Genomic DNA, 57,671 nt, shown 5'->3' with positions numbered 1-57,671 from the left:
CCATTGCCGCCAGTAGCACATTTTTATCCTACGGCGGATCCAATGATCTAAATCCACCGTTAACTGATAAGTGTTGGCTATTAGGTAATAGTGACCCCAGCCACGTAAATACTGCGTGAGTTTATGAATTTGTAGGGTCATTGAGATCCCCCAGTTGCGGTTAGTGAATTCTCTTACATTTGCTTTAAATTTTTTTTAGCGGAATATTACAGTGAACAAAGGCATGAATAAATTGACCTTACGGGGTCAAACGAAAGTGAATGCCTTTAGTTTATGCTGCGGCAACTGTATTGCCTTGTTCATAATATAGAAAAGCTGCAAAATGCGATACATTAAAAAGGGGAAGTCCTTTTAACCTAAATTAAAGCTACTCAACCCCCTTAATAGCTTCCAAAACGCCAATTTAAACAATATCAAACACTTCAATATTCTGCGTAAAAATACAGTAATCAATTGAACCAAAATAGGAACTCAGCTATGGTTTGTTTATCAATAAAAACAAATAAAAAAACGAGTTAATCTACAGGCTCGTTATGTGTTTTTCAAACTATGAGTAAATTTAAAGTTTTATTAATCCCTGTAGCTACTTTACTAGGAGCGCTATTAGGTTATTTTCTAGCACCGCCACAACCACTTTATCCCTTTGCAGGTGAAAAGCATGAACTTGAACTCATTTACTATATTGAGCTTCATATAATTATTTATTTAGGTTTCTTTTCAGCATGCATTACATTTTTATTTTCTAAGCTCCTCAATACTTCCATAAGTTTAGCCATCGGTTCATTAATTTCAGTTGGTTTATTTATTGGCGCAATAGGTGATTTAAGGAGCGGAGCTATACCTTATTACAGTTTTCGCGAAATAGTTGTATATGTTGTTGGTTGTATTTCTTGGTATGGTATAGTTCATTTGTTCAGTCGCTTTTCTAGTAAAAACAAAGTGGTATAAACACATAACAAGCCAACTAAGCTGGACTATAGCTAGGGAAAGTATGCAGAAAATTTTAGTTTTAGCGGTTATTTTAGTTTCTGGTTTTGTGAAAGCAGAATCTGATCCTTGTGAGTCAACCCAATACCCAGTTAAATGGGAATCTGAATTAGTGCATCCCGAATCTTATGAGCTTCCAGCCATTTTCTACAAAACTAATTATTCAAAGGTAATTTTACCTGTATCAAAAGCGATAGACTTTGTTAAAAATAATATGGCAAACCATAAGGCATATTTAAAAGACGCTAAAGCTTACATACTTGAAAGCTTATCTAAAATGCCAAAAAACAAACTTATAGACCACTCAAACCTCTTAATTCCAACAGATGGCTTGCAAGGACGAGAGTTGAGTAAAGCCATTCATGTTATGGCTGGATATCAAGGGCTATTCGAGGGATTACTATTAAAAAATGAGGCGTCAGTTAGTATTAATGGTAATTGGGTAAATTCATCAAGCGTTACTTACATGGTAGGCAATGATCCTGCTCTCTTGGATGACTTGAGTTTTGTTCATAAGTTAATTGTTTCTAACTCAAACCAAGTAGTGTTTGAAAAATGCTGGTTAGATAGAAAATAGCCATATAACAAAACGCGCTGAGGTGGGCGACTAGTAAAATTTGGCTATTAATTGTGGGAAGCTGAAAATAGTAAGTAATATTTTAAAAACTCTATAACAAGGAACGTATATGAATTTATCTGAAGGCAAAACTGTAATTGAGTTTGAAATATCAGAAACAGGCCACCAAATTGTTGAAGCTAAAATTAACGGTAAATTGTTACGTTTTATTTTAGATACTGGCGCTGGGACATCTGTTTTAGACAGGGGATGCCTAAGTGAGTTAGGCATTGAAGAGACACTCAATGTTGAGAATGCAGCAGGCTTGGGCACTTCGGATCACGCTATGGGAGATATAGAAGTTGATTCAATTGAGTTTGGTAGTGCCTTGTTTGAAAGCCCTGCCTTTGTATCACTTAATCTTGACCATGTACAGGTGGCGGGTGGTGAAAAGGGAGTACATGGCTTGTTAGGCTCTCCCTTTTTTATTCAATACCAAGCAGTTATCGATTTTTCAAAAAATAGGTTAGCGTTTTTTAATAAAAAAAATTAAATAACTAACCTAAACTTTGTTCTTTAGTCGGTTTTAGCTAACGCACCATGTTTATGGATTTTACTATGGCATGGTGCGACAGTTGTTATTGTTTACAATTTGTATTTTAAAGCTACTTTTCTAGTTCTTTTCTAATAATTCTTTTCTTATAATTTCAGCCCCAGCGCTCAAGGCATTTAGTTTACCTCTGGCTATATGGTGAGGTAGTGGAGCCATGCCGCAGTTGGTACACGGGTAGAGTTTGTCGGCATCTACAAATTGCAGTGCTTTACGTAGCGTATTAGCTACTTCTTCTGGCGTTTCGATAGTGTGATTTGCTACATCAATTGCGCCTACCATTACTTTTTTACCGCGAATAAGTTCTAGTAAATCCACTGGTACATGCGAGTTATGGCACTCTAGTGAGATAATATCGATATTAGATTGCTGAAGCTTAGGGAATGCTTCTTCGTACTGTCGCCATTCGCTTCCTAGTGTTTTTTTCCAATCTGTATTTGCTTTAATGCCGTAGCCATAGCAAATATGCACGGCGGTTTCGCATTTAAGACCTTCAATTGCGCGCTCTAAACAGGCAATTCCCCAGTCGTTTACTTCATCAAAAAATACATTAAACGCGGGCTCATCAAATTGAATGATATCAACGCCTGCGGCTTCTAATTCTTTTGCTTCTTGATTGAGAATTATGGCAAATTCCCACGCTAGTTTTTCGCGGCTTTTATAATGGTCATCGTAAAGCGTGTCAATCATTGTCATTGGGCCTGGCAATGCCCATTTTATTGGTTGATTGGTTTGCTTGCGTAAAAATTTAGCGTCTTCAACAAACACAGACTTTTGACGGCTAACAGGGCCCACAACGGTGGGTACGCTTGCGTCGTATCGGTCACGAATTTTTACTGTTTTACGTTTTTCAAAGTCAACGCCATTTAGGTGCTCTATAAATGTAGTTACAAAATGCTGCCTTGTTTGCTCACCATCGCTAACAATATCAATACCTGCTTGTTGTTGGTCAAATAATGACAAGCGAAGGGCGTCGTGTTTTCCTTGGGTTAATTCATCACCTTGTAATTTCCAAGGTGACCAAAGTGTTTCTGGCTCTGCAAGCCATAAAGGCTTAGGTAAACTGCCAGCGGTAGATGTAGGTAGTAATTTTTTCATAATAAATAATGCCGTATATTTTAGTTAATTATTAAACGTAGCGTTAAGCGTGTTATTACTGGTTGTTACTATTAGTTGTTATGACAGATAGCGAGTAGAGAATTGCTCAAGAACTGTTTGGTACGGCTTGATAAAATGCTCTTGTGCAAACTTGCCTTGCTCATTTGCTAACTTGCCGCGCTCTTCTCGGTCATACACAATTTGCGTTAGTGAGTGATCCAAGTTTTTTAAGTTTGGTTTATATGATTTACCCGCTGTTGCGTTGGCATTATAAATCTCTGGTCTGTAGATTTTTTGAAACGTTTCCATCGTACTAATGGTACTTATAAGCTCAAGATTGCTGTAATCATTAAGTAAATCACCAAAGAAAAACAATGCTAAAGGTGCTGCACTATTTGGTGGCATAAAGTAACGTACCTGCAAGCCCATTTTTTTGAAGTATTGTTCAGTTAAAGACGATTCATTTGGCTCGTATTCAACGCCAAGTACCGGGTGTTGGTTTTCGGTGCGGTTGTAGGTTTTGTTATCTGACACACTTAGGCATATAACCGGTGGTTTTTTAAAGTTTTGTTTGTATGTATCCGAATTTACGAATGACTGAAATAGCTTGCCATGTAAAACCCCAAAGTCATCTGGAATGCTAAATTGAGACTTACCTTTATTATGCTCTTGTAGAAGTACGCTAAAATCGTAGTCGCGCACATACGATGAAAAGTTGTTTCCTACAATGCCTTCAATGCGCTTATTAGTTTTATGATCAACAATGTTTGTTTTTAATATTTCGATTGATGGGAAGCTTTCGCCGCCATCTTCAATACCTATTTCAACAGAGATAATTTCAAGCTCAACAGCATAACGCTCACCTTTGGTGTTATCCCAATGGGCTAGGGCATTAAAACGGTTGTTAATCATGTTTAAGGCGTTACGCAAGTTTGCTTTGCGGTATTCACCTCTGGCTAAATTAGCAAAGTTGGTTGTGATACGCGTATTAGTTGATGGATGATAATTTTCGTCGAGTGAAACGCTCTTAATATTAAATGTAAAATCTTTTTTCATCGTATTTATATCCAATTTTATAATTTAAACCTGATTGATGCTCTGCGCTTTATTAGCCTTGCAACTTACTTAGCTGGCTTAGCTGGTTTAGGTATTCAGCGGCTTTAAGTTGTTAGTAATAGTGTTTAGCGCTAAGGGATGAGTAATTTATACGTGGATTGGTATATGAAGAAAAACGGTTTAATTTCACATAAAACATGAGTCATATTCATTAATCATTATTGTTAGATTCCATTACGTAGCAGTTGACGAGAAAAAGGCAAAAATCAGTAAAAATAACGGATAGATGTTTAGCCGTTTAGACTTCTTTGGTGGTGGTGTGCACTTTATTCATGTTGAACATGAGGAATATTCAAAGGTGTTTTTTATAGCAATAACAGTACATTAGCCAAATTTCAGTATGTTAAGTCGTTGTTTTTACTAAGAGTCATCACTGGATAAGTTTTAATTAGCTATGAAGGCAGACACTTCAGCTGATCTGAATAATAAACCGACCTTTTTGAGTACGTATATAAATGCTTGTAAATTAATAAAAGCGTTATAAACCATATTAATGGCAATGCCAGTGCGTTAACTAAGTTATACTCGTTTTTCATCACCTCACCTATTGAGTATTCGTGGATATCAAAGGCACTTGTATTGCATCAACTATTGATGAGCATGGCCCTGTTTATGTATATCAAACAAAAAAGAATCTTATTCTCAGCTTTGACGGAAAAATTTATCAAAGCTGTATTAAATTAAATAATATTAACGGGTTAAGTTTAGCTTATACGCAAGCGATGATGGCTGCGCTTTTTTTTATACCCAATTTAAAAACCGCGATGATAATGGGACTTGGGGCGGGCTCTATAGCAAAAAGTCTTTATCATGCGTTTCCTGCATTGACTATACATACCGTTGAATACCGTAAAGCCGTTGCTGATATGGCTATAAAATATTTTGAAGTTCCTGTGTCAGAACGTTTGTTTATTCATATTGATGATGCGGCAAACTACATGAAAAACACGCAGATAAAAACGGATGTTATTTTTTCTGATTTATATAGCTCAGAAGGGATGGAATCAGATCAAGTGCAATCATCCTACTTACGCGATTGTAAAAATGCGCTCACTTTTGATGGTGTTTTAGTACTTAATATTTGCCATACCAAAGTTGGACAGAGGGAAGCGTTCGATCAACTTCTTGCGAAAGAATTTGCAGGACAGATTTTTAGTTTTATTATTGAAGGCGGCAATAAAATTGTTTTTGCTTTTAACAATAAAATGCCTGTACTTAGTGAGGATGAATTACTTGCTAAGGCTCACGCGTTACAAAAATTAATAAACGTACCAATGACGCGCTATGCCGAGCTTTTATTTAATTAAAAATGGTTAGTTTGATGTACTGTTAAATGGCGCGTTTAAATCCATCCGTCTATCTGTTGTTCATTTAAACTTGGTTAAACTAATCATACTCTGAATAAAAATAATAAAGTACGTACCCGTACGGAAACTCTCATACATGGATTACTGTAAAAATATAATCGCTAAATTTATAAGCGCGATGCAAAAGCGGCCTGGATTATTGGCTGTGTTGGCGTTTTTGTCGGGCGTTGCCAGCTTTGCACTTGTAGATAGAAAAGAGTCTTTTTCGCAAGTTATTGCGATATTTTTACTTATTAGTTGGTTGTGGCTAATTATTGATAATTGGCTACGAGACAAAGTAGAAGAAAAATTTGGTGTGGCTGTATCTCCTAATGTAATGCGTTTTGCGCTACAAATGGTGCAACAAGAAAGTCTATTTTTTGCTTTGCCGTTTTTTTTAGCGGTTACACAGTGGGACCATCCTCAAGCATTTTTTACCTCCCTCATTGTGTTATGTGCGGTTATATCGGTAATCGACCCCTTTTATTATAAGAAGCTTGCTAAAAACCGTACGTTATTTAGTGTGTTTCATAACTTTGCTTTATTTGTTGTTTTACTTGTTACCTTACCTATTTTGTTAAACCTTACAACGAGCCAAAGCTTAGCCGCAGCCCTTGTAACGGCTGTAGTGGTTACTCTACCGAGTTTAAACAATTTAATGCCTAATGCGCGCTGGTGGCGTTTTCCTATTCTTGTATTTATTTTATGTGCTTTGAGCACTGCTGTGTGGCAATTAAGAAGCTATGTGCCTCCTGCAGCGCTGCGATTAACCGATATTACGTTAGCTCATGAAGTTGATTTACAACATAAAAAGCCAGTAGGGAGTGTTAAACAGTTAGACTCTTATACACTGCATCATCAAGGTTTATATAGTTGGACTGCTGTTAAAGCACCAAGAGGCTTAAATGAAAAAATATTTCATGTGTGGCTTCATAATAAAAAGGAAGTTGATCGGATCACGTTAAATATAAACGGCGGGAGAGAGCTTGGTTACAGAGCATGGACCCACAAGGTAAATTTTCCTAGCGACTCTGTTGGTAAGTGGCAGGTAAAAGTAGTCACTGAATCAGGTCAGTTAATAGGTTTAACGAAATTTACTGTTACACCTTAATTAACTAATCCGGCTGTATTTTAAACACATAGCTGATATAGTTTTTTCTATTACAAACTAATGGACATAGTTAATGAGTATTGCATTTGAGATTTTTATTTGGCTAATAGTTGATACTGGCTTGAGCTTTTTATTTTACTCGACCGGTTGGCTACTATTAAAAGTGGTTACGTTTGGGCTGTATAAAAGCGAGTTTAAAGATTTTGCATTTTATAAAGCGAGTAAAGCTAGAAGAGTCGACTTAACCTTCTTAGTAGGTTTTGGTTTTTATGTTGCACTGATTACCCTTATGGCTTACTTGACTCACTAGCTAGTTTTAATCCACAAAGATCAACAGACCAATGGTTACTAAAGCTCAGTTTTAAATTTAATTATTATTATGCTTTGAATCAATAAACAATGCGTATGTGTAATACACAATAACTAAAAAATGTTAGTGTTTAGCTATCGTTTAAAAAAGTTGAGAATTACATATGAAGTTTTTAGTATTTTTAGGCACAGTACGCGATAGCACTCCACCAAAACCAGCTCGCTTAGGCTTAAGGGTTTCTAGGGCTTGTATAGAATGCTTAACAGAGCATTTTGGCGATCATGAGTTTGAGCTAATTGATGCGTTGGACTTTCCTAGCGAAAACGTATTTAAACCGCACTTTGCATATGCTAAAAGTAATGCACCTACAGAGCTCACTCTATTAGCTGATAAAATTAAAGCCGCAGATGGATATATAATGATTAGCCCTGAGTACAATCACAGCATGAGTCCAGCTCTCGCTGACTTACTTAATCATTTTGGTAGCTCACTATTTTCGTATAAACCAAGTGCAATAGTAACTTACTCAGCAGGACAGTGGGGTGGCGTAAGAGCGGCCATTAGCATGCGTACTTTTTTATCTGAACTTGGCTGTTTGCCGGTATCGGCGATGATCCACGTGCCAAAAGCGCAAGATGTGTTTAGTGAGGATGGCAAACCTGTTGCAGGAGAGAGTCAATCATCGTGGTTTAATTATTTCTCACGCACGTTTGGCCAACTAATATGGTGGGCGCAGGCTGCTAAAGAGCATACCGAGGTGGTTGACCCACAAAGTTTGCTAAAAAGCTTTAAAACAGATCCTTCTCAGCGCAATGCGCCTTAATACCTGCTAACTAATTGTGTCTTGAAATATCTAGCCTTACTAAGTGTGCTAACGCTTAGTGCATGTAGTTCTGTTCCCCATAAAATTGAAATGAGCCAAAGTACGGCTGCAAATATGAACCTTATCGCTTTAACTGAGCAAAGTGCACCAAAGGGTGTTGCTGGCACTTATCAGTTTCATATTAAAGCGGCGGGGGCTCAGGGGAGTTGGTTGTATTTAAATACCGAAACTGATTATCGTGACAGGCGTTCTATTACGGTATCAATACAGCCCAATGTGCTAGCAGAGCTTCAAAGTAAATACGGACAACCAGCAGACACCTTTTTTATTGATAAAACAATAGAAGTAACAGGCGAAGCTAAACGAGTAACTATCGATTTTACGAGCCGTGGTAGAGCCACTAATAAATATTATTATTAAACGCACATAGCTGTGTCATCAATTAAGCAGCTTCGTGTTATAGAAAGTTAGCAAAAAGCAATGGACTGTGTTTATATACAGTGCATTGTAAAAAGCTTACTTTGAGCTTTAACGTTTACACTTAAATTTACTGCTATGGCGCTACTTTAGCGCTGTTTTATTCCACGATTTCAAAACTCTTATTTAACCTATTGTAATCTCATTACATAAAACTAATAATTGGTTAGTTTTATAAGTTTGAGTACCTGTATTGAAAGCCAAAGAAATCCGCAATTTTTATATCAACGAAGAGCAATCTGTTTATTTGCTTTCGCACCGCGATGCTAAAAAACACCGCCAGTGGCTTAATATTTGTATTAAGCAGCTAACACTGCTGGGCTACAAAAACGTTGAAATGATTGGCTCGGGTGCTTTTGGTTTTGTGTTTGCAGGTGATGACGATAACGGCTTACCTTGGGTATTTAAGTTTTCGCGTATTACACTTGCCCAAAGTGTACGCGACCGCCTAGAAGACGAAGCGTATATGCTTTCGCAAATTAATAACCCCTTAGTGCCTACCTTTTATGCGTTTGAGCGAATTAAAAAACAAGGGATTTTAATGATGGCGCGCGCCATTGGAGAGGACCTTGAAAAAGTATCGCTTAAAACAGGGCGCTTTAGTGCCGCGCAAATAATGGCGTTAGCTGTTAGGTTACGTAATGTATTAATTGATTTACGTAGCCACAAAAATGGCGTTAGCCCACAACCTATAGTGCATGGCGATATAAAACCTTCAAACCTTGTTTGGGATGCAAACACTGATGCGCTGTCGTTAGTGGATTGGGGCAGCTCTGTGTATGCACAGCTCGATAGTGATGGTAACCCTGTTGCGAGTAACTTTATGGATTTAATGTCGGGCGATTTAAGCACAACTAATGCTCGTATGGGCGATGTGTACTTTATTGGTGAAGCGCAAATGTCGGGGGAGCAGTCATCCCCACGATTTGACGAACAAGGTGTAGCCGCCACGCTGTATGCGCTAGCGTCGGCGCAGTCGTGTCGCTTTGGAGCACAAGCCATCCCTGCAAGCAGCTTAGGTCTCCCAAAAGAGCTGGCTAAAGTTATTGATGGTATGCTCTCTAAAAGTAAAGCCATACGCGATGGTGCTGGTGATTACTTTATGCGTAACATTACAACTATGGCCAAAATGTATTTACCTGAACTTGATAAAAAACAAAAAAAAGCAGATATCCCTTTTTGGTATGGCAACGACGAGCAGCCCGACACGGTGGTATATAGTTCACGAAAACAGTTTTTACGCCAGGCCGATCATAACCAGCAATTACTAGATATAAACGACGCGCAACTTGACCGCTATTATAAAGAGTTTTTGTTTGATACAGGCGATACCGAAAAAGCATTTTTGGCATCGATAAGCCGATTAGCTAAGTATCCTGTAGTAGGTGGGCTTAGTTTTCATTGGAAGGATGAGTCGATGTTTGTTGAATCGTCTTTAATTATGCATGACGAATCATTGGGTGATGCGTTTAGCGATGCGATTAATAACACGGTAATGCTTGCGCAAGCGATTAATCAAAAAGGGTTATTTAAGTGTTGTTTGTTTGATGCCCGTAAAACTATTCAGTTAGAGCGAGATGGCACCGGTGCATTTAAGTTTGATAGCCTACCAGAGCTTGAATACGAAGTTGTAAGCATGAAAGCAAACGACATAACCCGCCCGCATTCATACTTTGAAGACGGTAAAGACCCTGATGAGCAACTACAGCTACCTAAAAAAGTTATTAAATGTGTATTTGAGCTTAACCAAATTCATCATACAGGGTGTATTATTTTTGAAGCACTGCCCGACAGAATGAAGATTCACCATTACTACCGATTATTGGATTCGACTAAAGAAGTTGAGTTTAAACGTTTACTTAATAAACTTATGCAATACGCGGTAAATATTACGGACGTGGGTGTTGCGGGCTTTATGAAACTCCCATATAAAAACACACGTGAGTTTAGTTTATGTGAGCAGCAACAAGAGCATTACTTTCCTAAAAACCCCAAGCTTGTACATTTATAGAAAGAACCCTTCACTAAAGAGTGTTAAATAAGAAGACAAAGATAAAAAGAGCACAAATTGGTTTACCTTGTACTCTTTGCCACTTAATTATTTAGGTCAGTATTACTAATTATAAAACACCTTACTAAAGGGCGACGTTGGTGATAGCTCAAATTGGTGAGTTAGCTTTTGCGTTTTATTAGTCGCTGTAATTTGATAGTGCTGCTTGTGCTCATTGTTACTAAATAGCTTAACGTTAAAGTTAACCTTGGTTAGTTTACTAGGCAAAGAGTAGCGCCCAGTAATGGTTACTTGGTCTAAATTGTCGTTTTTATGTGTATGAGACGCTTCTGGGTTTAGCAAAAGTCCGTCAATAGTAAATTTATATTGATGATCCGCTAAATAAACGTTCTTTTTAATTCGCTTAGTTATTAGCTTTTTATGAGCGTTAAACTCAATTATTGACACTTTGCCATCCTTGTTTTCATCAACCCCTTTAAAAGCTGACATAGGGATTGAAAGCACAATAAACACGTTATTATCTACAAAGTTTAATGTTCCGTGTTCTGCAACCATTAAATGCGCGTTTGCTAAGGTTGGTGTGCTCAATAAACCTAACGTAACCATACTTAATAGACATTTTTTTATGTAAGGCATAGCTTACTCCTAACTAAACTTCGCCTTTAACGCAGCGTTGAAAAAACGGGTAAGTGTCTGTTGCGTAGTAGTGGTATATCCCATCAGGAAACTCAGGTGTTACGCCAACGCGGCCATTACATTCATCTAAATCACCAGAGCCTGCTACGTATTCCCAATCTTGTGCAAATGTACCTAATGGGTATATATCGGTAGAAGGGCGGTTTGCGCTTACAGATGTTATGTGTTGGTAGCTACCGGTCATTACTGTTAGCGCTGAAGTTGCATCATTTGAGTCTGAATAGCCGTAACGTGCATAAATAGGAAAACCGTCTGCTGCCCAGCCTATTAGAGTCATAGTTGAGCTATTACCACCTCGCAGTATTACAAAGCCTTCAGGCATACCATGATAGTGATATGTGCCATCGGGTTGTACGTGTGCATTGTTGTCGTCTGTTCCAAAACTAAACGTGTCTTGGCTTAAAGCTTCTATATTCCAATTACCGCTGTTGTCGCCTAAATCACAATCGGTGCCTGAATCATCGCAACTTCCGCCTGTGCCGGCGTCTATTTTAATGCCGTTAAGTACAACGCCTATCATTCCACGAGGCCCCCCAAGCATGGTTGCTTGTGTTGTTTCTACAGGCTCAAGTGTGTAGCTTTCATTCACTGATTGTTCAGAAATAGTATTTGGGTTATCGGCATTAGGGAATGTACCTACTTCGTGATCAGGTATGCCATTAGCGACTAAGTCGCGTGTAGTTCCTGTGCATGACCAATCTGCAGCGCTGGTGGCTTGTACTGATTCTGACTCGTTATATTCACTGTAGCTATATTCACAAAGCACGCCTTGGGTTGAGCTACTCGTACCTGTACCGTTATCTGAGGTGGTTGGTGATGAATCTGTAGTTGTTGAGGTATCAACTATGCCTTCTCCAGCTCCACAAGCAACTAACGATGAAACAACTAGAGCCAAGGTGCTTAGCTTTATAGCATTTACCCGATTTGAGTTTTTAATATTAACTGCGTGTAGTTTCATTGCTGCATACCTGATCAATTAAGTTACTCAAACAATAATCAGCAATTGTGCAAATAGTGTGTAAACAATGATGACAAATTAGCAATGATGTAAATAGGCGAAGTATTAAAGCTAAGTTGAGATTTAACTTTATTGGATTGTGTTTTATTTTAAAATTTCAAAAAGTTAAACTAATGCAAAAATAGCTAATATAAAAGGTTACCTTAATGGCTAAAACAAAACCTGAAGTGACGTTACAAAGTCACGGTATTTACTCTAAGTGGGACAGCGAAAGTAAAGCATTGCCACAAATAGAGCAATTTACAACAAATGTAATAGCTGAGGTAGATGTTGAGTTTGGCTTAATCGTAAATATTAAAAAGGGTAAAGGCGAAAAGCTTCACTATTGTATATACCATCCAGATATTCCAGACAGTGAAGGTGATGTAATGGACCCCTTTGAAGGCGATGTATACGTTAAAAACAGTGATTGGAACTTTTATTTAGGCGACACGCTTTGGTTGCCAATAGAGAATAAATTGGGTGATTGGCGTATGACTATTGAGCTAAATGGGAAAATTATTGCTGATAAAACTTTTAAGGTGGCATTAGAGGCAGAGCGTACTGAAACAGATTTTTGGAAAAACCGAGGGTATTGATTTCTATTTGTTAGCTATATGGTGTGGATGTAATAAAAATTAATAAAAGAGAATTGTAGAGCCATTTAAAATAGCTCTACAAAATTAAATTAGCGTGTTTAGTTACCCCAAGGGTTACTAGAATTAGAGCGTTGTTTACGATCGCGAGCACGTTGCTTTGATGCTTTTTTTTCTATAATACGTTTAGCATCAACAAAACTAAGTTCACACGGCTCCCCCGGTTTATGATCAGCTGGGATCACGCGATCGCGTGGCGGTAATTCGTATTGAACATCATCAGGCTTAGGTAAGTTTTTAAGGCGATAAAGGTAAAAGTTATCTACTTTTTCTTGTGCCCATTGTGTTTTACGTAAAAATTTAACCGCTGACTTTATATCAGGATTGTTTTTAAAGCAGTTAAGTTGTAAATAAGCGTGTAGGAGCTCCCACCCGTATTGTTCAACCAGCTCTTCAACCACTTGTTCTAATTTAACGCCTTGCAGTGGGTTATTACTGAAAAGTTCTTGGTTGCTCATAGGTGTTGCCTCGTTATTAAAATACAAATTGCATTATAAATTTAATAACGGGGCTTTAACAGTGTAAATAGCTTAACTTTGACAATTAACTACAACACGACCGCGAATTTTGCCTTGCATAAGTAGCTCTGCGTTATCAATGGCGTGTTCTAGTGAAATTTCAGTCGAAATTTTATTTAAGTAATCAGCGTTTACTAATTTAGCTAAACGATCCCACGCTTCAATTCTGTCGGCTTTAGGGCGCATTACGCTATCAATGCCTATTAGTGACACACCACGTAATATAAATGGGGCAACTGAGGCAGGTAAATCCATGCCTTGGGCAAGTCCGCAGGCGGTTACTACACCCCCATATTTTAATGATGCACAAATATTGGCAAGTGTATGGCTACCTACAGAATCTATTGCCGCTGCAAAGCGCTCTTTTTGTAAAGGCTTACCAGGGTTTGAAAGCTCGTTTCTGTCAATTACATGTTTAGCACCTAACTCTTTTAAATACTCACTTTGATCTAATCGACCTGTTGCTGCTGTTACGTTGTAACCAAGCTGGTTTAATAAATAAATAGCAAAGCTGCCTACGCCACCATTGGCACCGGTTACCAGTATTTCGCCAGATTCAGGCGTAATACCTTGTTTTTCAAGTGCTATAACACTTAGCATAGCGGTATAACCCGCAGTGCCTATTTGCATTGCTTGTTTTGGTGAAATACCTGCAGGCAAGGGGATTAACCAATCGCTATTAAGTGCCGCTTTTTGAGCAAGCCCGCCCCAATTTTTTTCACCTACACCAAAGCCATTTAATATTACGTTATCGCCGTTTTTAAATTCATCGCTGGTGGAATTTGTAACCGTACCCACTAAATCAATACCTGGCACCATAGGAAAACTGCGTACAACGGGGCCTTTACCAGTAATTGCTAAACCATCTTTATAGTTAAGTGTGCTGAATAGCACGTCGATAGATACGTTTTCGTTTGGTAAATCACTATTTTCGATAGTTGATAATGAAGCGCTATAGTTATTATCTTCTTTATTAATAACAATGGCTTTAATTGGGTTACTCATAGGATATCCTTTTAGACCGATCGTCTTTTAATTGGTAAGTAAAAACGCATTAGGTTAATAATGCGCGTAAAAACATTTCTGTATACAAAGTAAGTGGAGTATTTGATTTTGTGAGCTTGGCGCGCATTACCGCACCTTCCCAACCAATCCAAAAGTACTCACTCATAAGTTTTGTATTTACATGGCTTGCAATAGTGCCTTGTTGCTTAGCTTGGTTTAAGCAAACCTCTACCTGGTTTTGCCAAGTAGTGTAGCTTTGCATTAATCTGATTTTAAACTCTTCACTTAAATGGTTAAGTTCTTGATTTAAGTTACCGACTAAACAGCCACGTTTGTAATCGTATTTTTTCATCCCTTTAATTGCGCTTTGGGTAAAATTAACGATTCGTTCAAGTGGGGGAACATCTTCTTGCTGTAGGTAATGGGTAAGCTTGGCAATAAAATAACTGTCGTATGCATCAACTAACGCAATGCCGTAGGCTTCTTTACTTTTAAAGTAATGATAAAAAGAGCCTTTAGGTACAGCCGCTTTTTTTAAAATAGTATCGAGCCCCGTGGCGCTAAAGCCAAATTCAGTTAAGGTTTCTAGGCCCGTGCGAATAAGTAACGCTTTGGTATCGGCGTTCTCTCTGGCTATTTTAGGTGGGCGACCACGGCGTATTGGTGTTGATGTATTTTTGTTCATGAGCTTATATTAGACCGATCGACTTTAAATAATCAAGTATAAATTCAAATTGTTTAAAAATACTTCAAGTTAGGGGCGGGCTACTAATTTAAGATTAATGAAATAAAAGTGTCACGATTACATTTTTGTTTGGAACTTAGTCTATATTAGTCGGTCACAATTAAAGCACATAAGTGCTTTTTAGCGATTATTGAGTCGCATTTTATTTAGCATAAAACCGGTCAAATTGAATGTTGTATGACCACTTACTTTTTTAAATGTTAATTCATTTTTGCATCAGCAGCTTAGTTAAAGTCAAACAATTTAATTGCTTTTATGATTTGAATTTTACATTTTTATTAACTATTCATTAAATGTAGATTTCACTAATGCTACACAATATATAAATAAAAAAGGTGAGGATATTACCGATGAAGAGACAGAAAAGAGATCGTTTAGAAAGAGCTCATTCTCAAGGTTTTAAAGCAGGTTTAGCAGGTCGCTCAAAAGAGCTATGCCCTTATCAACAAGTAGATCCCAAATCAGAGTGGTTAGGAGGTTGGCGTGAAGCGATTGAAAACCGCAACATGTACAAAACCTAAAATCAATAATCGAATTTAAGCAAAAAGGCCTCCACGTTGGAGGCCTTTTTGTACGCATTTAAAAATTAAAACGCGCTAGTGTCTTGGAACAAGCCCACTTTTAAATCTTTTGCTTCGTAAATTACTCGGCCATCTACTTCTACAGTGCCATCTGCAACGCCCATGAACAATTTACGTTTAATTACGCGTTTCATTACAAGGCGGTAAGTTACTTTTTTATTAGTTGGTAAAATTTGGCCAGTAAATTTAACTTCACCCACACCTAGCGCACGGCCAAGACCAGGGCCACCAGACCAACCTAAGTAAAAACCAACTAGTTGCCACATAGCATCTAAGCCTAAACAACCAGGCATTACTGGGTCGCCTTTAAAATGACAATCGAAAAACCAAAGGCTAGGGTCAATATCAAGCTCAGCAACAATTTCGCCTTTCCCATGAATACCGCCATCAGCAGTAATAGAGGTAATGCGATCCATCATTAACATGTTGTCACTTGGCAAACGGCAGTTGCCTTCACCAAACATTTCACCTTGACCACACAGGATCAACTCTTCTTTTGTATAGCTATTTTTAGGTTCCATAACACTTATCTTCGCTTAGAAATTGCCAAGTACTTTAGCGTACACTTGTACGCTAAACAACTCGGAGCAGTTAAAAAATCAAAATATTGCATATTAAATCATCAATCAATCAACGCGATTGGTTTTTGCACTATAAAACCGCGCAATTACAATCAGAAATCATTATAATTAACGCTGTCTTATAACCAGTCTAAAGGAAGTTTATGATCCTTTTTGTTAACTCACTAACTGTGATTGATTTTTCTTACTTATGTAACAAACGCGGCGCCGTTGGCGAGAGCTGGATTGTTGATTTAACTTTGCACGGTAAACTTAACGAAGAGTCTATGGTTTTAGACTTTGGTTTAGTTAAAAAGCAAATTAAAGGCATTATAGATGAGTGTATTGATCACCGTTTAGCAATTCCTACAGGGCTTAATGGCACTGTATCTGAATTTGACGAGCATAAAACACTCGACTGTACATTTGGTGAAAATAATCACTTAGCTATGAGCGCTCCTCATCAAGCTTATTGCATGATTAACGCAGACGAAGTAACTGTTGAATCGGTTACCGAATTTTTAATTGCGACTATTTTACCGAAGCTACCAGATAACATTGAAAAAATTGAGCTGTCTCTTAAGCCTGAACATAGCCAAAGTTTTTACTATCATTACAGCCATGGCCTTAAAAAGCATGACGGTAATTGCCAGCGTATTATTCATGGGCATCGTTCTCAAATTGGTATTAGCCTAGATGGTATCTCTATGCCGCGCTTGCAAAAAGAATGGTCTCAAAAGTGGGAAGATATTTACTTAGCCACCAGTGAAGATCAAATTAACGCAGCTGATTTAAAACACATACCAGCCAAAGCTGGTGATGTATGTTTTGCTTATACATCGGCACAAGGCTATTTTGAAATGGCTATTAGCGAGTCTCGTTGCGACATTTTGCCAGTAGATACTACTGTAGAATGTATTGCTGAACATGTAGCTGGCCAAATTAAAGCCCAATACCCAGAAAAAGCAGTGAAAGTGACCGCTTATGAAGGTGTTGGAAAAGGATCGATTAGTTATGTTTAAAACACTTTTAGCAACAGCGCTTGTTGCCTCTGCTAGCTTTAGTGCTATGGCGCTTGAGTTAAAAGGACATTTAACACAAGGCGGTTTAGTTACTGGAAAGCTAGAAAACGCTAAATCAGTAAGCTTAGATGGCAAAAGCTTAAAACTTTCACCAAAGGGTGATTTTGTATTTGGTTTTGGGCGTGACGCTGAAACTACTCATACTTTAAAATGGGTAGATAACAATGGTAAATCGCATTCACAATCAATAGCTATCACTAAGCGCGAATATAAAATTGATAAAATTACCGGCGTAGCTAAAAAGTATGTATCTCCACCAAAAGAGGTTAGTGCGCGTATAAGCCGCGAAGCAGTTGCTGTGCGAAAAGCGAGAGAAGTAGAGTCTGATTTATTGTACTTTTTAGACCCTGTTTTAAAGCCTGCAGAAGGGCGCATATCGGGTGTTTACGGCAGTCAGCGCTATTTTAATGGCGAGCCACGTCGTCCGCACTTTGGCTTAGACATTGCCAATAAAACAGGCTCTCCTGTTTACGCGCCTATTAGTGGTGCCGTGGTATTTGCTGAACCTGATTTATACTACTCAGGCGGTACATTAATTATTGATCATGGCCATGGTATTACCTCAACTTACATTCACTTAAGTAAGCTTGATGTAAAAGTGGGTGATAAAATTGAGCAAGGTAACAAAGTGGCTGAAATTGGTGCAACAGGGCGTGTAACGGGTCCTCACCTAGATTGGCGTTTTAACTGGAAAGGCGAACGCCTTGATCCAGCATTACTAATGCAAGATACATTAGCAAACAAAAAGTAGAGATTATGACTGACGTAAATCGCGATGCAATAATTGCTCAGCGTATTGAAGACTCAACCACATCGGTAACTAAAACCGTGTTTCCAGGGCGTACTAATCATCACAATACTTTATTTGGTGGTGATGCACTGGCGTGGATGGATGAAGTGGCATTTATAGCAGCGACTCGTTTTTGCCGTAAGCCTTTGGTAACTATATCTTCTGATAGAGTCGACTTTAAAGAGGCCATACCAGCAGGTACTTTTGCAGAGTTAATAGCTAAAGTAGTGCATGTAGGTAACACCAGCTTAAAAGTTGATGTAGATATATTATTAGAAACTATGCACAAAGACGATAAGCATTCAGCCATTAGTGGCAGCTTTACGTTTGTTGCAGTTGATGATAACCACAGACCGACTCCGGTAGTATGCGACAAAATGATTTATGGTTTTGATTAACTTAAAGCTTTGAATATACGCTAAAGTAAATTTATATAAGCACCTTAATTGGTGCTTATATAAAACCAGTAAAAGAACACATCATACTAAATATTCATTAAGTATAACCTCAACAACAGAGCTAGTATTAACTAAAAGAAAGTAATCAAACTGGGGGGAATTGATAGGGGTGTGAGTTGCTGGATTTGGATACTAAAAAGGTATGCTTTTAATATACCTTTTTAGTTATATTTAGCTTTTAATCACATTTATTAACACTTATATAAATACATCTTAAAGCACCATTGCTGCAATCCAGCCAAATATTAGCAGCGGAATGTTAAAGTGAATAAACGTTGGAATAACAGAGTCTCTAATATGGTCGTGCTGGCCATCGGCATTTAAACCCGATGTTGGGCCAAGCGTTGAATCTGAAGCAGGGGAGCCTGCATCACCTAAAGCGCCCGCAGTACCAACAAGTGCAGCGGTAGCCATAACAGAAAAGCCAAGGTCTAAACATAAAGGAACAAACAAAGTTGCAATAATAGGCACTGTTGAAAACGAACTGCCAATTCCCATTGTAATTAATAACCCGACTAACAAAATAACACCGGCAGCAAGGGGTTTATTACCATCAAAAAGGGCGGCTGCGCTGTGTACTAAGCTTGCTACATCGCCAGTGGCTTGCATAACCGATGCAAAACCTTGTGCCGATATCATAATAAAGCCAATCATGGCCATCATCGCAACGCCTTTACTAAATACGTCGCCGTTTTCTTCCCACTTAACTACACCGAAAACACTAAATATCATTACACCTACTAAGCCACCTAAAATCATTGAGCCACTTAGGTTTTGTGCAACAAGGGAGGCAAGTACTGCAAAAAGCCCGACAATTATTACTTTTCTAGGGTTTTCTACTTCAGCTGATTTACTCACAGTTGTTAATGGGAGCTCGGTGTATTCACGACGTTTTCTGTAGGTAATAAATACCGCAATAAGTAATCCAACAAACATACCTAATGCAGGAATTATCATCGCCATAGGAACTTGTGTATTTACAATCTCTAAGCCGTTATCGACCAGGTTTTTGTGCAAAATAGAGTATAAATAAATACCGCCAAAACCATAAGGTAGCACCATGTAAGACGTTGCTAACCCAAATGTTAAAATACACGCTATAGCACGCCTGTCTAATCTTAACTGATTAAAAACAACGAGTAACGGCGGGATTAAAATAGGAATAAACGCTATGTGTACGGGTACTAAGTTTTGCGAAGAAATCGCACAACCTAAAATAATTAATAAAATGAAGTAACTTAAAAACGTTTCATTCCCGCTGCCTTTAGCATTTACTTTAGCAAGTAACTTATCAGCGAGAATGCGTGTTAAACCCGACTTAGAAATCGCAACGGCAAACGCGCCGAGCATGGCATAACTTAGTGCAATTTCAGCTCCGGCAGAAAGGCCAGAGTTAAATGCATCAACACTTTCTTTTATACCCAAGCCTGCAGTAAGACCTGCAACTAACGCGCTTATTATCATGGCAACAATGACGTTAACGCGAGCCAGAGATAGCCCGAGCATTAAAATAACGCCTATAACAACAGCATTCATAGTATTCTCTATTTGGAAATTTTAATTAATTTTATCAGATCTTTAGCCTGAGTTTTACGCTCTTTCGTAAAAGGTTTTTTACCATAGCGTACTTGGTTAAATAACTGCCTAAAAGTGTTTATAGATTGTGCAGAATGAGGAAGTTGACCAGCAAAAAAGTCTAACTGCTGACTCGGTGTTAAATTATCGGGTGTATTTATTTTTTGTTTTTTAGCCCATGCTTTTACTTCATAAAACTCTTTAACCATAGGCGCTAATTTAGCTGGGCGTTTTGGTAAGTTTAAATAAATAAAATAACCTATAAAACAAAAACCAGCTGTTAGTAAAACCATTAATGGTACAAGCCAAATGTTTTTACTACCAAAAATTGATTTTAAAAAATCATTTTGTTTTTCTTCGTCAAAACCAAGTACCCAGCTAGACCATTGATAATCGAGATTTTCAAGTTCTAACCTTAACCAATTAATAGCGGGGAAACTACTTAAACTCACGAAACCAAAATCAAGGTTACTTTTAAATTCGTCATTCAGCTCTTCGTTTTGCGAAAGTGAACCATTTAAACGCTCTGGTGCGACAACAGCAGTTGCATCAAAAATAACCCAACCTTCGTTTTGTAAATATACTTCTACCCATGCATGTGCGTCGTACTGGCGAACAGTGAGCGTATTATTATCTTGGTTTAATTCACCGCCTAAATAGCCACTTACTAGTCGAGCGGGTATACCTGCGGTTCTAAAAATGTACGCGGCGGCACTGGCATAGTGGCCACAAAAGCCACGTTGGTTTTCAAATAAAAATTGATCTATGGTGTTATCGCCGCTCATAGGCGTGGGAGTTAATGTGTAAGTAAATCCCGTACCTGCAAAGTATTGTAATAAGCGGTTATAAAAATCGCGATCAGAGTGTGTATTTTGCTTTAAGGTTTTAGCAAGTGATGATGTTTTTACATTCTTTTTATAAGCGAGGTATTTGTAGCGTTTTTCTTCAAATTCGCCAAGCGGTAAAGTTGTGAAGTTAAAGCTATTTACATCGTATTGTAAGTTTTTAGCTTGGCGACTTTTTTTACGTAATAAACCTAGCGAATTACCTTCAACATTTTGTGAGTTACTACTGGAATAGGCTAAACCATAGAGCCATTTTTGTGTAGCAGGCTCTGTAATAACTGAGTAGCTTGCAATAAGTTGCTCATCATTTTCGCTCTGCGTATTTGTTTTTACATTATTATATTTTAAAAAGTCAGACGTAAGCCACGCATTGCCATTAAACTCATCATGGACTATTGCTCGCCAATAATAAGGCGCTACAGGTTTTTCTTCATTAAATTTAGCTCTAAACACAAGTTCATCTGAGTTTGAAAGCTTTGCAATATCGAATGGATCGACTTGTTCAGAAAGCCCTGTTTTAGCAAGCTTAGGCCCAGGAAGCTGCCAAAAGGCGGGCATTTTTGGTAAAAAAAGCAGTAAAAATATAGCTAAAGGAAGCGCTAAAAGTAGCAGTTTACCGCTTTGTTTAGAGGCTATTTTTAAATTATGTTTGGACTCGAGTAGGCCAAGTACTGCAAAGTTTAATATGTATAAACTACTTACAGTTAAAGTCGTTAAAATGCTTTGGTTAAATAAATACACCGATGAGAGTGAAAAAAACGTAAGCGTTGTAATTACATGATAGTGTTTTTTGGTTTTAGCCTGCAGCAGCTTAAATAAACTAGCAAGTAGCAGCATGGCCACAAATAAAATAACCGTATCCGACATGCCTACTGTGTAGAGCATTAAACCGAGTGACACACCTGCGAGTATATTTGCCAGCCAAGTATTTGGCTTTGGTTTATTACACAGCGTTATGTAAAAATTCCAGGCACAAATAAGTGAAAGTACACCAACAAAAACAAGCGGTAAATGTGATACAAAAAATACAATCAAACATGCATATATAAAAGACAGCGAATAATTTATTACTTTTTCGTTTTTAAGTATGTCCATTACACATCACCATTAAATGAGCATAATAATTCTAAGCATTGCTGCTTATGTTGCTGTCCGGTATTTGTATTTATTGTTTTATTCGGTAGCTTTAACATAAAAGGGGTGTTTTTTTCGGTTGCTTCACACACTAAAAAGCATAACTGGCTTAAGCGCTGCTCTGTATCTCCATTCATTAACGTAAAATCGAGAAGCGCATTTGCTGTTTTAAAGTCTACAAACTCTTTAACTAACAACTGCTGTGTTTTTGCGTAATGCTTCCACGACACTCTTTGCAAGCCCATCTCTGGTAAATGTGGGATAAGAGACTCAAACTCTTCGCTACCAGATTGTGTAGAAATACCTTTATCGGCTTGCTCATCAAGCATAGAAACATGCGCATCACTGTGTACTTGTTCAAGCGACGGATATACAAATACACCTTCTTGTAATTGAATGTAGCTCCAAACAGTTATTAAGCCAAAGGGATAGTTACTCGCTATTTTAATACGTTGCACTGAGTACTTACCGCGTGAGCTGTAGGGTAAGTTGAGTGTAAGTAACTGAGGTTTACTATCAACTTGGCCGGTATGTTTGTGAGTTTGCTCACTACCTTGATATGTTAAATTAATAGATTGGGTAACAGAAGGGCTTTGTAATTCAAATACAATACTCGGTTTTTGAGGAGCGTAGCTACTAAATGCATCTTTAAATTTAACTGTTAAGCCTTTAGCGTTACTGTAGCCCATTAATACAGCAATAATCATCACCACAAACATAAGATAAGACATTATTAAAATTAAATTATTTTGATAATTAATGCCCATCACAAAGTTTAAAATTGCCACAATTACAAAGTACCAACCTAGGGATGATGGCAATACATAAATTGTTCTGTGTTCAAGTGTAATTGAGTTTTTTAAATGTTTATTTTTTAATAACTTATTAAATACACTTTGCTTAAATGACTTAAATAAAGAAGGGCGCTTAGCTGTTTTTTTTGGCATGAAAATTTATACTGGAACTAAAACGTTTTTTAAAATATTGTTTACTTGTGCTTCACCTGACTCGTTATGCAAACCTAATCGATGCTGACACACACTTGCAAATACGGCTTGAACATCTTCTGGCATTACAAAATCACGACCATCAATAAAGGCCCACGACCTAGCCGCTTTAGCCAGAGCCATACTGGCTCGAGGTGATAACGATGCAGCAAAAGCGTTGCTTGTGCGTGTGTAATTAACAAGCTCTATGATGTAGTCAATAACTGGGCTGCTTAAAGTGATTTGGTTTATTTGGCTTTGAATTGCCGCTAACTCTTGTTGGTCAATACGCTTAGGTAACTGACTGTAATCTCGTTTTTGCATATTCAAAATTAAGCGTTTTTCGGCTTCTTTAGGAGGAAAACCTAAGCTAATGCGCATTAAAAATCGGTCTAATTGCGACTCAGGTAACGGGTAGGTACCTGATTGATAAAGCGGGTTTTGTGTTGCAATCACAAAAAATGGATTTGGCAGCGTATATTTTTTTCCATCAACTGTTACTTGTTGCTCTTCCATTGCTTCAAGCAACGCACTTTGTGTTTTAGGGCCAGCACGGTTTATTTCATCAGCTAAAACAACTTGGCTAAAAATAGGGCCTTTATGAAACGTAAAACTGTGCTCGGTAGAGTTAAATACATTAGTACCCAAAATATCGGCTGGCAGAAGATCACTGGTAAATTGTATACGCTGATACGATAAACCTAACACAGCTGACAATGCATGAGAAAGAGTGGTTTTCCCCATACCTGGCAAATCTTCAATGAGTAAATGCCCTTCGCTAAATAAGCATGTAAGTGCCAGTTTTATTTGTTGTTGTTTACCAAATATAACACTCGAAAGATCTTCTATAATCGCAGTAACAGTACTTTGCATGCTAACCTTATTATTATTCTATTAGTTCGAGGCGCTTCATTACGGTGTCTACTTTTTTTGCATTAAATGGTTTCGCAATAAACCCTTTAGCACCTAGCTCCCACGTGTTTTGCACATTTTCAAAACTGTTATGACCAGAGCACATTACAACGTGTGCGTGAGGGTAGGTAATATTAATAAACTCTAGGATATCTGTGCCATCAGAGTCAGGTAAATCTACATCTAAAAATATTACATTAGGCGATTTTTCATCAATAACCGGTTTAGCTGAACTAAAGTCTACACTTTCTAAAATATCTTCATAACCTAGTTCGGTTAAAATCTGGTTTAGGTAATCACGTATTTCTTTAACATCGTCAATGATGAGGATGGGCTCTAGCGGGCGAACAAATTCCATATGTAGGTTACTTCTATTTTGAATACATCTAAGTGCTTTAATACTAAGCTAACCCCTTCATAAGCTCAAGAACGTTACTTAAAAAACACTAATAAATAAACAGTTTATAGGTCTGACCAACAGCCTATTTTAAAAGGATCACCTGCTTTTATATTTTCTACTAACTTATGTTTACATGAATTGTATTGAGCAATAATGATGTATCTACAACAAATTCCTTAATCCAGAACCTTATTTCCTCAAAATTTGATGTAACAAATTTGCTACTTAACTTATTGATTCAAAAATATTTACATATAAATTCGATTTTTTGTAAACGTTTTGTAATAAAAAATCGTTGACCTTCTAAATTCATTCTGTGATTATGCTCACCAGATGAGCTTATGCCCACAAGTGCAATTTCATTAACTATTTAATGTTTTGCTCAATTGGCCTCATCTATACACACTGAATTAATACCAATTTCATTAAATGAATATGCAATTTAATAAAGTTGGCATCACACACCACACTCAATAAAGAGCTTATTATGTTGAATAATAAAAAGACTAAATTTGCAATTTCTCTCATAGCGGCAGCTATGGCTACATCGGCTCCAGCACAGGCTGATATTTCTGAATATTTAGATCGCGTTGACGTAGACTTTTTACTAATGCAAAACTTTCAGTCAATTCAGGCTAAAGACGGTGCATTTCGTCCAGAAGATGAAGAACAAGAATCAGGATTTGGCCGTATTAGAGCAAATCTAATGCTTAAATTTCATATTAACGAGTTCATTACTGCCGATATAGATATTGCAGAAGAGCCTAATGACTTTGGTGGTGAAGATCGTGACTTTTCATTTCACAACGATTTTGCAGGTGTTGAATTTGACTTACTAGGCCTTTATGGCACACCAAAAGAAAACGCAAATTTAACACTGCGTTTAGGTAACATTGGTGGATCGCCTTTTCAATTTAAAGGTTTTCAAGACGGCGCAGATAACCAAAGTAATGCTCTTATTGGTAATGGTATTACCGATTACGCAACCGCAGAAAACGGTGCACAGCTAAGTTACAGCGAAACTTTCGATAGTGGTGTAGTACGTGCGTATAATGTCACAGGTCACATTACGACTTCAAGTTTCGGTGAAGCATTTCAAGAAGACAGAGGTTATAACTACCGACTTCAAGGTACTTTAGAATTTGAAGGTGGCTTTAAAGCAGGTTTAAACTTATTAAAAGCGAATCAAGGCGACCAGTTACGTTTTGAAAATGGCGTAGCAAGTCTTGATGGTGTAACCACAACAAACTATCGCTTTGGCGATGGTGAAAACTATAATTTCTCAGCGTCACCTTCGAATGAGCGTGACACTCACGTTGGCGCAATGCCAGGGCTTGAGCAATCAATCATCCAGCTTAACTTAGCTTATCAACCATCTGACGAAACTAGCTTAATTTTTATGGTTGGTAAATCATCTGATGACTACACGTTTGCAGATGCCGCTGGTAATGCAGTTGCCGGTATTACCTACTTTGGTACAAACGGCATAGCTGATGAAAATGGCACTACTTTTGATTCAAACAGTGTAATAGAAGGCGACTCATCGGTTGAGTACTTCGTGTTTGAAGCACAACAATATCTAATCCCTAAAAAACTATATGTAGCGGCTCGTTATGCAGAAGCCGAAAACACTTCCGACTTAATTGAACAAACAGACAACACAGTAGAGCGTATTCAAGTAGCCGCAGGTTACTGGTTTAACGATAAAACGCTTTTAAAAGTTGAGTATGTTAACCAAGAAGAAGGTGTTAATTCGGGCGGACAAATCGGTAAAGGATTTGACGGCTTCACTTCTGAAATATCTGTTAAATTTTAAATCATTATCCAACTAGTCTAACTATTTAAACAAAGGACCTAAAAAGGCACTTTGCGGGCAGTTTTATGCGTTAAAACTGCCATAAATAGAATTGGTAATAGATTGAAATTTAATAGCACTTGTTAAAACATAACGTGTATGGGGAATACCCGATGAAAAATAAATTAATTATGCTCGCGTGTGGCTTTATAAGCATGGGCGCTGCGGCAAAAGAAACAATTACAATAGCGACTGTTAACAATGGTGACATGATCACCATGAAAGAATTAAGCAGTGACTTTACCAGCCAAAACCCGGATATAGATCTAAAATGGGTCACTCTAGAGGAAAACATTCTTCGCCAACGTGTCACAACCGATGTTGCAACAAAAGGCGGCCAATACGATGTTATGACCATAGGTACTTATGAAGTACCAATTTGGGGCAAGCAAAATTGGCTAAAAGAGCTGGATAATTTAGGTGAAAACTACGATTTAGACGATTTAATTCCGGCAATTCGAAGCGGTTTAACGATTAATGACAAACTTTATGCTGCGCCATTTTATGGCGAAAGCTCAATGGTTATGTACCGCACTGACTTAATGGAAAAAGCAGGGCTGACTATGCCTAAAGCCCCAACATGGGACTTTATACGCAAAGCTGCTAAAGCGATGACAGATAAAAAAGAAGGTGTTTATGGCCTTTGTCTACGTGGTAAAGCAGGTTGGGGCGAAAACGTTGCGCTTATTACATCCATGGCTAATTCGTTTGGTGCGCGTTGGTTTGATGAAAATTGGAAACCTCAGTTTAATACCCCAGAGTGGGAAAATACCCTTCAGTATTATGTCGATGTGATGAAAGAATCTGGTCCTGCTGGTTCATCTGCAAACGGTTTTAATGAAAACCTTGCACTATTTCAAACCGGAAAATGTGGTATTTGGATTGATGCAACCGTTGCAGGCGCATTTGTTACTAACAAAAAAGATTCAGAAGTTGCCGATAAAGTAGGGTTTGCACTTGCGCCAGATAATGGCCTAGGTAAACGCGGTAACTGGTTATGGTCTTGGACTTTAGCCGTACCGGCAAGCAGCAAAAAACCAGATGCCGCAATGAAATTTATTAGCTGGGCAACATCTAAAGAATACACTCAACTTGTAGCCGACAAAAAAGGTTGGGCAAAAGTACCGCCAGGTACACGTAAATCACTTTACAGTAATCAAAAGTACATGGACGCAGCACCGTTTGCGCAAATTACCTTAGATTCTATTCAATCTGCAGATCCTAAAAATCCAACCGTTAAACCGGTGCCTTATGTAGGTATTCAGTTTGTTGCTATTCCTGAGTTTCAAGGAATTGGTACAGCTGTTGGGCAACAATTTTCAGCAGCATTAACTGGCCAAATGACCGTTAAGCAAGCACTTAGTACGTCTCAGCACCTCGTTGAGCGAACAATGCGTAAAGCTCGCTATCCTAAATAGCATGTAATGGGCGGGTAAGTACTCAAACTTACCCAATATTTTATGTCAATTCTATTTACTTGTTAGTTATAAACACTATCAAGGGTTTCTGATTTTCACTTGATAGTTAACAAGTAAATAGAATTGGCTTTTTTAAGGTCACCTTTATGGCAACAACTAACTCGCGCACGCTTGCTCGGTTTATGCTTCTTCCTAGTGTAATTTTATTACTTGCTTGGATGATAGTTCCGCTGTGTATGACACTGTATTTTTCATTTATTGATTACAACTTACTCGTTCCTGGGGATAAAGAGTTTGTAGGCTTTTTAAACTATGAATTTTTCCTAACTGATCCGGCTTTTTTTGAATCATTTTTTAACACGCTTTATCTAGTAACTGGGGTTTTACTTATCACTATATGTGGTGGTATTGGCTTAGCTATTTTACTAGACCAAGCAATATGGGGACGAAATTACGTTCGCATTATGGTACTAGCCCCATTTTTTGTAATGCCAACTGTGTCGGCATTGGTATGGAAAAATATGCTAATGAACCCAGTTAATGGCTTATTTGCACACTTTGCAATTTGGCTTGGCTTTGAACCTATCGACTTTTTTGCTCAAATGCCGTTATTTTCAATCATCATAATTGTGTCTTGGCAGTGGTTACCATTTGCAGCATTAATACTGCTAACAGCAATACAATCATTAGACCGTGAACAATTAGAAGCGGCTGATTTAGATGGAGCTGGGCCATTTAGTAAGTTTTTTTACATCGTTTTGCCGCACTTATCGCGCGCTATAACCGCTGTTATTTTAATCGAAACTATATTTTTACTGTCAATCTTTGCTGAAATATTAGTTACAACTAGTGGCGGCCCTGGTTATTCGTCGACCAATATTACGTACTTAATTTACACGCAATCACTACTTCAATTTGATGTAGGTGGCGGTTCGGCAGGGGGCATAGTTGCAGTTATTATTGCAAATATAGTCGCTATATTTTTAATGCGCTTAATTGGCAAAAACTTGGAGGGTTAATTATGACTATAAAAGATAGCCGTCGTTCCAAACTAATTTATACCATTGCTGCATGGACAATAAGCGGCATGATTTTCTTTCCAATTTTATGGACGTTAATCACCAGCTTTAAGACGGAAGCTGAAGCAATTTCAGCAAGCCCAAGCTTATATGCGTTTGATTGGACGCTCGAAAATTACCGCGATGTACTGTCACGTTCGCCATACTTTAACCATTTTTGGAACTCTGTGGTTATATCGTTAGGTTCAAGTTTGCTGGGTTTATTAATTGCTGTACCTGCAGCTTGGTCTATGGCTTTTGTACAAACTAAAAAAACAAAGCATTTATTAATGTGGATGCTTTCAACCAAAATGTTACCGCCAGTAGGGGTACTTATTCCGATTTATTTATTGTTTCGAGACTTTGCGCTACTCGATACAAAATTAGGTTTAGTGATTGTAATGACACTCATTAACTTACCAATAATGGTATGGATGCTGTACACCTACTTTAGAGAAATACCAAACGAAATACTTGAAGCTTCACGTATGGATGGCGCAACAATTGGTGAAGAAATATTCCATGTTCTATTACCAATAGCCTTACCGGGTATAGCCTCAACGCTATTGTTAAATGTAATTTTGTCGTGGAACGAAGCATTTTGGACACTTATTTTAACCGCTGCGAATGCTGCACCTTTAACGGCATTTATTGCCAGTTACTCAAGCCCTGAGGGGTTATTTTACGCTAAGTTATCGGCAGCATCTGCCATGGCCATTGTGCCAATTTTAATACTTGGTTGGTTTAGTCAAAAACAATTAGTGCGTGGATTAAGTTTCGGCGCAGTAAAATAGGAGAATACACATGGGCAGCATCACACTAAAACAAGTCACTAAAAACTTTGATGAAGTAAACGTAATTAAACCACTCGATCTAGAAATAAAAGACGGTGAGTTCATCGTTTTTGTTGGTCCGTCGGGCTGTGGTAAATCAACATTACTTCGTATGATCGCAGGGCTTGAAGATACCACCAGTGGTAATATAGAAATTGATGGCATTGACGCTACAAAAACACCGCCTGCAAAAAGAGGCTTAGCAATGGTGTTTCAATCCTACGCGTTGTATCCGCATATGACAGTGCGTAACAATATTGCTTTCCCTTTAAAAAGAGCCAAAGTTAGCCCAGCAGAAATCGAAAGTAAAATTGCTAACGCCGCTAAAATTCTTAATTTGACCGATTATTTAGACCGAAAGCCTGGGCAATTATCGGGTGGTCAGCGCCAGCGTGTAGCGATAGGGCGCGCAATTGTTCGTCAGCCTTCGGCATTTTTATTTGATGAACCGCTTTCAAACCTTGATGCGTCACTACGTGTAAATATGCGTTTAGAAATATCTGAATTACATAAAAGTTTAGCTACAACAATGATTTATGTTACGCACGATCAGGTTGAAGCTATGACAATGGCAGATAGAATCGCGGTATTTAATGCCGGTATTATTGAACAGGTAGGCACACCTTTAGAGCTTTATAAAAACCCAGTAAACAAATTTGTAGCTGGTTTTATTGGCTCTCCAAAAATGAACTTTATAGATGCTCCACAAAATGAAGATGCGAATGTTAGTTGTATTGGTATACGACCAGAGCATATAACACTCTCTACTGAGCAAGGAACGTGGGCTGGTACTGTCGGTGTAATTGAGCATTTAGGATCGGAGAGCTTTTTACATATAAATATTGAAGGCAAAGGGACCGTAACAGTAAAAGCAGATGGTGATTGTCCGTTAAAATATGGCGACAGTATTTACCTAAGCGCACCGGCTGATAAAGTATTAAAGTTTGATAATAACGGTTTAACAATTCGCTAGAGCCAATCTTTAATTACCTTAAATAGCACCTTTATAAGGGTGCTATTAACTAAATTCTAATTACATAATCCTATGAAACCTAGGTATTTTTTATTAAGGAATGGTATATTTACAACTATAAATAACAAAAACGTTATTAATAAATAGATACTCCAAAATTAATAAAATAATTTATATAGCAGCACATATAATTGAAATTATGTAATGAAAATAAGGACTTAGTTTTCCTTCTATTTTAAGAGGTTTACGTGGTAAAGCTATCAAATACAGAAATTAGAAAGCTAGATGATGCAGCCAGAGCAGGGTGGTTATATTATGTTGGCGGTAACACACAAGATGAAATTGCTAAAAAGCTAAATATATCTCGTCAATCTGCACAAAGAATGGTCGCATTATCTGTGAGCCAAGGATTAATTAAAGTTAGACTTGACCACCCGATTGCCAAATGTATGGATTTGGCCGAAAAATTAAAAAGCCGTTTTGGGTTAGATTCGTGTGAAGTTGTACCGAGTGATCCGTCTGAACCATCATCTACATTAGGTTTGGCTCAAGCTGGCGCGGCTGAAATAGAACGTCATTTAAAATCAGAACAACCCAAAGTACTTGCTATGGGAACAGGTCGAGTTTTACGTTCATGTGTAGATGAGCTAAGAACTGTTGATTGTCCGCAACATAAAATTGTAGCAATGCTAGGTAATATGGCTTTGGATGGATCGGCTTCACCTTATGATGTTGTAGTAAGAATGGCCGAACACACCAATGCAAAACATTACCCAATGCCATTGCCAGTTTTACCCAGAAGCATTGAAGAAAAAGAACAGTTACATGCACAACAAAATATTACCGGTAATTTAAAACTCGCTAAAGATGCCGATGTAACATTTGTGGGTATTGGTAGCTTAGGTGAAAAGTCGCCATTACATATAGATGGTTTTATTGATGCGCAAGAACTTAAAGAGTTACAAGATCTTGGTGCTGTTGGTGAAATGATTAGTTGGGTGTTTGATAAAAACGGTAAGCTTTTAGATTGCACAGTTAATCAGCGTGTAGCAAGTACGCCATTAAAAACAAATGCTAACAAACAGATTTATGCGATAGCTGCTGGTGAAGAAAAAGTGTTAGCCATTTTGGGCGCAGTAAGGTCAAACATGATCAGTGGATTAATCACTAACGAATATACAGCTGAGCGTTTATTAAGTATTGATTAAACAAATTGAGAAATAAAGTATCTGTATTTTAATGTCCGATACCGTCTAGTATTGGACATAGTAAGGGCGCATTTAAGCGCTCTTTCTATGTATACATTAACTACCTATAATTTATATTATGTTAAATAAGGTAAGTAAGTATATAACTAAGTTACTCACCCTCATTAATTAACGTATAAGCGCTATATTTTGACTGTTTTATAAGCATTAACCTACTTATCTTAATGGTTAGTGCCTTACCCATTTACGGTATTAGCTTCTTGAACATATAAAAATACCGCTTGGTTATTAATATTATCAAGCGGTATAAACAATGATTACCTAATAGCTACTTTACCTAATTGAATCTAAGTTATTGAAAATAATGGTTTTTAAATTATCCTACTAATTTACTAGAATGTTTTATCATTCATAAATTCACTAATAAGCTCAGACAATTTATCTGGATGTTCATCAATAACCCAATGAGCGGCTTTATCTATCCAAATCAATGATGAATTTGGAATTGCTTCTTCTAACATTGGTGCATACTTTGGCTTTTGAAACTTGTCTTCTTTACCCCATATTATGAGTGTTTCATGAGGTAAGCTTTTAAGATCGCCTGTAATAGCTTCGGTATATTCTTTATTGAGCCTACGCATGTTACTAAATAAAGCGGCTTTTCCTTTTTCATTACTCCATGGTGCTAAGTATATTTTCATCAACTCTTCAGTCATTACGCTCGAGTCGTAAACACCTTTGGGCATGAAATCTCTTAATGTATCCACAAATTCGGCTACCGTTGTTTTTTCTTCTACACCTGGTTCTAGCAAAGGTTCAAATTCTGGTATTGGCCAAGAATCAAAACACACGCTATCAATTAAAACCAACCCGTTTACTTTTTCCGGATGATTTACAGCCATTAATTGAGCAACACCACCACCAATATCATGTGCAGCAATATTAACTTTAGAAATACCGAGCTCTTCTATAAACTTACACATTATTCTACATTGCGCATTTATAGATACATCAGTGTTACTTGGCATATCTGATTCACCAAAGTTAAGTAAATCTGGTGCTATTACCCGGTATTTTGATGCAAGTTTTGGCATCACATTTCGCCATAAAAATTTATTAGTCGGAATACCGTGTATCAATAATAAAGGTGTTCCTTGTCCCATTTCTTGATAAGCAATTTGATGACCTTCTACTGTAACGTACTGTGTCTTGTTCATAATTTTGCCTCGTTAACTTTAAAAATTATAATGTTTAGTAAACTATAAAATTTGAATATAACCTTATAAAGCAAATTCCGTCCCAAGATGAGTATTTATTAGTTATTAAAAAATCTTAATGTTTTAAAAGTTAAACCCTTGCGATACATGGGCTTTAGGCTAAATAAGTTTATTTGTTTTTATTATTATAGAGTTTGATAATTGTGATTATCAAACCGCTTTAAGAAGTGTGAAACGTTTGCTCGTATACATGCAACAATTACAAAAGCGTAGTTTGTAATATTTTGAAGGAATAATGTGAAGGAATTATTTTATTAAATAGTTTTTACAAATTTAAATTAAAGGTTCATATACACAAAAGCACTAAATAAATATTAGTGCTTTAAAATTACAATTTCATTTTTAGTAAACTATAAATAAAAAATAGTTTACCGCCCTACTGTTTTTTATAAATCAGTCCAATAAGGATTTAATATTTTCAATAAGCACATTTTTTTTAACTGGTTTTAATAATTGGCCATCAAAACCTAAATTAATATATTTATTTTCACTAAAAGTATGTGCAATAATTTTTGTTGTGGTTTTATCAATGTGCTTTCTTATTTTTAGCATCGCATCTGTGCCCGTAAATTCAGGCATAATTATATCCATTAAAATAATGTCATAATTATTTTGTGAAACCATAATAAGTGCTTCTGCCGCACTTGAAGCAAAATCAACGTTAAAACATTCATCTTCAAGCATTTTTTTTATAACAATCTCAATTAAAAGATCGTCATCTACCAACAATACATTGATAAGTTTATTTTGGCTTTGTGTTATGGAGGAAATGTTATTCGGCATCGCTTTATTAGCTGGCTTTGGTTTTACAAACTCTTTAACATTACTTTCTGATGACATTGATAATTTACTCCTAGTATTTTTTGAGTTTGTAACTTATATAAAATTAATTACTTACTATGTAGGTATATATCGGCAGCTTGAAGAATTTACTTAATAATATATAACCACTGTTCTTTATATAAAGCAATTATTGGCCCAAGTAATTTATGTTTAAAATTAGTAACTTATTTACTGCTCAATAAGATTTTTAATTGTGATTAGCAAATTGCGATGCAAAATTAATTTTATTAAGCTGTTATCCGTGAGGTTCAGAAAGGCGGGTGTTTTACTGTATAGGAAGTAAAACACAGACTTGATTATCTATGTTTTACAGTTTAACTAAGATAGTTTTAATGCAGTGCTGCCGTGAACGGGATGCTTTCACAGATTTTTGCTTCAGCTATAAGCAATTCTTCTAGACGTATATCCACTTCCTCTTTTTCGAAGTACTCGTAAGCAAGTTCAACAAAAAGATTTTTATGCTTTTCTTCTGATTTAGCGATAGCAACATAAAAGTCTTTTTCTTTACCCTCAGGAAGTGCTTGTGCAACTAAAGAAAAACGCTCGTGCCCTCTTGCTTCAATTACACCGCCAACCAGTAATCGGTCCATTAAAAAACCATCACGACCATGTCTAAACAGTGCACGAATTTGTTTTATATACGGATCTTTTTTGTCATCGCCTAAGTTTACATCACGCTCTAAAAGTAATTTAAGTACTTGTTTAAAATGTATTAATTCTTCTAGCGCTAAGTCGGTCATAGCTTTTACTAATTTACGTTTGTCTGGGTAATGCGAAAGCATAGACATAGCCATACCCGATGCTTTTTTTTCTGCAGCGGCGTGATCTTGTAAAAAAGTATTAAAGTCAGCAAGGACAACTTCGGTCCATTCAAATGGGGTGTGATATTTTAATTCAAACATGTTCTGTACAACTTAAATAATAATGCGGGGATTTTAACGTATTTGATTTAAAAAATCTTGTAAGGCAGTAATTTATCTATGCGCCCTTTAGCCGTAGATTCAACTTTTAACGGGTGTTTAATATCGTTCCATGCGGTGACTTTGCCGCCCATATTCATTTTTTCAAAATCAGTTTTATCACTTTTTAATGCTAAAAAGTTGCATAACTTTTTGTAGCTTTCTGGTTTTGCTATATCAATGGATAAAAAATCGTTGTCGCGGTTATTAAAGTACGTTTGAGCGTCATTAAAATGTGTTTTATAGCAGTGAGTTAAGTAACTATCGTCGCTAATATTATTAAGCGAAAGCTCACTAAATGTGTTTAAATAACAGCGTTTTATATGAATATTAAAGCCCCCGTCGCCGCGCGTTAAATTAGTGTGCATACGCGTTAAAAGCTGCTTTATTGATGCAAGCCATGCATCAAGTTCGCGCTCTAAATAAATAAACTTAGAGTCTGGGTAATGAATATCAAGCGCTTTAAAATCGTTAAATATGGGAGTGTCGGCAATTGCGCTGGCATTTTCAAAGCAAGCATTAGTATACGCGGTATGCGCTGTTGTAATGCCAAGCTCTAAAAAAGCATGGCACACACTAGTTGTGCCGGTACGTGGTAAACCTATTATAAATATTTTGCTCATTAACTTTTCTTTAATTAGCCGCGTGTTACTAGTAACACAAAGGCGCTGATAATCATGACTAAAAATGTAGTAATAGTACCAATTTGGCGATATTTAAGGCTTTTTTCTACTATACCTAAATTTTGAAACACACGCCCTACTAATAACGCACCACCTAATATATGGCAGTAATGGCTAGCAAGCCCTTGGTACTCTGCTAAAAAAAGCAAAATTAAAGCAAATGGCACGTATTCCATAAAATTTGCGTGGGCACGTACAGCACGTTGTAGCGTTGCATTACCGTTATCACCAAGTGATATCTGCTCCGCGCGGCGCACTTTTATTACGTTAAAGCTCAAATAAATGTAAAACAATGCAAGTAATGCAGCATAAGTTGAAATGATCATGGCGTTTTCCTGTTATTTTATCGCATAAGCATGCGCTTTATTATTGTGGGCGTGATAATAACATATAAATTTGAGCAGCATTATCAGAAGTTTAATAAATGCCTATGCTAAGCTAAGGGTATTAAGTAAGTAGAAAATTACATAAGGATTTTATGTTTGTACCTCGCAAAGTAGCCGACAGTTACCGTGAAATGATTAACAGTATTGGCTTTTACCCTTCTATGCTTTCAGTGGGCTTTTTAGTATTTGCCATTATAACTATGTCGGTTGAATATTTAGCACCTGTTGAGCAGCTAAAATCGTTTATATCGGTTGTACTTGTAGATAGCGCAGAAAACGCGCGGACTATTTTAAGCACTTTAGCAGGCAGCATTATTTCGCTTACCGTGTTTAGTTTTTCGATGGTAATGGTGGTTTTAAATTCGGCCAGTGCGAGTTTATCGCCCCGCGTAGTGCCAGGGCTTATTACGCGTAAATCACACCAAATGGTTTTGGGGTTTTATTTAGGCAGCATAATTTACTCAATTATTATGCTTATAAATATTAATAAGCTTGATGGTGGCAGTACGGCAATTCCTTCAATTGGTGTGTTGTTCGCACTTATTTTTGGCTTGATTTCATTAGGTTTATTTGTATTTTTTATACATTCAATCTCTCGTGCTATTCAGGTTGATAATGTGTTAAATGGCTTATTTAGCCAAACTAAAAACGAAATTAAAACAATAATACAAAGGCAATCAGATCACCCAGTTGAAGACTTTCCAGACTTTAGCAAGTGGCACTCTGTTGTCAGTAAAACGGAAGGATATTACAAAGGCGTACATACAGATAAGCTCTGCGCCATTTTGGCAGAGCAAGATATAAAGGTATATATCTCTGTTAACCAAGGTTATTTTACAGTTAAAGGTTACCCGTTTTTAAAATGTAATAAAGATATAGCAAACGATGAAGCGCTGATAAATAAAATTCTCGACTGCTTTATTTTTTATATAGAAGAATACATTAGCGATCATTACCGTTACGGTTTAACGCAAATATCAGAAATTGCGGTTAAAGCAATGAGCCCAGGCATAAACGATCCAGGTACTGCGGTTAAATCAATTGATATGCTGAGTATTTTACTTATTCAAAGGCTTTCAATTAACGATATTAACTACTCGTTTAAGCACAGTGACAATGCCCCATTGTTATACCTTCATGAAACAAGCTTTGATGAGTTATTACACGACAACTTTACACCGCTTCGTAATTACGCCAAAGGCGATGCATATGTAATGACGAACGTGCTTGAGGCGTTTAAAAACATTTTGTTTATTGCACACAAAGATACTGATGCACGAAACAGCTTGTTTAATTATTTAAATGCGATTGTTGATGACATCAATGAACATGTCACAAATGAATACGACAGGAGAGAAATAACTAATATGCTCAATGCAATTGCCCGCATTAGCGAAGAGCAAGGTGAGAAGTTGGTGGCACGTTTTGAGCACCACCAAAAATAAAGTTTAATCTATGTAGTAAACAGCGTAGCTTGAGGCTGTTACTTTAATCTCTCCAGCATGGTAGGCATCAGGTACATAATTACTTGGTGCGCTATCAGCCATCATTACTTTTTCTGCACGCATATAAGGCTGTGATTGCACATTGAGTGGACTTAGTGATGCGCTATACAAACCTTTTAAATCAACGCCATAATCTTCACTAAACTCTTTTGCTGCATCGCGTGCATCTTTTATTGCTAATTTTTGCGCTTTTTTATGTAGTTCGTTGTAGTTACTTGCTAAAAATTGCGTTTGGTTAATTTCGTTAATTCCGTTGTTAACTAAGCTTTGTAGTAACTCTGGGTATTTGTTTATATCGCTGAGTTTTACTGTTAATGTGCGAGAAACTTTGAAGCCTTTAAAGTCTTGATTACCGGTTGTGCGGTTATATTGACTATCACGGTTTATTGAAATTTGCCCAGCATTTATATCACCTTCTCTAACCCCTACTTCTTTTACGAGCTTAATTGCTTTAGCGATGGTTAAATCGGTTTTATTTTTAGCTGCAATTAAGTCCTTATCAACTTCGGTAATACCTACACTAAGCTGTACGTAATCCGGCATTGTGGTAAGAGTGGCTTCGCCCTTTACGTAAATATGAGGGGCATCGGGAGTAGCTGCAGCAAGTGCATCAAAGCTAAGTACATTTAAAGCCAGCGCGCTACCTAAAACAAGGGTAAGAGTTTTCATTAAGTCGATCCTTTAATTTTGTTAAACCCAGTAAACACCGTACGCGGTTAATTAAATATGAACAAGCACAAAAAAAACAGGCATTTGCCTGTTTTTTGTTAAGCATTGTAACTGTGCCTACAACGTTATTTATTTTTAATTATGTATAAACCTAATTAAACACTACAACGCTTATAGTTACGGTATTTTGGTAACCAGTAATTTTTGTCTATTGCGGCCCATAAAGCATCATCAGTGATCTCAAGTGCAACACCTTCTTCAATCGCTTTTTTAGCAATAGCAAATGCAATACGTTTACTTAGCGTTTCAATTTCAGTAAGCGCAGGTAACAAACTACCTTTACCTGTATTGGCACGCGGCGACGACTCTGCAAGCATTTCACTAGACACACTTAACATTGCATCCGTAATACGCGTTGCTTTAGCGGCAATAACCCCTAAGCCAATACCTGGGAATATATAACTGTTGTTACATTGTGGAATTGGGAACGTTTCGCCATTGTACTCAACGGGTGCAAATGGGCTACCGGTTGCAACAAGCGCTTTACCATCTGTCCATTTAATTACATCTTCTGGGTATGCTTCTACCTGCTTAGATGGGTTACTTAATGGGAAAATAATAGGTTGCTCACAACCTGCGTGCATTGCACGAATTACCTGCTCGGTAAATAAACCTGGTTGGCCTGAAACACCAATTAAAATATCAGGTTCTGCACAGTGCATCACATCAAGAAGTGATGCGTATTCACCGCTGTAAGTCCAATCACTTAACGAGCCTTTAGGTTGTGCAAGTGCTTGTTGGAAGTCGCGTAAGCCTTCCATACCTTCACTAAGCAAACCAAAACGGTCAACCATAAATACTTGGCTACGCGCTTGTGCTTCTGTAATGCCTTCAAAAACCATTTGGCTAATAATTTGCTCAGCAATACCACAACCAGCAGAACCAGCACCAACAAATACCACTTTTTGCTGGCTCAGTGTTGAATTTTTAACGCGACACGCAGCAAGTAAAGAACCAACCGTTACAGCCGCCGTACCTTGAATATCATCATTAAAGCTACAAATTTCATTGCGGTAGCGCTTAAGTAATGGCATTGCATTTGGCTGTGCAAAATCCTCAAACTGCAGCAATACATTTGGCCAGCGACGTTTAACCGCTTTAATGAATAAATCTAAAAACTCATCGTATTCGTCTTGAGCAATACGCTTATGGCGTGCGCCCATATACATAGGATCGTTCAAAAGCTTTTCGTTATTAGTACCTACATCAAGCATTACAGGTAATGTGTATGCTGGGCTTATACCACCACACGCTGTGTAAAGTGACAATTTACCAATTGGGATACCCATGCCACCAATACCCTGATCGCCTAGGCCTAAAATACGTTCGCCATCGGTAACAACAATAACTTTTACTTTACCTTTGGTAGCGTTGCGTAAAATGTCATCAATTTGAAAACGGTCTTCGTACGAAATAAATAAGCCACGTGCACTGCGATAAATGTCTGAAAACTTTTCACAAGCGTCGCCAACTGTAGGCGTGTAAATAATAGGCATCATCTCTTCAAGATGGTCACGCACTAAACGGTAGTACAGTGTTTCGTTGTTATCTTGGATTGCACGCAGGTAAATGTGCTTATTCAAATTTTCGGTAAAGCTAGAATACTGCTGATAACAACGCTCCACTTGCTCTTCAATTGTTTCAAAGCGTGGAGGAAGTAAACCAGCAAGATTGAAATTTTCGCGTTCTTTTTTACTAAAGGCACTGCCTTTGTTTAATAGCGGCGTTTCAATTAGGCCAGGGCCAGAATGATGAATATATAAGTAGTTAGGATCAGTATTTGTTGTCATATTTCCAAGCTTTAACGGAGTCTTAAGTTATGATCTGTCATTATCATTGTTAGAAGTTTAATTGCAATGACAATTAAGTTGGTCAGACCATTGAGAAAAACACTTGCAAGCCGCACTGCCTGCAAGTGTATTATACATAAATTAAAATTTGATAGTGACGTGATTATCAGTTAAATCAGATAATGCAACACCTTCACGGCGCGGATCGGCGCCGCCATACAATTTGTTATTTTTAATTTCAACGGCATGTAAGCCTGAGTTCAAATCGAGAACACGTACATTGTGTCCGCGTTTAGCAAGCAAAGGTGCAATAGCTTCAAGCGTTGTGCCTTTTTCAAGGCTGGTGTAATCGTTACGATTTGTTGTACGTGGTAAGTTTATAGCGTCTTGCGCTGATAAGTTCCAGTCAATAACGCCAACAACCACTTGCGCAACATAATCAATAATGCGACTACCACCAGGAGAACCCACAACTAAACGTAAGCTGCCATCTTTGTTAAATACCATTACTGGTGACATAGAGCTACGCGGGCGTTTACCAGCCTCTACACGGTTTGCTACAAGCTTGCCGTTTTTACGTGGCGAAAGCGAAAAGTCAGTTAGTTGGTTATTTAAAATAAAACCATTAACCATAACCGTAGAGCCAAACGCCATTTCAATTGAACTGGTCATCGAAACTGCATTGCCTTTACTATCTACAACAGATACGTGTGAGGTAGAAGGTAATTCGTATGAATCATCCATTGCATAACTTAAGTACCCTACAGGATTACCAGCTATGGCTTTTTGATCTGTTTCTGTAATTAATTTAGCGCGCGAGGCAATGTAATCTTTGTTTAGGAGCTCTTTTGTAGGTACTTGGGTGAAATCGGGATCGCCCATGTACATATCGCGATCGGCAAATGCTATGCGCGAAGCTTGGCTAAAGTAATGAATCGCCTTTTCGCCGTTTGGCTTAAGTGCGCTCATATCTTTATGTTCAAGTAAGCCTAGCATTTGCAGTACCGCAACACCGCCACTGCTTGGTGGAGCCATTGAACACACATTATAGGCACGGTATTGTATACATACCGCATCGCGTTCTTTGCTTTTGTAATCTGCTAAGTCTTGTACGCTTAATTTGCCTGGGGCAATTTTAGAGCGCTGTACAGCATTAACCATTTGTTTAGCGTTTTCGCCTTTGTAAAATGCATCAATGCCTTGCTTTGCAATGTCTTTGTATAAATCTGCAAGCGGTTGATTCTTTTTAATTGTGCCCGCTTCAATCAGTTTACCATTTGGGTAAAAGTATTCGTTGATTATCGGCATGCTCATTACACCGGGGTTTAACTGGCGGGCTAATAAGCCATGTAAACGCGGCGAAACTACAAAGCCTTGCTCAGCAAGTTCAATAGCGGGTTTAAAAAGTTCTTCCCATGGCAATATACCGTATTGTTTATGCGCACTTGCAAAGGCATGCAAAATACCGGGTACACCAACAGAGCGTCCGCCTACAACGGCTTCAATCCATTTAACGGCTTTACCGTGTTTATCTAAAAACAGCGTTTCATCTGCATTTGCAGGTGCGGTTTCGCGGCCATCAAAACTAGTCAATTTATTGTTAGCTTTGTTGTAATACATCATAAATGTACCACCGCCAATACCAGAGGATTGCGGTTCAACTAAAGTAAGCACTAGTTGAGTTGCTATTGCAGCGTCAACGGCACTGCCGCCTTGGGCTAAAATTTGTTGACCGGCTCTTGAAGCATACGGATTTGCCGCTGCAACCATGTACTTGTCACCTACCACAACTTGCTTGTGACTAAGGCCCGTTGCTGCTTCTGGTTCGCGAGTTTCTATCGGTTGCTGTGCAAAAGAAGGCAATGTTATTGCGCACAGTCCAATAGCAAATAATGAGTTAAGTTTAAAATGCATAAAAAGTCTAAAAACACTTAATAACGATAAGGTAATTGGCATCTTAAAGTTAAACGGGCACAATATGCAAAAATTTATACTAAAAAATTACAATAAAATGCTTAATTTACCTATTCAACCTCGTTATATATTACCGCCTATTATTCTGCTGCTTTTTAGTACCATTTTTGCTGCATTTGATTTAAATAATTTACTTGAATTTAACCGAGAGCTAATTAATCAAGGCGAACTGTGGCGAATTTTTTCTAGCCAATTTGTTCATGCTAATTGGGCTCATTTGGGATTAAATGCCAGTGGTGTTTTATTAATTTGGTTACTGCATGGCGAATACACATCACCTACTCGTTACGCCGTTAATATAAGTGCGCTGGCACTGTGGTGTGGACTTGGCGTGTATTGGTTTTGCCCAAGCATACATATTTATACCGGATTAAGTGCTCTGCTGCATGGCGTAATTATTTGGGGGGCAGTTAAAGATATAACTGTAGGGCTTAAGTCGGGGTATTTATTATTTATAGGCGTATGGATTAAAATAGCGTTTGAGCAATTTAGCGGCCCTAATGCTGATATAGGAAAGCTTATTAACTCAACTGTAGCTATTGATGCACATTTAATTGGTGTTATTGGCGGGACTCTGCTTGCCATACCACTGATTATAGAGCTCTTTAAAAAGAAAAAATAAAGTTAGATTTTGTTTAATCCAATAAAAACGCCGCATTAGTTTAGTCAACCAATGCGGCGTTTTTGTTTTTATAATTTAAGCGTAAAGATTAAAGCGTTTCTTTAAATAACTTATAAATACGGCGGTATTCGTCTAACCAACTTGAAGGCTGTACAAAACCATGTGGTTCAACAGGAAATATAGCTGTTTCAAAGTTTTGTTTTTCAAGCTCTATTAAGCGCTGTACTAAACGCACTGAGTCTTGAAAAAACACGTTATCGTCAACCATTGGTGCATTAATGAGTAAACGTTTGTTTAAACCCTCAGCGTAATAAATTGGCGAGCTGCGCTCATACGCAATCGGGTCAACATCAGGATGGTTTAATATATTAGCCGTGTAACCTGTGTTGTAATGTGCCCAATCGGTAACAGGGCGTAGTGCCGCACCTGATTGAAATAACTCAGGCGCAGTAAACAATGCCATAAAGGTCATAAAGCCGCCATAAGAGCCACCATAAGTACCGACTGCTTTGGTATCAACGTTGGCATTTTGCGCCATCCATTTAACGCCATCGGCTAAATCTTGTGTTTCAGGTGTGCCCATTTGACGATAAATCGCAGTACGCCAATCACGCCCGTAACCTTTAGATGCGCGGTAATCCATATCCATTACTATATAACCTTCATCAGCGAGCAATGAATGAAACATAAATTCACGAAAATAAACCGAAAACCCCATATGTGAGTTTTGCAAGTAACCCGCGCCGTGGTTAAAAATAACCGCTTTGCGATTTTTACCTACTTCACCTTCAACGTAATCAGCTGGGTAGTATACTTTTGCGTATATAGGTTGTTCAGTATGGCTCGATGGCACGGCAACAATTTTAGGTGCAGTTAGTTTTTTAGCTAAAAACTCATCCGACACTGTGTGCGTTAAGCGCGTTGCTTTTGCGTTGGCTTGTGCGTCTGCTACATAAAGCTCATTAGGCATCGTAATTGTAGAGTGCTTAAGGAGTAACTTGGTTTCATCAGGGCTTAACGTGTAGTCAGTCATGCCATTTAAATCAGTAACTTGCTCACTCTTACCTGTTTGTGGGTTAACACGGTAAATTTCGTACAGGCCTGGGTGTTCAACATTCGCTTTGTAATAAATTGCGCTGTCGTCGCTGGTAAGCGTTAAGTTAGAAACCTCAAATTGGCCTTGTGTAAGCGCAGTTGCACTACCATTGACTGGCTTTTTATAAAGCTGGCTGTAACCCGACTCTTCCGATAGGTAATAAAGCGTGTTTGAGTTATGTAACCAACCAAAGTCGTTAAATGCGTAAGCAATCCATGCATCGTCATGTAGGCGGTGTTGCGACACAAGTTTGTTGTTTTCAAAATCAACGTTCGCAAGCCAGCGATCTTTGTTGTCCCACGCTTCAAGCATGACAGCCACTTGTGAGCCGTCGTCGTTCCATACTATTGGGCTTTGCTCAAAACCCCAGTCCATAATAAGGTTAATGCCACGAGGCGCCTTTTTAGACTTATATGTTTTACCATCACGTGCATAATTTTCTTTTTTAACTGCGGCTAAAACATCTTCATCAAAACCCGGTAAGGTATTAAAGCTAAGTGATGTTTGCTCTTTGTTAGTTAAATTGATGTAGACAAGCTGTGAGGTTTCTTCTTTAGCATCTGCAACACGGCGGCGTGCTTTTTTAGGCTCAATAGTTGCATCATTAGTGATGTAATTTGGCATAATATCGCCATCTGCGCGCCAATCTGTTTTTTCTTTAACTACGACTAATAACGCATCACCATTTGGCGAAAGCTGTGCCTCTGCAACTTTATTACCGTTACCTAAGTAGTAAGCCGTGTTAGTAATTGAATCATTTTGTTCATTAATTTGCTCATTGCGTGCTTGCTGATCTTTTTTATTTTTTTGTTGAAGCGCCACAAATTTAATCAGTTTATGCTGCTCTTTAGCAATATACGTGCTTGGCTCTTCAATCCCTTTAGGCTTATCAGCAAGTTTTAAGTTAGCAAGTTCATTGGTTAATCCTGTTTTTAAATCAACTCTAAAAAACACATTACCTTGGCGGTAAACTAAATCACCATTGTTTAAAAATTGTGGTTTAGACTCACTTGTTGATGTCGCTGTAATTTGTTTAAGTTCACCTGTTTTTAGGTTTTTAACAAATACATTGCCTTTAAACGTGTAGGCCGCCATTGTTTTATTTTTAGAATAAACGGCTTTATTTGAACCCACAGTATGAAGTTTATTAAGTGCTACCTGCTCTGCTGTTTGGCTGTTAACAGATTGGCTAAATAAATTGCGTAATGTATTACCTTGCTCTTTTTGAGCATAAATAATAGTAGCTGAATCGCTTGCCCAATAAGCGCTCTCTGGCTGATTACCCATCCAATCGGGATCGGCCATTGCTTGTTCTAGCGTTATTTTTTGTGAGCCGATATCTGCTGGTGTGTTTACAACCGCAGCAACCTTGGTTGCTGGTAAAGCACTTTGCTGTGTTGAAGAGGTGTTAGCGGTAGCGCTACAACCTGCAAGCATGATACTTGAGGCAACGGCTAAGGCCACTAATGTTTTAGATGAAGAAAAATTAAAAATCATAGTGCTTCTATACGGTTATTATAATTAGGCCGTATTTAAGCAGAAGCACTCAAGTTATTGCAATTATTTAAGATAAATAGCCATTAAACAGGGTAAAGCTCAGTTTACTAATTGTAATAGACGTTATTCAATTACTAAATCAAGCCACACCAGTCGATGATCGCTTGATGCGTTTCTGTCTTTAATTAAACGATATTCATTACTGGTTTTAGTTGGCCAAAACACCCCACCGTCCTTAATTTTTAAGCCATAGTTTGACGGTAAAACGTAATCAACACGGGCTTGCCAATTAGCACTGTAATTTTGTGCATAAGGCACATCATACTGCTCTTTAGCACCTTCACTTTTTGGAACAAAGTGAGCATTTATTAATGGGTTTTTAAGTAATTGGTCGGTGGTATTTGTACGGGCTTTATCGCCTTCAGGGGCTGCGTTTAAATCGCCTAAAATAACAAAACGAGAGCGAGCTTTTAAACCGCCTTTTTCGCCTTTATCGTCGTAAATATACTTAGCATTTGAAACGTAATCGGCTATTAACCTTACTTCATCGTGGTTACGCTTGCCGTTTCTGTCCTCTTCACCGTCAAATACAGGCGGTGTTGGGTGAGATGCAATAACATGAATGGTTTTATCGTTTACGCTAATAGGTAAATCCCAAAACGATTTAGAGCTTAGTCTAAGTGCTTGCCATTCTTGTGCGTTATACCAGTTTTCGCCTGTTTTAGGCATTACAGGCATTTGAGCATTTGGCATGTCTTTATATTTAAAAGTTTGAAGGGTTCTTACTTTATCAAAATCGATTGGGTATTTTGACAAAATAGCCATACCATAATGCCCTTCAAAAAAGCCAAAGCCTTGTGCATCGCCCATCACGCCATTTTTTTTGCCATCATTATCTAAATCAAACTCGGTGGCTAGGCCTGTATTTACTGGGGCTATATAAGAGTAAGGATAGTTAATAGCGGCTTGTTTTTGCTGACTTACGTTTAAATAATACTGATTAAAGTATTCAATGCCTTGCTCTTTTGGGATGTAATCAAATTCGTTAAGTAAAATAATATCAGGGCGAACACGCTGAATAATTTCCGCTATGTTCTTAATTTGCTGGTGGTTTGCTTTAAGTGAGTTAACTAAGGCATCACTTTTAACTTGCTCGCCTTTAGGTGTGTGATTAGTTGCATCCATACTTACATTAAAAGTAGCAACACGAAGAGAGTCTGATGCAAATGTATTTAAGCTAAATAATGCAGTAATGGCTAGCACGCCAGATATTGTTTTTAGTTTCATTGTTTTACTTCACAAATTTAAAATTAGACTTTAACAGTATTACATATTCAAAGCCCATTTTTATGACAAAAAAATACCGGCTTAAGCCGGTATTTATATAAAGGTATGATAACTATTCACTGAGTAGTAAATTGGCAGCTGCTTTTAAAATACCAGGGTACTCTTGTTCAGGTAGGTATTCTGAAAGTTCGCCAAGCTTATCGGCGAGTTCATTTATATTTGTAGCCGATACATTTATATGGCCCATTTTACGCCCTGGCTTTGCTGTTTTTCCGTACCAATGACTTGTAACATTCGCTATATGTAAAATTTCACTCGGTATACTTGATTGTCCTAATACATTAATCATTGCTGTAACGTGTTTAAGTTCTGTATTACCAAGCGGTAAACCTGCAACAGCACGCATGTGGTTTTCAAACTGGGAGCAATGGCAACCTTGTTGCGTCCAGTGGCCAGAGTTATGTACGCGCGGTGCAATTTCGTTAACGAGTAATGTGCCTTGTACATCAAAAAACTCTATAGCCAATACGCCAACGTAGTTAAGCTCGTTTGCTATTTTTGTAAATGCATTGTTTGCTTGAGCTTCAACATTTTGATTATTTTTACCGGCAATAGAGAGCGTCAATACACCATTGGTGTGCTCGTTTTCTGTTAGCGGATAAATAGCAACATTACCGTGTTTGTCGCGCGCACCAATAATAGATACTTCACGATCAAACGGGATCATTTTTTCAGCAATTATCGTATGTGGCGCAAGCTGCGTGCCTGATGCAATAAAATCAGCCATTTGTGACCAAATTTCATCTATTTGATCATCCGATTTTAAACGCCATTGGCCTTTTCCATCGTAACCCGCTTGGCATGTTTTAATTACAAGTGGCTTACCTAGGGTTTTAACGGCAAGTTCTAAATGCGCTTTTTCAGTAATTAATTGGTACGGCGCACAAGTTACGTTTGTTTTATCAAGCAATGCTTTTTCAAGCGAGCGATCGCCACCGGTTTTAATTGCAGCTTTACCTGGGTAAAACTTATTGCTGTTACAGCAAAGTGTTAGTACGTCATCAGGAATATGCTCAAACTCGGCAGTAATGGCATCAGCGTTTGATATAGCTTGCTCAAGCGACGTGCTATAAACATCGCCTGTTAGTGGGTGCTTAATTTGCTTGCTGCCTACATCATACGCCACAACGTTTAAATTAAGCGGCGCGCCGGCAAGGCTCATCATACGTGCAAGTTGCCCTGCACCTAATATTAAAATATTCATTATTACTCTGCAGGGTTTGGATTAGCTAATATAGTGTCGGTTTGCGCTTTACGAAACGCTTCAATTTTTGCAAAAATTTCTGGATTTTGACACCCTAAAATTTGTGCAGCTAATAACCCCGCGTTTGCTGCGCCCGGCTCACCAATTGCTAGCGTACCTACTGCAACGCCTTTAGGCATTTGGCAAATAGATAAAAGTGAATCAACACCATTTAATGCTTTTGATTTTACAGGCACGCCAAGTACAGGAAGCGACGTAAAAGCAGCTGCCATACCTGGTAAATGCGCAGCGCCGCCAGCGCCAGCAATAATAACTTTAATACCACGTTCTGCGGCTGAACTTGCGTAATCAGCAAGTAATTGAGGAGTGCGGTGTGCAGACACGACTTTGGTTTCGTACTTAATGCCAAAATGCTCTAGCATAAGTGCTGCATGTTCCATGGTTGGCCAATCTGATTTAGAACCCATAATAATGCCAACAGTCATAAATACTCCTCAGTAATGTATTTTAAAAATAGCGGACTTATGTCCGGTTTTAGGCGGGTATTATACCCAAACCAAGTTTAATTGCGACTCACAAAAACAAAAAAAGCCATGTTTAAACATGGCTTTTTAGAGTTAACGGGTAAATAGCTAATTAAGCTTCTTTACTCGCTAGGTATTCTGCGTAGTTGCCTCTAAAGTCGATAACTTTACCGTCTTTAATTTCCCAAATACGGGTCGCAACCGATGATACAAACTGACGGTCGTGCGAGACAAACATCAATGTACCTTCATAAGCTTCAAGGGCTAAGTTAAGCGCTTCAATAGATTCCATATCCATGTGGTTGGTTGGCTCATCCATTAGCAATATGTTTGGTTTATGCATCATAATTTTACCAAACAACATGCGGCCTTGCTCACCACCTGAAATTACTTTAACTGATTTTTTAATATCGTTTTGAGAGAATAACATACGGCCTAAGAAGCTACGAACCACTTGCTCGTCGTCGCCTTCTTGTTGCCATTGCTCCATCCACTGAAACAAGTTCATGTCGGTTGCAAACTCATCAGCGTGATCTTGCGCGTAGTAACCAATATTCGCGTTTTCAGAAAACTTAAACTCACCAGTTTTAGGTGCTAAGCGCCCTGCTAATGTATTAAGTAATGTTGTTTTACCAACACCATTTTCACCAATAATAGCAATACGTTCGCCAACTTCTACTAAACCTTCAAGTCCAGAAAACAACGTATTGTCGTCAAAACCTTGTGTTAGGTTTGTCATTTCAAGCGCGTTTCTGAATAACTGCTTTTCTTGGTCGAAACGAATAAATGGCGTTTGACGTGAAGATGCTTTAACTTCGTCTAACTGAATTTTGTCGATACGTTTAGCGCGCGATGTTGCTTGCTTAGCTTTAGATGCGTTAGCAGAGAAGCGAGAAACAAACTGTTGAAGTTCAGCAATTTGGTTTTTCTTCTTCGCGTTTTCGCTAAGTAGCTGCTCACGTGCTTGCGTTGCTGCAAACATGTATTCGTCGTAGTTACCTGAGTAAATCCGTAGCTCACCGTAGTCAATATCGGCCATGTGAGTACACACAGAGTTTAAAAAGTGACGGTCATGCGAGATGATTATCATGGTACAGTCGCGTTGGTTTAACACGTCTTCTAACCACTTGATGGTGTAAATATCCAAGTTATTGGTAGGCTCATCAAGTAGCATTATATCTGGGTCTGAAAACAACACCTGTGCAAGTAGCACGCGAAGTTTAAAACCAGGTGCAATTTCTGACATAGGGCCAAAATGTTGGTCAGTGCCAATACCTACGCCTAACAGAAGCTCGCCTGCTTTAGATTCAGCAGAGTAACCATCCATTTCAGCAAACTCAGTTTCAAGATCGGCTACTTTCATACCGTCTTCTTCACTCATTTCTGGTAAAGAGTAAATACGGTCACGTTCTTGTTTTATTTTCCACAGCTCTTTGTGACCCATGATCACAGTATCAATTACTGAGTATTCTTCGTAGGCAAACTGGTCTTGGTTTAGTTTAGCAACACGTTCATTTGGATCAGTACTTACATTACCTGAAGACGCTTCGAGCTCACCACTTAGAATCTTCATAAATGTTGATTTACCACAACCATTTGCACCGATTAAACCGTAACGGTTACCATCGCCAAATTTTGCTGAGATATTTTCAAATAATGGTTTAGCACCAAATTGCATGGTGACATTAGCTGTACTAATAATAGCGCTACCCTCCAAAGGAGTAATGATGTATTTAAATTGCGCGCAGTTTAAACCAAAATGGCCTGTTTTTCTATGAAAGTTTAAAGGCAGACCACTACGTTTTAGCCATTTATTATGACTATCTAGTTGGTAGCTAAAATAACGGATTAGATTTAATGGTTTCGTTAATTTTTATGCAAATTAAAATCCAAAAATTATTTTTTATAAACAGGCATGAGGGGTTAGAAATAGGGATACAGATTAGAGTAAAAGCACTTTTAACGTGTTTGTGTGTTTACTTAACTCATTTTGCTGCAACCTATAAGAATAAAAAGTTATATTTATGAAAATAAAGCGATTTTAGAGCTTTTGCACTAGTTACTATTTTTTAACCAAGATGAAATTAATTCAAATTATAATTTTAACACACCACTTATTACCAATCCTTTTTCCCTACAAAACAACTAAAAAAACAAACCTCAGCAACACTTGAAAAACAAAATTAACCTTTAGTGAATATCTATTAAGTTTAACGCTTAATTTTAGTGAGTATTTTTCACTTTTGAGCTGTTTATTGCTTTGTTAACCTTTGAATCTGAATTTTTACCTACGTAAAAAACTGACCAATTTACACAGGGCAACACACAAGATGAGCAAAAAATTAGCAACACTTATTAGCGCAAGTATTGTAATCGCACCCGCTGTTTCGGCAGTAGAGTTATACAAAGATGATAAAAACACTGTTGAAGTAGGTGGATATCTTGATGTACGTGTAATTAATACACAAAACGAAACCGAAGTTGTTAACGGTACTTCGCGCATCAACTTTGGATTTACCCGAAAGCTTAAGAAAGACTGGACTGCCCTTGCACTCGTAGAATGGGGTGTAAACCCTGTCGGCAGCAGCGATATTATTTATAACAATCGTTTTGAGTCTATTCAGGACGAGTTTTTGTATAACCGTTTAGGTTACGCAGGCCTTTCGCACGAAAAGTACGGGCAACTAACTATTGGTAAACAATGGGGTGCATGGTACGACGTGGTTTACGGCACAAATAATAGCTTTGTATGGGATGGTAATGCGGCTGGTGTTTACACCTATAACAAAGACGATGGCGCTGTTAATGGCACTGGCCGTGGAGATAAATTAGTGCAGTACCGCAATCGCTATAACGATTTCAGTTTTGCAGTACAAGCGCAGCTTAAAAACAGCGAATTCTATACCTGTGACATAACCGACATTTCAGAAGAAGAATGTGAAGCGCTATGGAACTCTGGCGATAGTGCAGCCCAAGAAGTTGAATTTAATTACACATTTGGTGCGTCTGTAACTTATACCCCAACTGACATGCTAACACTTACAGCAGGTGTTAACCGTGGTGAGTTTGATTTAACGTTTGGCGATGGTTCTACTCGCAATGTTGAAGATTTAATTTATGGTGCAGGTATTATGTGGGGCAACATTAATAAGCCCGGCCTATACGTTGCTGCGAACGTAAATAAAAACAAAAATCACGACACAGATAACATTGGTCGCTTAATTAAAGACGTAATCGGTATAGAAACATTTGCATCTTACCGCTTTGATAACGATTTTCGCCCTTTTATTGCCTACAACATGTTTGATGCCGGTGATGATTACGTAATTCAGCCAAACTTTAACGCCGACCCAGACGATGTATTTAAGCGTCAGTTTGCTGTTATTGGCCTTCACTACTTAATTGATGAAGACACTATTGCCTACGTAGAAGCGCGTAAAGACTTTAGCGACTTTGAAAGCGATAACGACGATCAACAAGCACAAATGGAGCAGTCGGAAGATGACGGTATAGCATTTGGATTTAGATATAAGTTTTAAAAAAGACTACAACTTCCCTAAGCACAACCCTTTTAGCCCTTTTAACTTTTTTAACTGGGCTTTTTTTATTTTTCTATACTTTTTTGAATGCTTGGCTTAGCGTTTAAGACTATTTTAACAAATGCATTAACAGCCGCATTGGTATCTGCTTTTTTAACTTGTAATAGCACCAATCACGATGCCCCTATTTTTTACGTTTACCGTTTTGCTGCTCATTACAATGAGCGAGGAAAACTTTAATTAATCACTCATAGTTCACACTCGGCATTTATATTTTTAGTGGATGTAGTTATCGCAGGCTTTATTATTTTGACTACCTCTTTGATTACTTTTTTTTAATTTGACTCTATTGCTAAGTTTAGCATTATAACAATATTTAGTATGATGTGTTCTTTTGCTGTAAAGCCACCAGCCAATTTATGTTAAGTTGATTTAAGCGTAGAAACTATATTGAAATTGCAAAGTACTTACACTGCTTATTGCTGATCACAAATACGTAAGGCTGATTAAAAGCAGTAACAAATAGATGTGTATATGCTCATAGGTACTGACTGCATTCTAACTCAACAGTCATGTACTGTATATAAACACAGTTCGCGTATTTCCTGACAAAAATAATTTAAATTAGCTTAATTTTGTAAGTCGTTGATAATACCAAACTAAGTAAAGTACTATAAAGCTAATTAAGCATTCTAAATACACAGAACAGCGTTAACTGTATATGCATACAGTTAACGTTTTAAATCAATCTAACCTACTTTTTAATAAACGTACTATAACCAGCTAATGCCTTAGCCACACTAATTGATGGATTATCTGAATGCTCAGCACCTTTGTTTATAGCACTTTGCCACACAAGGTTATTGTTAGGGTTGGCTGTTAAAACGGTCTCTAAATTACTAAACGCTTTTAACATTAACGGATGCTCTGCCCCACCCACCGAAAGATATAAATAAGTAGACGATTTAACTTTGTTATCTTGAGCACTTAAAAACGCTTCTAAATTATTAACTACGGTCATATCGTCATACCAAGCCGCTGGGCTAAAAGCAAAATAGCCATTAAACAATTCAGGCTTTGTATGCAGTGTATAAAGCACAAAGCTACCACCTGCCGAAAAACCACTTAATACACGGTTATTACTAAGCTTATATTTTGCTGATAAATAAGGGAGTAACTCAGTTTCAATAAACGCTAAAAACTTGTCGGCTTCACCATTTGGTTCAATAAGTGTTTCATGCTCTGGACGCGCTTGTGTATTTACATCTTGGCGAGCATAAGGGGGCACTAAATCGCGATTACGTGTATCTGTAAAAAACAAATTAGGAATAGACACCAATATAGCCTTATCCCCTTTTTCGCTCTTAGTTTGTTTTGTAAGTGCTTTATCCCATGTATCTAAATTAAAGTTACCATCGGTTTTAATAATTAACGGATACGCTTTTTTAGGATTGTAATTAGCGGGCAATCTTATAAACACTTTGCGCGACTCATTAAGCACGCTTGAGTTAATTGTTACATCTGTATAGGCCGATACATAATGGTTATAATAACGTATAGCTAAAATACCAATAGCAAAAATGACTACGGCTAAACTTAAATTAATAAAAGAGTGTTTTGTTATTTTTATTGCCATGCGGCATTCCTTTCAATGTTTAGGAGTTATTTAATCGAGCTTAACCCATTGTTTTATTTCAAGCGCGGTCATAATAAGCTCAACCGAAAACGCGGCTAAAATCATGCCCATCACTCGCGTTAAAATAGACGCGCCGCCAGTACCAATTAGCTTAATAATTTTACCCGAAAGCAGCAACAGTATTAATGTAATACCCAACACACCAAGTGTAACAAGCGCTGTGCCTATTTGAGTAGTAATTGGGTGTATGTGGTTATCGGTAAGTAGTATTACCGCCAAAATAGCGCCAGGAGTCGCCGTTGCAGGTATAGCAAGCGGAAACACGGCTATATCGTGATCGGGATCTTGTTTGGCTTTGTTAGAATCGTTTCCAAAAATCATTTGCAGGCCAAACAAAAACAATATAATTCCGCCTCCTAACTGAAACGACACCAACCTAATTCCCATCGCATTAAGTATTAGTTGCCCTATTAAAATAGAACCCAATAATACGCCCCCGGCATAAAGCACCGTTTTAAATGCAGTTTTACGGCGTTGTTGATCAGTTAAATGAGAAGTAAGCGCAGCAAACAGCGCCATAGTGCCTATTGGGTCAATGGTCGCCCAAATTACAAGCGCATCTTGAGAGAGTTTATCTAGGGCGTGTTGACCTTTCGTGGGTGAATTTGCAGCAGTATGTTTGGTTTTTAGGCAAGGCAGAGCCTATGTAGTGTGGTTATTCCCCATGAATAGGCGATAACGCCGTATAAATACCAAACATGCGCTGCCCTTTGGGTTCAATCTAGGGACGATCAACTCTTTGTTGCTCGGTTTTTACTTAGCCCACTAGGTTACAAACCTCGCGCCGCGATTTAATCGTCCCTAGATTGAACAAATTTCAATCCACAAAGATCAACACGCCCTAGCATATAAAATCCTTGTTAAGCGTAAATGTTTAATAAAACACGGGTAACAAATTCATTTGCTTACGCTTAACTATAATAGAAAGCCGTTATTTTTTGTATTTTATTTATACTTGGAGGCGTTGACCTTTCAGGATTGAAAAAAGATAAGCACTTATAATTGCCGTCTTGAGTTAAAGTGATTTATGCCAAATAGAATTTTCTCTTAAGCTAAAACCTAACTTAATAAGTAAATTATGGGAACGTGCATTATGTGCACTCACCTCAGCCGACAAATGTTTAAGCGCAATATCCTTAACTAGGGTTTCAATAAAACCGCTCACTACTTCAAACATTATGCCTTTATCCCAAAAGTCGGGGTGCAGCTCAAACCCTATAAAGGCACTACTTTTACACGGCGTTAAATTATAAAGCCCACAAGTACCCATTAACTTCCCTGATGTATTATGTTCAATTGCGACTCTAATCACTTCGCCTTCGTAGTAGGCACTAATATCATCTTGTATTAATTGTTTGATTTGTGTTTTGCTAAGCGGTGTTTCGTAGTCGTTAAATTCTGACACATCCGGGTGGTTTAAAATATTAAATAAACACGCAGCGTGTTTGTGGGTAATTAAACGCAGCGTAACGCGTTCAAGCTTTGTGGTATTAAACATTTTATTTAAGTGGTTAGTTAAATTAGCTCTTTATGGGCACGCATTATTAACTTACCATACCCCATTAACAAGCATTATCTTTAAAGCAAAAAGAGTGGATAACGTAATGAGTGACGATTTTAAAGTAATACAACCCACTACCACAGTATATTGCCCAAAGCGCGGCGAAGGCTGGACCTTAACAGGCATTACTAATATTAACGAGTTTACCTCAGTAATGTTTGACGGCACACGCTATACACTGCCAGCACGCGAAATAGTAGAAGAACTTCTTCCTAACCAGTTAGCGCGTGAGCAAAATAGCTAAACAAACATATACACAGTAAAAAGGCTGCAATTTGCAGCCTACTATCTAATTAACGAGTTAAAACGTATCGTCTTCGCTATAAACATTAACGTTTAGCTCGTCATCATTTTCAAATACCACAAACGAAATAGGCTTACAGCATACTTGGCAGTCTTCTATGTATTGCTCATCAATATCTGCAGCATCAAGTAAAACTTCAATACTTTCTCCACAATAAGGGCAGCTTATTGAAGTTTCTGTTAACTGGTTCATTTATCACCTGCTAATTTATATCACGAATGTTGTCACTTTAATGAACACGTAAACATAATTCAACACCCCATTAAATAACGCATACTTGGCTAACCCAATTAAACCATGCTACTAACTTAAATAGTGATCTTGTTGCTAGCCTTATCCCTATAAAACTTGTCAAAGCACAATATTTTTCACCATAGATAAGTTGGCCAGCCCTCTACAATGAAATTGTATTAGCACTTAGCGGGTCTAACTTTATAAGTATTTATAAACTCACAGTACAGATGGATAATTTTATGAAAAAATCACTCGCATTAGCATTAACATCTGCCGTTATTTTGTTTAGTACATTTACTCATGCAGCTAAAACCGAAAAAGCCGTTCTAGCTGGAGGTTGTTTTTGGTGTATGGAAAGTGATTTTGAAAAGCTAGAAGGTGTAACCGATGTAATTTCGGGGTTTACTGGCGGTAAACTTAAAAACCCGACATACAATGGTAATCATAAAGGCCATTACGAGGCCGTAGAAATTACTTACGATCCGGCCATAGTAAGCTATCAAGGTATACTTGATCATTACTGGGTAAATATTGATCCTTTTGATGCAAGAGGCCAATTTTGCGATAAAGGCCCTAGTTACTTAAGCGCTATATTTGTACAAAACGACGAACAACGTAAATTAGCTGAAAAAACAAAAGCAGCTGTTGTAGCCGAGTTTCCTAATCAAACTGTGGTTACACCTATACTAAACGCAAGTACCTTTTACCCTATTAAAGGTAGGGAAAGCTTTCATCAAGATTATTACAAAAACAACCCAATCAGATACAACACTTATCGTTGGCGTTGTGGTCGCGACAGCCGCCTAGAAGAAATTTGGGGCGACAGAGCAACTCACTAGTATTTATTAAGCAACTTAAATTACACCAACAAAAGGCTGCATATTGTGCAGCCTTTTACTTATCTACAAAACTAGCTTTCTCTGTTTCAAATAAGTATACAAACCTTCATTATCAATAAATAGTATATTCTGTTTCCCAAAGCAGGCTGTTTATCTACTAAATCAAATGCAATAAATTGCACTCCTAGATTGATATAAACAAAATTAAACAACTGGAGTGACACAAAATGTTTGCCAACCAATTACAGCTAGCGCGTGCTCTAGAATTACCAACACGACAAGCCATGCTTTACCGTGAACAATCAGTACAACACTTTTGGAATAGCAACACCGACCTAATTACAAACGCGTGGATCGAATGGGAAACAACATCAATAGATAGCTCAACGTTTACGCTTGACGACACACTACTTGATAAAAACCTACGTGAAGCAGTAAAACAAGCATGGGACGATCCATCAAAAGAGCTGGCCGTAAAAGCGTTATTACACGAAGTTGCGCCTGATGTGTTTCAATTTCAATTTTTTGATCCTGAGCGCCTAGCAGTATTACGCGGATATTTAGAACAAGTATGGAATTCGCAAATTCCTATGCGCCCGCCATACGGCATAGTGTTAAATCGCCGTGGTGCCATGCTTGATAGCCGATCAGAAGGTTATTTAGCCGCGCCAAGCTTTCAGGCATTTTATAACGAAATACTAAACACTTATATGCGCCCTATTTCGCGCTTATTGTTTCCTGAAATAATTGGCTACGATACACAAACATTTGGCTTTTCTATTTATTACGACCCAAGTACAGATGCGTCAATTCGCCCACATACCGACGCATCAGCTGTAACGCTTAACATTAACTTAAATTTACCAAGTGAAGAGTTTACAGGGTCAGAAGTTGACTTTTATCACCCGTACACAGGTGACATTAAATCACTTACGTTTAAGCCAGGTACTGCCATGTTACATCGTGGCAATATTGCACACGCAGCTAAACCTATTACCAGTGGTGAGCGAACTAACTTTGTATTGTGGCTGTATGGAAAGCGCGGTCGATTACCAGCACAAGGGGCACCACGGATTCCTATTGATGCTAAACAGCGCTGGATTAACCCTAAAAAAACTAACGATGGGTATGCACCGTTTTAATCGAGTTTTTAACTAAGTAAAAGGCTACTTAATTTAAGCAGCCTTTTTGTTAATATCGTTTTAGTTTACGTTTAAAATTTATACGTTGCAGATAGCCTTACACTTCTGGGGGTGCCCGGTTGAACCCACGCATCAGCAAATGAGTTAGTGTAATAGGTTTCATCAAACAGGTTATCTACCTCTGCACGCA

At 37.9% G+C, this 57,671-nt stretch carries 57 protein-coding genes and 2 pseudogenes (2 of these 59 only partly in view); 27 read left to right on the top strand and 32 right to left on the bottom strand.

The annotated features are described in order from the left end of the window. Window positions 1-192, bottom strand: a pseudogene (locus tag D172_RS08940) (group II intron maturase-specific domain-containing protein) (its annotated part extends 204 nt beyond the left edge of the window); the annotation flags it as partial. 10 nt (window positions 193-202) lie between these two features. On the opposite strand from D172_RS08940, the pseudogene D172_RS21915 reads away from it, so the two are divergent. From D172_RS21915 to D172_RS08925, 4 genes and pseudogenes are all read left to right on the top strand, one after another. Next, a pseudogene (locus D172_RS21915) lies at window positions 203-336 on the top strand (transposase); the annotation flags it as partial. Between the two features lie 213 nt (window positions 337-549). Beyond that, window positions 550-948 carry a hypothetical protein gene (locus tag D172_RS08935; RefSeq protein WP_033023659.1) on the top strand — a complete coding sequence of 133 codons (399 nt, stop codon included), beginning with the start codon at window positions 550-552 and terminating at the stop codon, window positions 946-948. 43 nt (window positions 949-991) lie between these two features. Then, window positions 992-1,564, top strand: coding sequence for a hypothetical protein (locus D172_RS08930; RefSeq protein WP_007377128.1), 573 nt, complete (start codon window positions 992-994; stop codon window positions 1,562-1,564). Window positions 1,565-1,673: 109 nt separating this feature from the next. Further along, complete coding sequence (locus D172_RS08925; RefSeq protein WP_007377129.1) at window positions 1,674-2,096, top strand: retropepsin-like aspartic protease; 423 nt, start codon at window positions 1,674-1,676, stop codon at window positions 2,094-2,096. Between the two features lie 120 nt (window positions 2,097-2,216). On the opposite strand, the gene D172_RS08920 is transcribed toward D172_RS08925, so the two are convergent. Then, complete coding sequence (locus D172_RS08920; protein WP_007377130.1) at window positions 2,217-3,251, bottom strand: methionine synthase; 1,035 nt, start codon at window positions 3,249-3,251, stop codon at window positions 2,217-2,219. A gap of 78 nt (window positions 3,252-3,329) precedes the next feature. After that, the gene (locus D172_RS08915) at window positions 3,330-4,307 is read right to left on the bottom strand and encodes a DUF1852 domain-containing protein (protein ID WP_007377131.1); all 978 of its coding nucleotides are present in this window, start codon (window positions 4,305-4,307) and stop codon (window positions 3,330-3,332) included. A 617-nt stretch (window positions 4,308-4,924) separates the two neighbouring features. Between D172_RS08915 and D172_RS08910 the strand changes: the two genes are divergently transcribed. From D172_RS08910 to D172_RS08885, 6 genes are all read left to right on the top strand, one after another. After that, on the top strand, window positions 4,925-5,674 hold the full coding sequence (locus D172_RS08910; protein ID WP_007377132.1) for a spermidine synthase: 750 nt from the start codon (window positions 4,925-4,927) through the stop codon (window positions 5,672-5,674). Between the two features lie 136 nt (window positions 5,675-5,810). Continuing rightward, on the top strand, window positions 5,811-6,824 hold the full coding sequence (locus D172_RS08905) for a DUF5924 family protein (RefSeq protein WP_007377133.1): 1,014 nt from the start codon (window positions 5,811-5,813) through the stop codon (window positions 6,822-6,824). 73 nt (window positions 6,825-6,897) lie between these two features. Next, entirely contained in the window at window positions 6,898-7,134 is a 237-nt protein-coding gene (locus tag D172_RS08900; RefSeq protein WP_007377134.1) for a hypothetical protein, read from the top strand. 163 nt (window positions 7,135-7,297) lie between these two features. Beyond that, entirely contained in the window at window positions 7,298-7,957 is a 660-nt protein-coding gene (locus D172_RS08895) for an NADPH-dependent FMN reductase (protein WP_007377135.1), read from the top strand. A gap of 21 nt (window positions 7,958-7,978) precedes the next feature. Then, a complete protein-coding gene (locus tag D172_RS08890) occupies window positions 7,979-8,377 on the top strand; it encodes a hypothetical protein (protein ID WP_050554131.1) in 399 nt (132 codons plus the stop codon). Between the two features lie 250 nt (window positions 8,378-8,627). Continuing rightward, on the top strand, window positions 8,628-10,445 hold the full coding sequence (locus D172_RS08885; RefSeq protein ID WP_007377137.1) for a protein kinase domain-containing protein: 1,818 nt from the start codon (window positions 8,628-8,630) through the stop codon (window positions 10,443-10,445). Window positions 10,446-10,550: 105 nt separating this feature from the next. Here the strand turns inward: D172_RS08885 and D172_RS08880 are convergent, their stop codons facing one another. After that, window positions 10,551-11,081 carry a hypothetical protein gene (locus D172_RS08880; protein ID WP_007377138.1) on the bottom strand — a complete coding sequence of 177 codons (531 nt, stop codon included), beginning with the start codon at window positions 11,079-11,081 and terminating at the stop codon, window positions 10,551-10,553. Between the two features lie 13 nt (window positions 11,082-11,094). After that, window positions 11,095-12,099, bottom strand: a complete 1,005-nt coding sequence (locus tag D172_RS08875; protein WP_007377139.1) for a YHYH protein — start codon at window positions 12,097-12,099, stop codon at window positions 11,095-11,097. Between the two features lie 206 nt (window positions 12,100-12,305). Between D172_RS08875 and D172_RS08870 the strand changes: the two genes are divergently transcribed. Continuing rightward, the gene (locus tag D172_RS08870) at window positions 12,306-12,737 is read left to right on the top strand and encodes a DUF3859 domain-containing protein (protein WP_007377140.1); all 432 of its coding nucleotides are present in this window, start codon (window positions 12,306-12,308) and stop codon (window positions 12,735-12,737) included. Between the two features lie 98 nt (window positions 12,738-12,835). Here D172_RS08870 and D172_RS08865 read toward each other — a convergent pair whose 3' ends face one another. The 3 genes from D172_RS08865 to D172_RS08855 all read right to left on the bottom strand — a co-directional run bounded on the left by D172_RS08865 (window position 12,836) and on the right by D172_RS08855 (window position 15,002). Further along, entirely contained in the window at window positions 12,836-13,252 is a 417-nt protein-coding gene (locus tag D172_RS08865; RefSeq protein WP_007377141.1) for a VF530 family DNA-binding protein, read from the bottom strand. 72 nt (window positions 13,253-13,324) lie between these two features. Continuing rightward, window positions 13,325-14,317, bottom strand: coding sequence for an MDR family oxidoreductase (locus D172_RS08860; protein ID WP_007377142.1), 993 nt, complete (start codon window positions 14,315-14,317; stop codon window positions 13,325-13,327). A 49-nt stretch (window positions 14,318-14,366) separates the two neighbouring features. After that, the gene (locus D172_RS08855; protein WP_007377143.1) at window positions 14,367-15,002 is read right to left on the bottom strand and encodes a TetR/AcrR family transcriptional regulator; all 636 of its coding nucleotides are present in this window, start codon (window positions 15,000-15,002) and stop codon (window positions 14,367-14,369) included. 410 nt (window positions 15,003-15,412) lie between these two features. On the opposite strand from D172_RS08855, the gene rmf reads away from it, so the two are divergent. Next, window positions 15,413-15,583 (top strand): ribosome modulation factor, encoded by a 171-nt coding sequence (gene rmf / locus D172_RS08850; RefSeq protein WP_002960897.1) that lies wholly within the window; start codon window positions 15,413-15,415, stop codon window positions 15,581-15,583. A 65-nt stretch (window positions 15,584-15,648) separates the two neighbouring features. On the opposite strand, the gene fabA is transcribed toward rmf, so the two are convergent. Beyond that, entirely contained in the window at window positions 15,649-16,164 is a 516-nt protein-coding gene (gene fabA, locus D172_RS08845; protein ID WP_002960896.1) for a bifunctional 3-hydroxydecanoyl-ACP dehydratase/trans-2-decenoyl-ACP isomerase, read from the bottom strand. A 203-nt stretch (window positions 16,165-16,367) separates the two neighbouring features. Here fabA and D172_RS08840 point away from each other — a divergent pair, with 203 nt between their 5' ends. From D172_RS08840 to D172_RS08830, 3 genes are read left to right on the top strand one after another with little or no spacing between them, the layout of a single operon-like run. Beyond that, on the top strand, window positions 16,368-17,225 hold the full coding sequence (locus D172_RS08840; RefSeq protein WP_002960893.1) for a 6-carboxytetrahydropterin synthase: 858 nt from the start codon (window positions 16,368-16,370) through the stop codon (window positions 17,223-17,225). Then, a complete protein-coding gene (locus tag D172_RS08835; protein WP_007377144.1) occupies window positions 17,218-18,036 on the top strand; it encodes a M23 family metallopeptidase in 819 nt (272 codons plus the stop codon). Before D172_RS08840 ends, D172_RS08835 begins: the two co-directional genes overlap by 8 nt. Before the next feature lie 5 nt (window positions 18,037-18,041). After that, the gene (locus D172_RS08830) at window positions 18,042-18,473 is read left to right on the top strand and encodes an acyl-CoA thioesterase (protein WP_002960891.1); all 432 of its coding nucleotides are present in this window, start codon (window positions 18,042-18,044) and stop codon (window positions 18,471-18,473) included. Window positions 18,474-18,746: 273 nt separating this feature from the next. Here the strand turns inward: D172_RS08830 and D172_RS08825 are convergent, their stop codons facing one another. Genes D172_RS08825 through D172_RS08805 form a run of 5 tightly spaced genes read right to left on the bottom strand, consistent with a single transcriptional unit; the run spans window position 18,747 to window position 24,343 of the window. Further along, window positions 18,747-20,069, bottom strand: a complete 1,323-nt coding sequence (locus D172_RS08825) for a Na+/H+ antiporter family protein (RefSeq protein ID WP_007377145.1) — start codon at window positions 20,067-20,069, stop codon at window positions 18,747-18,749. A gap of 8 nt (window positions 20,070-20,077) precedes the next feature. Next, window positions 20,078-22,048 carry a transglutaminaseTgpA domain-containing protein gene (locus D172_RS08820; protein ID WP_007377146.1) on the bottom strand — a complete coding sequence of 657 codons (1,971 nt, stop codon included), beginning with the start codon at window positions 22,046-22,048 and terminating at the stop codon, window positions 20,078-20,080. Then, window positions 22,048-23,034, bottom strand: a complete 987-nt coding sequence (locus D172_RS08815; protein WP_007377147.1) for a DUF58 domain-containing protein — start codon at window positions 23,032-23,034, stop codon at window positions 22,048-22,050. Before D172_RS08815 ends, D172_RS08820 begins: the two co-directional genes overlap by 1 nt. 6 nt (window positions 23,035-23,040) lie before the next feature. Next, the gene (locus D172_RS08810; RefSeq protein WP_007377148.1) at window positions 23,041-23,946 is read right to left on the bottom strand and encodes an AAA family ATPase; all 906 of its coding nucleotides are present in this window, start codon (window positions 23,944-23,946) and stop codon (window positions 23,041-23,043) included. 13 nt (window positions 23,947-23,959) lie between these two features. Next, window positions 23,960-24,343, bottom strand: a complete 384-nt coding sequence (locus tag D172_RS08805) for a response regulator (RefSeq protein WP_007377149.1) — start codon at window positions 24,341-24,343, stop codon at window positions 23,960-23,962. A gap of 529 nt (window positions 24,344-24,872) precedes the next feature. Here D172_RS08805 and D172_RS08800 point away from each other — a divergent pair. From D172_RS08800 to D172_RS08775, 6 genes are all read left to right on the top strand, one after another. Continuing rightward, the gene (locus D172_RS08800; protein ID WP_007377151.1) at window positions 24,873-26,201 is read left to right on the top strand and encodes a hypothetical protein; all 1,329 of its coding nucleotides are present in this window, start codon (window positions 24,873-24,875) and stop codon (window positions 26,199-26,201) included. Window positions 26,202-26,353: 152 nt separating this feature from the next. Continuing rightward, window positions 26,354-27,658: an ABC transporter substrate-binding protein gene (locus D172_RS08795; protein WP_007377152.1), complete on the top strand. Its 1,305-nt coding sequence runs from the start codon at window positions 26,354-26,356 to the stop codon at window positions 27,656-27,658. Window positions 27,659-27,804: 146 nt separating this feature from the next. Next, window positions 27,805-28,677, top strand: coding sequence for a carbohydrate ABC transporter permease (locus tag D172_RS08790; RefSeq protein WP_007377153.1), 873 nt, complete (start codon window positions 27,805-27,807; stop codon window positions 28,675-28,677). A 2-nt stretch (window positions 28,678-28,679) separates the two neighbouring features. Next, the gene (locus D172_RS08785) at window positions 28,680-29,510 is read left to right on the top strand and encodes a carbohydrate ABC transporter permease (RefSeq protein ID WP_002960878.1); all 831 of its coding nucleotides are present in this window, start codon (window positions 28,680-28,682) and stop codon (window positions 29,508-29,510) included. A gap of 10 nt (window positions 29,511-29,520) precedes the next feature. Continuing rightward, window positions 29,521-30,522: an ABC transporter ATP-binding protein gene (locus tag D172_RS08780; RefSeq protein ID WP_007377154.1), complete on the top strand. Its 1,002-nt coding sequence runs from the start codon at window positions 29,521-29,523 to the stop codon at window positions 30,520-30,522. Between the two features lie 248 nt (window positions 30,523-30,770). Beyond that, window positions 30,771-31,730: a sugar-binding transcriptional regulator gene (locus tag D172_RS08775; RefSeq protein ID WP_002960874.1), complete on the top strand. Its 960-nt coding sequence runs from the start codon at window positions 30,771-30,773 to the stop codon at window positions 31,728-31,730. Window positions 31,731-32,122: 392 nt separating this feature from the next. Here the strand turns inward: D172_RS08775 and D172_RS08770 are convergent, their stop codons facing one another. The 5 genes from D172_RS08770 to D172_RS08750 form a co-directional block, all read right to left on the bottom strand. Continuing rightward, on the bottom strand, window positions 32,123-32,947 hold the full coding sequence (locus D172_RS08770) for an alpha/beta fold hydrolase (RefSeq protein ID WP_007377155.1): 825 nt from the start codon (window positions 32,945-32,947) through the stop codon (window positions 32,123-32,125). A 453-nt stretch (window positions 32,948-33,400) separates the two neighbouring features. Beyond that, the gene (locus D172_RS08765) at window positions 33,401-33,847 is read right to left on the bottom strand and encodes a response regulator (RefSeq protein WP_007377156.1); all 447 of its coding nucleotides are present in this window, start codon (window positions 33,845-33,847) and stop codon (window positions 33,401-33,403) included. Window positions 33,848-34,179: 332 nt separating this feature from the next. After that, window positions 34,180-34,752 (bottom strand): tRNA-(ms[2]io[6]A)-hydroxylase, encoded by a 573-nt coding sequence (locus D172_RS08760; RefSeq protein ID WP_007377157.1) that lies wholly within the window; start codon window positions 34,750-34,752, stop codon window positions 34,180-34,182. 47 nt (window positions 34,753-34,799) lie between these two features. Continuing rightward, on the bottom strand, window positions 34,800-35,432 hold the full coding sequence (locus tag D172_RS08755) for a sulfotransferase (RefSeq protein WP_007377158.1): 633 nt from the start codon (window positions 35,430-35,432) through the stop codon (window positions 34,800-34,802). Between the two features lie 14 nt (window positions 35,433-35,446). Further along, window positions 35,447-35,818, bottom strand: coding sequence for an MAPEG family protein (locus D172_RS08750; protein ID WP_007377159.1), 372 nt, complete (start codon window positions 35,816-35,818; stop codon window positions 35,447-35,449). 152 nt (window positions 35,819-35,970) lie between these two features. On the opposite strand from D172_RS08750, the gene D172_RS08745 reads away from it, so the two are divergent. Next, the gene (locus D172_RS08745) at window positions 35,971-37,323 is read left to right on the top strand and encodes a DUF2254 domain-containing protein (RefSeq protein ID WP_007377160.1); all 1,353 of its coding nucleotides are present in this window, start codon (window positions 35,971-35,973) and stop codon (window positions 37,321-37,323) included. 3 nt (window positions 37,324-37,326) lie between these two features. Here the strand turns inward: D172_RS08745 and D172_RS08740 are convergent, their stop codons facing one another. The 3 genes from D172_RS08740 to ggt all read right to left on the bottom strand — a co-directional run bounded on the left by D172_RS08740 (window position 37,327) and on the right by ggt (window position 41,816). Beyond that, window positions 37,327-38,052, bottom strand: a complete 726-nt coding sequence (locus D172_RS08740) for an SIMPL domain-containing protein (RefSeq protein WP_007377161.1) — start codon at window positions 38,050-38,052, stop codon at window positions 37,327-37,329. 155 nt (window positions 38,053-38,207) lie between these two features. Then, window positions 38,208-39,902, bottom strand: a complete 1,695-nt coding sequence (locus tag D172_RS08735; protein WP_007377162.1) for an NAD-dependent malic enzyme — start codon at window positions 39,900-39,902, stop codon at window positions 38,208-38,210. A 141-nt stretch (window positions 39,903-40,043) separates the two neighbouring features. Further along, window positions 40,044-41,816, bottom strand: coding sequence for a gamma-glutamyltransferase (ggt, locus tag D172_RS08730; RefSeq protein ID WP_033023692.1), 1,773 nt, complete (start codon window positions 41,814-41,816; stop codon window positions 40,044-40,046). A gap of 64 nt (window positions 41,817-41,880) precedes the next feature. Here ggt and rrtA point away from each other — a divergent pair, with 64 nt between their 5' ends. Continuing rightward, entirely contained in the window at window positions 41,881-42,498 is a 618-nt protein-coding gene (rrtA, locus tag D172_RS08725) for a rhombosortase (protein WP_007377164.1), read from the top strand. 88 nt (window positions 42,499-42,586) lie between these two features. On the opposite strand, the gene D172_RS08720 is transcribed toward rrtA, so the two are convergent. From D172_RS08720 to D172_RS08700, 5 genes are all read right to left on the bottom strand, one after another. After that, window positions 42,587-45,091 (bottom strand): S9 family peptidase, encoded by a 2,505-nt coding sequence (locus D172_RS08720; RefSeq protein WP_007377165.1) that lies wholly within the window; start codon window positions 45,089-45,091, stop codon window positions 42,587-42,589. 123 nt (window positions 45,092-45,214) lie between these two features. Beyond that, a complete protein-coding gene (locus D172_RS08715) occupies window positions 45,215-46,378 on the bottom strand; it encodes an endonuclease/exonuclease/phosphatase family protein (RefSeq protein WP_007377166.1) in 1,164 nt (387 codons plus the stop codon). 112 nt (window positions 46,379-46,490) lie between these two features. Next, the gene (locus D172_RS08710) at window positions 46,491-47,642 is read right to left on the bottom strand and encodes a 5-(carboxyamino)imidazole ribonucleotide synthase (RefSeq protein ID WP_007377167.1); all 1,152 of its coding nucleotides are present in this window, start codon (window positions 47,640-47,642) and stop codon (window positions 46,491-46,493) included. A 2-nt stretch (window positions 47,643-47,644) separates the two neighbouring features. Next, window positions 47,645-48,127, bottom strand: a complete 483-nt coding sequence (gene purE, locus D172_RS08705; RefSeq protein ID WP_002962540.1) for a 5-(carboxyamino)imidazole ribonucleotide mutase — start codon at window positions 48,125-48,127, stop codon at window positions 47,645-47,647. A gap of 151 nt (window positions 48,128-48,278) precedes the next feature. Next, a complete protein-coding gene (locus tag D172_RS08700) occupies window positions 48,279-49,868 on the bottom strand; it encodes an ABC-F family ATPase (protein WP_083503352.1) in 1,590 nt (529 codons plus the stop codon). Between the two features lie 628 nt (window positions 49,869-50,496). Between D172_RS08700 and D172_RS08695 the strand changes: the two genes are divergently transcribed. Beyond that, window positions 50,497-51,705 (top strand): porin, encoded by a 1,209-nt coding sequence (locus D172_RS08695; protein WP_007377169.1) that lies wholly within the window; start codon window positions 50,497-50,499, stop codon window positions 51,703-51,705. Between the two features lie 754 nt (window positions 51,706-52,459). Here the strand turns inward: D172_RS08695 and D172_RS08690 are convergent. The 3 genes from D172_RS08690 to D172_RS08680 form a co-directional block, all read right to left on the bottom strand. Continuing rightward, window positions 52,460-53,341 (bottom strand): alpha/beta hydrolase, encoded by an 882-nt coding sequence (locus D172_RS08690; RefSeq protein ID WP_007377172.1) that lies wholly within the window; start codon window positions 53,339-53,341, stop codon window positions 52,460-52,462. A gap of 30 nt (window positions 53,342-53,371) precedes the next feature. Next, the gene (locus D172_RS08685; RefSeq protein ID WP_050554132.1) at window positions 53,372-54,040 is read right to left on the bottom strand and encodes a MarC family protein; all 669 of its coding nucleotides are present in this window, start codon (window positions 54,038-54,040) and stop codon (window positions 53,372-53,374) included. Window positions 54,041-54,416: 376 nt separating this feature from the next. Continuing rightward, window positions 54,417-54,899, bottom strand: coding sequence for a GNAT family N-acetyltransferase (locus tag D172_RS08680; protein ID WP_007377174.1), 483 nt, complete (start codon window positions 54,897-54,899; stop codon window positions 54,417-54,419). A gap of 106 nt (window positions 54,900-55,005) precedes the next feature. Between D172_RS08680 and D172_RS08675 the strand changes: the two genes are divergently transcribed. Continuing rightward, window positions 55,006-55,206, top strand: coding sequence for a hypothetical protein (locus D172_RS08675; protein ID WP_002962626.1), 201 nt, complete (start codon window positions 55,006-55,008; stop codon window positions 55,204-55,206). Window positions 55,207-55,263: 57 nt separating this feature from the next. On the opposite strand, the gene D172_RS08670 is transcribed toward D172_RS08675, so the two are convergent. Next, complete coding sequence (locus tag D172_RS08670) at window positions 55,264-55,458, bottom strand: CPXCG motif-containing cysteine-rich protein (protein WP_007377176.1); 195 nt, start codon at window positions 55,456-55,458, stop codon at window positions 55,264-55,266. A 281-nt stretch (window positions 55,459-55,739) separates the two neighbouring features. Here D172_RS08670 and msrA point away from each other — a divergent pair, with 281 nt between their 5' ends. Continuing rightward, entirely contained in the window at window positions 55,740-56,339 is a 600-nt protein-coding gene (gene msrA / locus D172_RS08665; RefSeq protein WP_007377177.1) for a peptide-methionine (S)-S-oxide reductase MsrA, read from the top strand. A gap of 227 nt (window positions 56,340-56,566) precedes the next feature. Next, complete coding sequence (locus D172_RS08660) at window positions 56,567-57,481, top strand: 2OG-Fe(II) oxygenase family protein (protein WP_007377178.1); 915 nt, start codon at window positions 56,567-56,569, stop codon at window positions 57,479-57,481. A gap of 71 nt (window positions 57,482-57,552) precedes the next feature. On the opposite strand, the gene D172_RS08655 is transcribed toward D172_RS08660, so the two are convergent. Beyond that, window positions 57,553-57,671: the 3' end of a TonB-dependent siderophore receptor gene (locus D172_RS08655; RefSeq protein ID WP_007377179.1), read on the bottom strand. Its footprint extends 1,993 nt past the window's final position; 119 of the gene's 2,112 nt are visible here — the last part of the coding sequence; its start codon lies beyond the right edge, outside the window; its stop codon occupies window positions 57,553-57,555.

Source organism: Pseudoalteromonas sp. Bsw20308 (genome assembly GCF_000310105.2).
Taxonomy (GTDB): domain Bacteria; phylum Pseudomonadota; class Gammaproteobacteria; order Enterobacterales; family Alteromonadaceae; genus Pseudoalteromonas; species Pseudoalteromonas fuliginea.
Note: the sequence above shows the minus strand (reverse complement) of the source record. Positions and strands in the feature narration are given on the sequence as shown.

Coding starts and splice junctions, on each gene's coding strand:
- rrtA (WP_007377164.1), top strand. CDS start 41,881: ATGCAAAAATTTATACTAAAAAATTACAATAAAATGCTTAATTTACCT.
- ggt (WP_033023692.1), bottom strand. CDS start 41,816: ATGCATTTTAAACTTAACTCATTATTTGCTATTGGACTGTGCGCAATA.
- D172_RS08895 (WP_007377135.1), top strand. CDS start 7,298: ATGAAGTTTTTAGTATTTTTAGGCACAGTACGCGATAGCACTCCACCA.
- D172_RS08735 (WP_007377162.1), bottom strand. CDS start 39,902: ATGACAACAAATACTGATCCTAACTACTTATATATTCATCATTCTGGC.
- D172_RS08875 (WP_007377139.1), bottom strand. CDS start 12,099: ATGAAACTACACGCAGTTAATATTAAAAACTCAAATCGGGTAAATGCT.
- D172_RS08765 (WP_007377156.1), bottom strand. CDS start 33,847: ATGTCATCAGAAAGTAATGTTAAAGAGTTTGTAAAACCAAAGCCAGCT.
- D172_RS08740 (WP_007377161.1), bottom strand. CDS start 38,052: ATGAAAACTCTTACCCTTGTTTTAGGTAGCGCGCTGGCTTTAAATGTA.
- D172_RS08795 (WP_007377152.1), top strand. CDS start 26,354: ATGAAAAATAAATTAATTATGCTCGCGTGTGGCTTTATAAGCATGGGC.
- D172_RS08780 (WP_007377154.1), top strand. CDS start 29,521: ATGGGCAGCATCACACTAAAACAAGTCACTAAAAACTTTGATGAAGTA.
- D172_RS08840 (WP_002960893.1), top strand. CDS start 16,368: ATGATCCTTTTTGTTAACTCACTAACTGTGATTGATTTTTCTTACTTA.
- D172_RS08880 (WP_007377138.1), bottom strand. CDS start 11,081: ATGCCTTACATAAAAAAATGTCTATTAAGTATGGTTACGTTAGGTTTA.
- D172_RS08760 (WP_007377157.1), bottom strand. CDS start 34,752: ATGTTTGAATTAAAATATCACACCCCATTTGAATGGACCGAAGTTGTC.
- D172_RS08925 (WP_007377129.1), top strand. CDS start 1,674: ATGAATTTATCTGAAGGCAAAACTGTAATTGAGTTTGAAATATCAGAA.
- D172_RS08720 (WP_007377165.1), bottom strand. CDS start 45,091: ATGATTTTTAATTTTTCTTCATCTAAAACATTAGTGGCCTTAGCCGTT.
- D172_RS08900 (WP_007377134.1), top strand. CDS start 6,898: ATGAGTATTGCATTTGAGATTTTTATTTGGCTAATAGTTGATACTGGC.
- D172_RS08745 (WP_007377160.1), top strand. CDS start 35,971: ATGTTTGTACCTCGCAAAGTAGCCGACAGTTACCGTGAAATGATTAAC.
- D172_RS08785 (WP_002960878.1), top strand. CDS start 28,680: ATGACTATAAAAGATAGCCGTCGTTCCAAACTAATTTATACCATTGCT.
- fabA (WP_002960896.1), bottom strand. CDS start 16,164: ATGGAACCTAAAAATAGCTATACAAAAGAAGAGTTGATCCTGTGTGGT.
- D172_RS08930 (WP_007377128.1), top strand. CDS start 992: ATGCAGAAAATTTTAGTTTTAGCGGTTATTTTAGTTTCTGGTTTTGTG.
- D172_RS08800 (WP_007377151.1), top strand. CDS start 24,873: ATGTTGAATAATAAAAAGACTAAATTTGCAATTTCTCTCATAGCGGCA.
- D172_RS08815 (WP_007377147.1), bottom strand. CDS start 23,034: ATGCCAAAAAAAACAGCTAAGCGCCCTTCTTTATTTAAGTCATTTAAG.
- D172_RS08820 (WP_007377146.1), bottom strand. CDS start 22,048: ATGGACATACTTAAAAACGAAAAAGTAATAAATTATTCGCTGTCTTTT.
- D172_RS08860 (WP_007377142.1), bottom strand. CDS start 14,317: ATGAGTAACCCAATTAAAGCCATTGTTATTAATAAAGAAGATAATAAC.
- D172_RS08695 (WP_007377169.1), top strand. CDS start 50,497: ATGAGCAAAAAATTAGCAACACTTATTAGCGCAAGTATTGTAATCGCA.
- D172_RS08660 (WP_007377178.1), top strand. CDS start 56,567: ATGTTTGCCAACCAATTACAGCTAGCGCGTGCTCTAGAATTACCAACA.
- D172_RS08905 (WP_007377133.1), top strand. CDS start 5,811: ATGGATTACTGTAAAAATATAATCGCTAAATTTATAAGCGCGATGCAA.
- D172_RS08935 (WP_033023659.1), top strand. CDS start 550: ATGAGTAAATTTAAAGTTTTATTAATCCCTGTAGCTACTTTACTAGGA.
- D172_RS08855 (WP_007377143.1), bottom strand. CDS start 15,002: ATGAACAAAAATACATCAACACCAATACGCCGTGGTCGCCCACCTAAA.
- D172_RS08690 (WP_007377172.1), bottom strand. CDS start 53,341: ATGGCAATAAAAATAACAAAACACTCTTTTATTAATTTAAGTTTAGCC.
- D172_RS08830 (WP_002960891.1), top strand. CDS start 18,042: ATGACTGACGTAAATCGCGATGCAATAATTGCTCAGCGTATTGAAGAC.
- D172_RS08675 (WP_002962626.1), top strand. CDS start 55,006: ATGAGTGACGATTTTAAAGTAATACAACCCACTACCACAGTATATTGC.
- D172_RS08755 (WP_007377158.1), bottom strand. CDS start 35,432: ATGAGCAAAATATTTATAATAGGTTTACCACGTACCGGCACAACTAGT.
- D172_RS08750 (WP_007377159.1), bottom strand. CDS start 35,818: ATGATCATTTCAACTTATGCTGCATTACTTGCATTGTTTTACATTTAT.
- D172_RS08715 (WP_007377166.1), bottom strand. CDS start 46,378: ATGAAACTAAAAACAATATCTGGCGTGCTAGCCATTACTGCATTATTT.
- D172_RS08790 (WP_007377153.1), top strand. CDS start 27,805: ATGGCAACAACTAACTCGCGCACGCTTGCTCGGTTTATGCTTCTTCCT.
- D172_RS08670 (WP_007377176.1), bottom strand. CDS start 55,458: ATGAACCAGTTAACAGAAACTTCAATAAGCTGCCCTTATTGTGGAGAA.
- D172_RS08920 (WP_007377130.1), bottom strand. CDS start 3,251: ATGAAAAAATTACTACCTACATCTACCGCTGGCAGTTTACCTAAGCCT.
- purE (WP_002962540.1), bottom strand. CDS start 48,127: ATGACTGTTGGCATTATTATGGGTTCTAAATCAGATTGGCCAACCATG.
- D172_RS08805 (WP_007377149.1), bottom strand. CDS start 24,343: ATGGAATTTGTTCGCCCGCTAGAGCCCATCCTCATCATTGACGATGTT.
- rmf (WP_002960897.1), top strand. CDS start 15,413: ATGAAGAGACAGAAAAGAGATCGTTTAGAAAGAGCTCATTCTCAAGGT.
- D172_RS08710 (WP_007377167.1), bottom strand. CDS start 47,642: ATGAATATTTTAATATTAGGTGCAGGGCAACTTGCACGTATGATGAGC.
- D172_RS08680 (WP_007377174.1), bottom strand. CDS start 54,899: ATGTTTAATACCACAAAGCTTGAACGCGTTACGCTGCGTTTAATTACC.
- D172_RS08865 (WP_007377141.1), bottom strand. CDS start 13,252: ATGAGCAACCAAGAACTTTTCAGTAATAACCCACTGCAAGGCGTTAAA.
- D172_RS08915 (WP_007377131.1), bottom strand. CDS start 4,307: ATGAAAAAAGATTTTACATTTAATATTAAGAGCGTTTCACTCGACGAA.
- D172_RS08835 (WP_007377144.1), top strand. CDS start 17,218: ATGTTTAAAACACTTTTAGCAACAGCGCTTGTTGCCTCTGCTAGCTTT.
- msrA (WP_007377177.1), top strand. CDS start 55,740: ATGAAAAAATCACTCGCATTAGCATTAACATCTGCCGTTATTTTGTTT.
- D172_RS08810 (WP_007377148.1), bottom strand. CDS start 23,946: ATGCAAAGTACTGTTACTGCGATTATAGAAGATCTTTCGAGTGTTATA.
- D172_RS08870 (WP_007377140.1), top strand. CDS start 12,306: ATGGCTAAAACAAAACCTGAAGTGACGTTACAAAGTCACGGTATTTAC.
- D172_RS08825 (WP_007377145.1), bottom strand. CDS start 20,069: ATGAATGCTGTTGTTATAGGCGTTATTTTAATGCTCGGGCTATCTCTG.
- D172_RS08770 (WP_007377155.1), bottom strand. CDS start 32,947: ATGAACAAGACACAGTACGTTACAGTAGAAGGTCATCAAATTGCTTAT.